At 71.5% G+C, this 46,569-nt stretch carries 44 protein-coding genes, 3 tRNA genes and 2 pseudogenes; 28 read left to right on the top strand and 21 right to left on the bottom strand.

Features of this window, described 5'->3' with window-relative positions:
• Positions 1 to 91: 91 nt before the first annotated feature.
• The 3 genes from ACFWPQ_RS33190 to ACFWPQ_RS33180 form a co-directional block, all read right to left on the bottom strand.
• Positions 92 to 1,057, bottom strand: a complete 966-nt coding sequence (locus ACFWPQ_RS33190) for a DUF5926 family protein (protein ID WP_384042927.1) — start codon at positions 1,055 to 1,057, stop codon at positions 92 to 94.
• A gap of 180 nt (positions 1,058 to 1,237) precedes the next feature.
• Positions 1,238 to 1,906: an ATP-binding protein gene (locus tag ACFWPQ_RS33185; protein WP_384042925.1), complete on the bottom strand. Its 669-nt coding sequence runs from the start codon at positions 1,904 to 1,906 to the stop codon at positions 1,238 to 1,240.
• A 253-nt stretch (positions 1,907 to 2,159) separates the two neighbouring features.
• On the bottom strand, positions 2,160 to 2,987 hold the full coding sequence (locus ACFWPQ_RS33180) for a glycerophosphodiester phosphodiesterase (RefSeq protein WP_384042923.1): 828 nt from the start codon (positions 2,985 to 2,987) through the stop codon (positions 2,160 to 2,162).
• Between the two features lie 257 nt (positions 2,988 to 3,244).
• Between ACFWPQ_RS33180 and ACFWPQ_RS33175 the strand changes: the two genes are divergently transcribed.
• The 3 genes from ACFWPQ_RS33175 to ACFWPQ_RS33165 all read left to right on the top strand — a co-directional run bounded on the left by ACFWPQ_RS33175 (position 3,245) and on the right by ACFWPQ_RS33165 (position 5,919).
• On the top strand, positions 3,245 to 4,732 hold the full coding sequence (locus ACFWPQ_RS33175; protein ID WP_384042920.1) for a S1C family serine protease: 1,488 nt from the start codon (positions 3,245 to 3,247) through the stop codon (positions 4,730 to 4,732).
• 60 nt (positions 4,733 to 4,792) lie between these two features.
• A tRNA-Ser gene (locus ACFWPQ_RS33170) sits at positions 4,793 to 4,877 on the top strand.
• Between the two features lie 160 nt (positions 4,878 to 5,037).
• A complete protein-coding gene (locus tag ACFWPQ_RS33165; protein ID WP_384042917.1) occupies positions 5,038 to 5,919 on the top strand; it encodes a GNAT family N-acetyltransferase in 882 nt (293 codons plus the stop codon).
• Between the two features lie 12 nt (positions 5,920 to 5,931).
• On the opposite strand, the gene ACFWPQ_RS33160 is transcribed toward ACFWPQ_RS33165, so the two are convergent.
• The 4 genes from ACFWPQ_RS33160 to ACFWPQ_RS33145 all read right to left on the bottom strand — a co-directional run bounded on the left by ACFWPQ_RS33160 (position 5,932) and on the right by ACFWPQ_RS33145 (position 8,445).
• Positions 5,932 to 6,360 carry a hypothetical protein gene (locus ACFWPQ_RS33160; RefSeq protein WP_384042915.1) on the bottom strand — a complete coding sequence of 143 codons (429 nt, stop codon included), beginning with the start codon at positions 6,358 to 6,360 and terminating at the stop codon, positions 5,932 to 5,934.
• Between the two features lie 20 nt (positions 6,361 to 6,380).
• Positions 6,381 to 6,683, bottom strand: a complete 303-nt coding sequence (locus ACFWPQ_RS33155; protein ID WP_384042912.1) for a fibronectin type III-like domain-contianing protein — start codon at positions 6,681 to 6,683, stop codon at positions 6,381 to 6,383.
• Between the two features lie 399 nt (positions 6,684 to 7,082).
• Positions 7,083 to 7,526, bottom strand: coding sequence for a hypothetical protein (locus ACFWPQ_RS33150; protein ID WP_384042909.1), 444 nt, complete (start codon positions 7,524 to 7,526; stop codon positions 7,083 to 7,085).
• A gap of 43 nt (positions 7,527 to 7,569) precedes the next feature.
• Positions 7,570 to 8,445, bottom strand: a complete 876-nt coding sequence (locus ACFWPQ_RS33145) for a bifunctional DNA primase/polymerase (RefSeq protein WP_361284979.1) — start codon at positions 8,443 to 8,445, stop codon at positions 7,570 to 7,572.
• A gap of 360 nt (positions 8,446 to 8,805) precedes the next feature.
• Between ACFWPQ_RS33145 and ACFWPQ_RS33140 the strand changes: the two genes are divergently transcribed.
• From ACFWPQ_RS33140 to ACFWPQ_RS33105, 8 genes are all read left to right on the top strand, one after another.
• Positions 8,806 to 9,123, top strand: coding sequence for a hypothetical protein (locus ACFWPQ_RS33140; protein ID WP_384042906.1), 318 nt, complete (start codon positions 8,806 to 8,808; stop codon positions 9,121 to 9,123).
• Between the two features lie 200 nt (positions 9,124 to 9,323).
• Positions 9,324 to 10,511 carry an acyl-CoA dehydrogenase family protein gene (locus tag ACFWPQ_RS33135; RefSeq protein ID WP_384042903.1) on the top strand — a complete coding sequence of 396 codons (1,188 nt, stop codon included), beginning with the start codon at positions 9,324 to 9,326 and terminating at the stop codon, positions 10,509 to 10,511.
• A 145-nt stretch (positions 10,512 to 10,656) separates the two neighbouring features.
• The gene (locus tag ACFWPQ_RS33130; RefSeq protein WP_384043141.1) at positions 10,657 to 11,535 is read left to right on the top strand and encodes a bifunctional MaoC family dehydratase N-terminal/OB-fold nucleic acid binding domain-containing protein; all 879 of its coding nucleotides are present in this window, start codon (positions 10,657 to 10,659) and stop codon (positions 11,533 to 11,535) included.
• 1 nt (position 11,536) lies between these two features.
• The gene (locus ACFWPQ_RS33125; protein WP_384042900.1) at positions 11,537 to 12,649 is read left to right on the top strand and encodes an acyl-CoA dehydrogenase family protein; all 1,113 of its coding nucleotides are present in this window, start codon (positions 11,537 to 11,539) and stop codon (positions 12,647 to 12,649) included.
• Positions 12,650 to 12,659: 10 nt separating this feature from the next.
• Positions 12,660 to 13,097, top strand: coding sequence for a MaoC family dehydratase (locus tag ACFWPQ_RS33120; RefSeq protein ID WP_384043139.1), 438 nt, complete (start codon positions 12,660 to 12,662; stop codon positions 13,095 to 13,097).
• Positions 13,094 to 14,260 carry a lipid-transfer protein gene (locus ACFWPQ_RS33115; RefSeq protein ID WP_384042898.1) on the top strand — a complete coding sequence of 389 codons (1,167 nt, stop codon included), beginning with the start codon at positions 13,094 to 13,096 and terminating at the stop codon, positions 14,258 to 14,260. Before ACFWPQ_RS33120 ends, ACFWPQ_RS33115 begins: the two co-directional genes overlap by 4 nt.
• A gap of 300 nt (positions 14,261 to 14,560) precedes the next feature.
• Positions 14,561 to 15,130, top strand: coding sequence for a SigE family RNA polymerase sigma factor (locus ACFWPQ_RS33110; RefSeq protein WP_361284960.1), 570 nt, complete (start codon positions 14,561 to 14,563; stop codon positions 15,128 to 15,130).
• Positions 15,131 to 15,271: 141 nt separating this feature from the next.
• On the top strand, positions 15,272 to 16,927 hold the full coding sequence (locus tag ACFWPQ_RS33105) for a long-chain fatty acid--CoA ligase (RefSeq protein ID WP_384042894.1): 1,656 nt from the start codon (positions 15,272 to 15,274) through the stop codon (positions 16,925 to 16,927).
• 145 nt (positions 16,928 to 17,072) lie between these two features.
• Here the strand turns inward: ACFWPQ_RS33105 and ACFWPQ_RS33100 are convergent, their stop codons facing one another.
• A complete protein-coding gene (locus ACFWPQ_RS33100) occupies positions 17,073 to 21,182 on the bottom strand; it encodes a PAS domain-containing protein (protein ID WP_384042891.1) in 4,110 nt (1,369 codons plus the stop codon).
• Between the two features lie 272 nt (positions 21,183 to 21,454).
• On the bottom strand, positions 21,455 to 21,871 hold the full coding sequence (locus tag ACFWPQ_RS33095) for an SSI family serine proteinase inhibitor (protein ID WP_384042888.1): 417 nt from the start codon (positions 21,869 to 21,871) through the stop codon (positions 21,455 to 21,457).
• Positions 21,872 to 22,071: 200 nt separating this feature from the next.
• Between ACFWPQ_RS33095 and ACFWPQ_RS33090 the strand changes: the two genes are divergently transcribed.
• From ACFWPQ_RS33090 to ACFWPQ_RS33070, 5 genes are all read left to right on the top strand, one after another.
• Positions 22,072 to 22,162, top strand: a tRNA-Ser gene (locus tag ACFWPQ_RS33090).
• 277 nt (positions 22,163 to 22,439) lie between these two features.
• Positions 22,440 to 22,512: transfer RNA gene (locus ACFWPQ_RS33085), tRNA-Arg, on the top strand.
• Between the two features lie 194 nt (positions 22,513 to 22,706).
• The gene (locus ACFWPQ_RS33080; protein WP_384042886.1) at positions 22,707 to 23,027 is read left to right on the top strand and encodes a GYD domain-containing protein; all 321 of its coding nucleotides are present in this window, start codon (positions 22,707 to 22,709) and stop codon (positions 23,025 to 23,027) included.
• 128 nt (positions 23,028 to 23,155) lie between these two features.
• Positions 23,156 to 23,407, top strand: a complete 252-nt coding sequence (locus tag ACFWPQ_RS33075) for a hypothetical protein (protein ID WP_384042883.1) — start codon at positions 23,156 to 23,158, stop codon at positions 23,405 to 23,407.
• Between the two features lie 83 nt (positions 23,408 to 23,490).
• Entirely contained in the window at positions 23,491 to 24,018 is a 528-nt protein-coding gene (locus tag ACFWPQ_RS33070) for a YcxB family protein (protein WP_384042880.1), read from the top strand.
• Between the two features lie 32 nt (positions 24,019 to 24,050).
• On the opposite strand, the gene ACFWPQ_RS33065 is transcribed toward ACFWPQ_RS33070, so the two are convergent.
• A complete protein-coding gene (locus ACFWPQ_RS33065) occupies positions 24,051 to 24,542 on the bottom strand; it encodes a MarR family winged helix-turn-helix transcriptional regulator (protein ID WP_384042877.1) in 492 nt (163 codons plus the stop codon).
• Positions 24,543 to 24,714: 172 nt separating this feature from the next.
• Here ACFWPQ_RS33065 and ACFWPQ_RS33060 point away from each other — a divergent pair, with 172 nt between their 5' ends.
• The 8 genes from ACFWPQ_RS33060 to ACFWPQ_RS33025 all read left to right on the top strand — a co-directional run bounded on the left by ACFWPQ_RS33060 (position 24,715) and on the right by ACFWPQ_RS33025 (position 35,034).
• Positions 24,715 to 25,083 (top strand): HGxxPAAW family protein, encoded by a 369-nt coding sequence (locus ACFWPQ_RS33060; RefSeq protein WP_384042874.1) that lies wholly within the window; start codon positions 24,715 to 24,717, stop codon positions 25,081 to 25,083.
• Positions 25,084 to 25,205: 122 nt separating this feature from the next.
• Positions 25,206 to 26,123, top strand: coding sequence for a DUF2797 domain-containing protein (locus ACFWPQ_RS33055; protein ID WP_384042871.1), 918 nt, complete (start codon positions 25,206 to 25,208; stop codon positions 26,121 to 26,123).
• Positions 26,124 to 26,388: 265 nt separating this feature from the next.
• Positions 26,389 to 27,129, top strand: a complete 741-nt coding sequence (locus ACFWPQ_RS33050) for a response regulator transcription factor (protein WP_194078854.1) — start codon at positions 26,389 to 26,391, stop codon at positions 27,127 to 27,129.
• Positions 27,126 to 28,808, top strand: a complete 1,683-nt coding sequence (locus ACFWPQ_RS33045) for an ATP-binding protein (RefSeq protein ID WP_384042868.1) — start codon at positions 27,126 to 27,128, stop codon at positions 28,806 to 28,808. The genes ACFWPQ_RS33050 and ACFWPQ_RS33045 overlap by 4 nt, the downstream gene beginning before the upstream one ends.
• A 14-nt stretch (positions 28,809 to 28,822) precedes the next feature.
• Complete coding sequence (locus ACFWPQ_RS33040) at positions 28,823 to 30,343, top strand: glycosyltransferase (RefSeq protein WP_384042865.1); 1,521 nt, start codon at positions 28,823 to 28,825, stop codon at positions 30,341 to 30,343.
• On the top strand, positions 30,340 to 32,634 hold the full coding sequence (locus ACFWPQ_RS33035; protein WP_384042862.1) for a glycosyltransferase family 39 protein: 2,295 nt from the start codon (positions 30,340 to 30,342) through the stop codon (positions 32,632 to 32,634). Before ACFWPQ_RS33040 ends, ACFWPQ_RS33035 begins: the two co-directional genes overlap by 4 nt.
• Positions 32,635 to 32,761: 127 nt before the next feature.
• Positions 32,762 to 34,144 carry an MFS transporter gene (locus ACFWPQ_RS33030; RefSeq protein WP_384042859.1) on the top strand — a complete coding sequence of 461 codons (1,383 nt, stop codon included), beginning with the start codon at positions 32,762 to 32,764 and terminating at the stop codon, positions 34,142 to 34,144.
• A gap of 155 nt (positions 34,145 to 34,299) precedes the next feature.
• Entirely contained in the window at positions 34,300 to 35,034 is a 735-nt protein-coding gene (locus ACFWPQ_RS33025; RefSeq protein WP_384042856.1) for a TetR/AcrR family transcriptional regulator, read from the top strand.
• A 116-nt stretch (positions 35,035 to 35,150) separates the two neighbouring features.
• Here the strand turns inward: ACFWPQ_RS33025 and ACFWPQ_RS33020 are convergent, their stop codons facing one another.
• The 3 genes and pseudogenes from ACFWPQ_RS33020 to ACFWPQ_RS33010 form a co-directional block, all read right to left on the bottom strand.
• A complete protein-coding gene (locus ACFWPQ_RS33020) occupies positions 35,151 to 35,624 on the bottom strand; it encodes a PPOX class F420-dependent oxidoreductase (RefSeq protein WP_384042853.1) in 474 nt (157 codons plus the stop codon).
• 48 nt (positions 35,625 to 35,672) lie between these two features.
• Positions 35,673 to 35,951, bottom strand: coding sequence for a zinc-binding dehydrogenase (locus ACFWPQ_RS33015; protein ID WP_384043137.1), 279 nt, complete (start codon positions 35,949 to 35,951; stop codon positions 35,673 to 35,675).
• Between the two features lie 97 nt (positions 35,952 to 36,048).
• Positions 36,049 to 36,603 (bottom strand): annotated as a pseudogene (locus ACFWPQ_RS33010) (NAD(P)-dependent alcohol dehydrogenase); the annotation flags it as partial.
• Between the two features lie 247 nt (positions 36,604 to 36,850).
• Here ACFWPQ_RS33010 and ACFWPQ_RS33005 point away from each other — a divergent pair.
• Positions 36,851 to 37,528: a TetR/AcrR family transcriptional regulator C-terminal domain-containing protein gene (locus ACFWPQ_RS33005; RefSeq protein WP_384042850.1), complete on the top strand. Its 678-nt coding sequence runs from the start codon at positions 36,851 to 36,853 to the stop codon at positions 37,526 to 37,528.
• Between the two features lie 108 nt (positions 37,529 to 37,636).
• Here ACFWPQ_RS33005 and ACFWPQ_RS33000 read toward each other — a convergent pair whose 3' ends face one another.
• The 3 genes and pseudogenes from ACFWPQ_RS33000 to ACFWPQ_RS32990 all read right to left on the bottom strand — a co-directional run.
• The gene (locus tag ACFWPQ_RS33000; RefSeq protein WP_384042848.1) at positions 37,637 to 38,458 is read right to left on the bottom strand and encodes a YceI family protein; all 822 of its coding nucleotides are present in this window, start codon (positions 38,456 to 38,458) and stop codon (positions 37,637 to 37,639) included.
• 138 nt (positions 38,459 to 38,596) lie between these two features.
• Positions 38,597 to 41,155, bottom strand: coding sequence for an MFS transporter (locus tag ACFWPQ_RS32995; protein ID WP_384042846.1), 2,559 nt, complete (start codon positions 41,153 to 41,155; stop codon positions 38,597 to 38,599).
• A gap of 173 nt (positions 41,156 to 41,328) precedes the next feature.
• Positions 41,329 to 41,796, bottom strand: a pseudogene (locus tag ACFWPQ_RS32990) (MarR family winged helix-turn-helix transcriptional regulator); the annotation flags it as partial.
• A gap of 205 nt (positions 41,797 to 42,001) precedes the next feature.
• Between ACFWPQ_RS32990 and ACFWPQ_RS32985 the strand changes: the two are divergent.
• Complete coding sequence (locus tag ACFWPQ_RS32985) at positions 42,002 to 42,208, top strand: hypothetical protein (RefSeq protein WP_361284894.1); 207 nt, start codon at positions 42,002 to 42,004, stop codon at positions 42,206 to 42,208.
• Between the two features lie 57 nt (positions 42,209 to 42,265).
• On the opposite strand, the gene ACFWPQ_RS32980 is transcribed toward ACFWPQ_RS32985, so the two are convergent.
• Positions 42,266 to 42,508 (bottom strand): hypothetical protein, encoded by a 243-nt coding sequence (locus tag ACFWPQ_RS32980; RefSeq protein ID WP_384042843.1) that lies wholly within the window; start codon positions 42,506 to 42,508, stop codon positions 42,266 to 42,268.
• A 22-nt stretch (positions 42,509 to 42,530) separates the two neighbouring features.
• Here ACFWPQ_RS32980 and ACFWPQ_RS32975 point away from each other — a divergent pair, with 22 nt between their 5' ends.
• Complete coding sequence (locus ACFWPQ_RS32975) at positions 42,531 to 42,902, top strand: hypothetical protein (protein WP_384042841.1); 372 nt, start codon at positions 42,531 to 42,533, stop codon at positions 42,900 to 42,902.
• A 208-nt stretch (positions 42,903 to 43,110) separates the two neighbouring features.
• Here the strand turns inward: ACFWPQ_RS32975 and ACFWPQ_RS32970 are convergent, their stop codons facing one another.
• The 4 genes from ACFWPQ_RS32970 to ACFWPQ_RS32955 all read right to left on the bottom strand — a co-directional run bounded on the left by ACFWPQ_RS32970 (position 43,111) and on the right by ACFWPQ_RS32955 (position 45,994).
• Positions 43,111 to 44,037, bottom strand: coding sequence for an RNA polymerase sigma factor SigF (locus tag ACFWPQ_RS32970; RefSeq protein ID WP_384042838.1), 927 nt, complete (start codon positions 44,035 to 44,037; stop codon positions 43,111 to 43,113).
• A gap of 387 nt (positions 44,038 to 44,424) precedes the next feature.
• Entirely contained in the window at positions 44,425 to 45,321 is an 897-nt protein-coding gene (locus tag ACFWPQ_RS32965) for an RNA polymerase sigma factor SigF (protein WP_384043134.1), read from the bottom strand.
• 185 nt (positions 45,322 to 45,506) lie between these two features.
• Entirely contained in the window at positions 45,507 to 45,800 is a 294-nt protein-coding gene (locus ACFWPQ_RS32960) for a Dabb family protein (RefSeq protein WP_384042835.1), read from the bottom strand.
• Positions 45,801 to 45,817: 17 nt separating this feature from the next.
• Positions 45,818 to 45,994, bottom strand: a complete 177-nt coding sequence (locus tag ACFWPQ_RS32955) for a hypothetical protein (RefSeq protein ID WP_351706364.1) — start codon at positions 45,992 to 45,994, stop codon at positions 45,818 to 45,820.
• Positions 45,995 to 46,204: 210 nt separating this feature from the next.
• On the opposite strand from ACFWPQ_RS32955, the gene ACFWPQ_RS32950 reads away from it, so the two are divergent.
• Positions 46,205 to 46,408, top strand: coding sequence for a PLDc N-terminal domain-containing protein (locus ACFWPQ_RS32950; protein WP_384042832.1), 204 nt, complete (start codon positions 46,205 to 46,207; stop codon positions 46,406 to 46,408).
• The last annotated feature ends 161 nt before the right edge of the window (positions 46,409 to 46,569 follow it).

The following is a 46,569-nucleotide window of genomic DNA, read 5'->3' as shown; positions in this document are numbered from 1 at the left end:
TGTTTTGTGTTGTACCCCGTCCCCCCCGTTTCCGCGGGCCCGGGTGGCCCCCCCCCCCCTGCCCCCCCCACCCCTGTGTCCGCGCTGATCGTCAGCTGAGCGTGACCTGTCGGTTGGTCAGTCCGCCGCGGGCCCGCCGCTCCTCCGCGGTGAGCGGTGCCTCCGAGGCCAGAGCGGTCGCGAGACGCTCGGCGAACTCGGCGGCCGGCTTCTCCACGTCCTCCGCGCCGACCCCGCTCGGCAGGTCCCAGACCGGCACGGTGAGACCGTGGGCGCGGAAGGAACCGACCAGCCGGGTGCCCTCGCCGAGGCTGGACCTGCCCGCGGCATGCAGCCGCGCGAGAGCGTCCAGAAGCTGCTCCTCGGGATACGGCATGACCCACCGCAGATGGTTCTTCTCGGGCGTTTCGCACCAGTAGGCGGAGTCGACGCCGGTCAGCTTCACCGTCGGGATGGCCGCCGCGTTGGCCCGCTCCAGGGAGGCGGTCACGTCAGGGGTGGCGTTCTCCGCGTCCTGCACCCAGAACTCGAAGCCTTCGTGCACAACTGGCTCGAACGGGCCCTTCGGGTCGAGCAGGTCCTGCAGCCGGGGGCTGTCGGCGGGAGCCCGGCGGCTCTGCACCGGCGTGCCCGGCTCGGCGGCGAGGGCGCGCTGGAGGGTGTCGGCGAGGTCGCGGCTGATGTCGCCGGACGCCGTGTCGTTCTGCAGGCCGATCAGGACCGTGCCGTCGTCGCGGCGCAGCGCCGGCCAGGCCATCGGCAGCACCGTGGCGAGCGTGACCGAGGGGACGCCCTCGGGCAGACCGTCCTTCAGGGTCAGCTCGACGGTGGCGGCGGGGACCAGCTCACGCAGCGCCACCCAGTCGCCCTCGCCCGCCAGCCCCTCGAACGGACGGTGCACCAGCTCGGTCGCCGCGTGCGCCGCCGCCCGGCCGTGGCACGCCTTGTAGCGGCGGCCGCTGCCGCACGGGCAGGGTTCGCGGGCACCGACGACCGGGACCTCTGCGTCGCTGAGCTGTGGCCGCGTGGCCGTCGTCTGGGGTCGCTTCTTGGCCATCTGGGTGTCTCCCGGTTACGGCTCGTCTCGTACGGGCGGGAGCCTAGCCGTTCATGCCCTGGGCCACGGGAACCTGTGGACGGAGCCGCCGTCGCGTATCGGGTCGGTCGGGGTCGGTCCGGGCCGGCCCAAGCCGATCCAGGTCGGCCGAGCCGGGTCGGTCCGGTCGGTCCGGCCCGGTCAGTCGAGGTCGTCGAACGCGTCCGCGAAGTCCAGGTCGGGCATCTCCGGGACCGAGGGCCCCGAGGGCGCCATGACGCGCGTGGCAAAGGCGTCCCGGCGGTCCCGGGTGTTCCCGGTGCCCGGATCACGCACGTCATCACGCACGTCCTTGTGGACCACCACCCAGACCGTCACCTCGCCCCGGGCGTCGTTGCGGACCCCCCAGTCGTCGGCCAGGGCCGTGATGATGTTCAGCCCGCGGCCGCCGTGTGCCGTGACCGACGGGGTCATGGGAGCCGGGCGGGTCGGACCACCGCCGTCCGTCACCTCGACGACCAGCCGGCCGCGCGTGTCGACCTGCCAGGCGGCCCGGACGTCGCCGTCCCCGGCCAGCGCGTCGCCCAGGGGGCGCCCGTGCTTGCAGGCATTGCTCAAAAGTTCGGAAAGGATCAGTACGGCATCGTCGATGACCGATTCCGATAGACCACCGGTGCGCAACTGATCGCGCATACGGTGTCTCGCCTTCCCCACGCCCGCAGGGCCATGGGGTACGGCCATGCTCGACGACGTGGGCACCTCCTGTGCCACCACCAACGCCACCCCCGAGACCTCCTTTGCCCCACGCCACGGTGTGGATGCCCCATTGGCCTGAACCGGAAACCGGCCAATGAATGTCCGGTGACGCATTCGCAACGAACGAATACGCGCCGAACGCGCCGGAGCACTCCCTGTGACGGGTCGGAGTCATATCCCCCGGATATGACTCCGTGTGGCTGGATTTCGATGGTGTGGCCGAGAAGTGAGGATGCTGTGGACGGGCTGTCGGGTCAAGAGGTGCGAGGTGTCCTTACTTGACTCTTTATCTGACCCCTGATCAGGAAAGCTCCGGATTTACCGCCCCCGTCGTCCCCTGCCGACCCTTGCCGACCCTCACCACCGCTCAGCGTCCCAGTCGGTCCAGCACCGCCGCCGGCCGGTTGGTGATGATCGCGTCGATGCCGAGCTCCACGCACAGGTCCACGTCCTCCGGCTCGTTCACCGTCCACACGTGCACCCGGTGGCCGTTGCGCTTCAGCCGCTCGATGTAGGCCGGGTGATTGCGCACGATCCGGATCGAGGGGCCCGCGATCCGCACCCCGGCCGGCAGCCGCCCGTCGCGCAGCCGGGGCGAGAGGAACTGCAGCAGGTAGACCGTCGGCAACGTCGGCGAGGCAGCCCGGACCCGGGCCAGCGACCGCGCGGAGAAGCTCATGACCCGCACCGGCGACTCGGCGGGGGTGGCCGGAGCGTCCAGCCCGAACCGCTTGAGCAGCACCAGCAGCCGCTCCTCCACCTGCCCCGCCCACCGCGTGGGGTGCTTGGTCTCGATCGCCAGTTCCACCCGCCGCCCGGCGTCCGCGACCAGCTCGAGGAGGCGCTCCAGCGTCAGCACGGAGGTGTCCGCACGGTCCTCGGGCCGGAACTCCCAGTCGGGCTCCTCGTCCCGCCCGTGCCAGGCCGGGCCCTTCTTCCACGCACCGAAGTCCAGGGCGGCCAGCTCCGCGAGCTCCAGGGCCGAGACCGCGCCCCGCCCGTTGGACGTACGGTTGACCCGCCGGTCGTGGACGCACACCAGATGGCCGTCGGCGGTCAGGCGTACGTCGCACTCCAGGGCGTCGGCGCCGTCCTCGATGGCCTTCTTGTACGCGGCCAGCGTGTGCTCGGGGGCGTCTTCGGAGGCCCCGCGGTGGGCGACGACCTGAATGCGATGCTGTGGTGCGTGGGTCACCGCGTCATGGTGCCACCGAGCAGGGGTACCTGGGGGCACCCTGCATGCCGGTAAAGAGAACTTTTGTCGGACAGGCCCTATATAAAGGTTGTCCGTGTACCCACAGCCACCGCTTATGGTGCTCTGACGGCCTGTGGGAAAAGCTGACGGCATACAAAAGCACATGCACAGCTGAATCGCGCCGGAGCGACAGCAAGCGTGAAAGAGCGTGACCGAGTGCGACCGAGAAGAAAAGCCGTGGACCGAGGAGAGAAGCTGTGAGCACCGAGAACGAGGGCAACCCGGTACCGCCGGCCCCGTCCGCACCTCCCGTGCCGCCGACGTCTCCCGCCGCCTCGTCGCAGGCTGCCGCGTCCGACGGCGGGGAAGCGCCGACCGCCCCGATCCCGCCGGCGCCCCAGGGTGCGCCCGGCGCGCCCGCGGGCGACCCCTACGGGACCGCACCGCAGGCCCCTGACAGCTCCTGGCCGCCCCCGCCCCCCGCGACCCCGTCCTACGCGGACGCCGGCGCGGGCGCGGATGCCGGCGCAGCCTGGGGCTCGCCGTACGACCAGCAGTACCAGCAGCAGTACCAGCAGCCCCAGCCGTTCCAGCAGCCGCAGCCCGCGCCGAAGAAGGGCAGCGGGCGCGGCGGTCTGATCGCCGCCGTCCTGGTGGCCGCGCTGGTCGCGGGCGGCCTCGGCGGCGGCCTCGGCTACACGCTGGCGAAGAACAACGACGACAGCGGCTCCACGACCATCTCCGCGTCCTCGAGCGGCGGCGCCACCCAGGTCAAGCGCGCCGCCGGCACCATCGCGGCGGTCGCCCAGAACTCGCTGCCCAGCACGGTCACCATCGAGTCCGAGTCGACCAGCGGCGAGGGCGGCACCGGCACCGGCTTCGTCTTCGACAAGCAGGGCCACATCATCACCAACAACCACGTGGTCGCGGACTCCCTCGACGGCGGCAAGCTGACCGCGACGTTCCCGGACGGCAAGAAGTACGACGCCGAGGTCGTCGGCCACGCACAGGGCTACGACGTCGCCGTGATCAAGCTCAAGAACCCGCCGTCGGACCTGAAGCCGCTCGCCCTCGGCGACTCCGACAAGGTCGCCGTCGGCGACGAGACGATCGCGATCGGCGCCCCCTTCGGCCTGTCCAACACGGTCACCACGGGCATCATCAGCGCCAAGAACCGCCCGGTGGCCTCCAGCGACGGCAGCTCCACCAGCAAGGCGTCCTACATGAGCGCCCTGCAGACCGACGCCTCCATCAACCCGGGCAACTCCGGCGGCCCGCTGCTCGACGCCTCCGGCGCGGTGATCGGCATCAACTCCGCGATCCAGTCCGCCTCCAGCGGCGGTCTGGGCAGCACCGGGCAGTCGGGCTCGATCGGCCTCGGCTTCGCCATCCCGATCAACCAGGCCAAGTACGTGGCCCAGCAGCTGATCAAGACCGGCAAGCCGGTCTACGCGAAGATCGGCGCGTCGGTGTCGCTGGACGACTCGACGAACGGTGCCCAGATCACCGACTCCGGCTCGGGCGGCTCCGCCGCGGTCGAGTCGGGCGGCCCGGCGGACAAGGCCGGCCTCAAGCCCGGCGACGTCATCACCAAGCTGGACGACTCGGTGATCGACAGCGGCCCGACCCTGATCGGCGAGATCTGGACCCACAAGCCCGGCGACAAGGTCGAGATCACCTACAAGCGGAGCGGCGCCGAACACACGGTCACCGTCACCCTCGGCTCCCGCGTCGGCGACAACTGACCCGCACCCGCCCGCACGGACCGGTTACTCTGTTCCCCGCGTCGATCTCCGTCGGCGCGGGGTGGGTTGCCCGAGCGGCCTAAGGGAACGGTCTTGAAAACCGTCGTGGCGCGAGCCACCGTGGGTTCAAATCCCACACCCACCGCCTGACGTTCACGGCCCCTGACCAGGCAAGACGGTCGGGGGCCGTTGCCGTGCGCGCTGCCTGCCGGACACCGCTGCCCCCCGACTGGAGCGGGCGTGTGCATGGCCGATCCCTGCTGGGCTCCGACTGCCCGTACGGCCGGAGTGGGAAAGCATCGGGCATGCGATCATCCGACTGGCACCTGACCCACGACGTCGACGGGTTCCTCGCCCGGGCCGGGGACTTCCTGCGCTCGCGTCCCGGGATGCATGTCATGCAGCTGACGTGGGCCGAGAGAGTGCGGTTGCGTGGCGTGGAGGCGTTCGGTACCGGCGCCCCCGTCTTCGGCGTGCTGGAGGAGGCGGGCGAGGTCCGCGGCACCTTCTACCGCCTCCCGCCCCGCGGTTTCGGCCTCTCCCCGCTCACGCCCGAGCAGGCCGACTCCCTCGCCGCCTGCCTGGCCGCCCGCGGCGACTCGGTTCCCACCGTCAGCGCGGATCACGGCACGGCGACCGCGTTCGCCGAAGCCTGGCAGCGGCGCACCGGCGCCACGCCGAGACTCCGCGACACGCGGCTGTGCCTCTACCGCCTCGGCACGCTCACCCCACCTGACCCGCTGCCGGCCGGCCGGGGCCGGGTCCTGGGCGCGCAGGACCTCGATCAGGCCATGTACTGGTGCGGCGAGTTCGCCAAGGCCGTCGGAGAGGACGTCGTCATCGACGCCGGCACCTGGGCGGGCACCCGCTACGCCGACAAGGGCTACACGCTCTGGGAGACCCCGGACGCCACGCCCGTCTCCGTGGCGGGCCTGAACCCGATGATCGGCGGCCAGATCCAGGTGGACGTCGTCTACACCCCCAGCCACCTGCGCGGCCGTGGCTACGCGGGTGCCGTGACGGCCGAGGTCAGCCGGGCCGCACTGGCCGCGGGAGCGAAGGACGTCGTCCTCTTCGCGGACCTGGCCAACCCCACCAGTAACGCCCTGTACCAGCGCCTCGGGTACGAGCGGCTCGGCGACTGGGGTGTGTACGACTTCTCGGTGGTCGCGCCGGCAACCTCCTGAGAACCCTCCGGGTCAGCCGTTGCGCCAGTCGTTGATCCGCTTCTCCCACTGCCTGTCGTCCGTCGTCTCCATGGTCTCGCGGCGGTTGATGAGCAGGTAGATCTCGCCCAGGGACGGGGAGGCGGTGCTGAGGATGAGGGGTTTTCCGGCGTTGAGGAGGCCGCCGAGGAAGCGGCCGTAGAGGTCGGTGAAGCGGGTCTCGGCCGCGGTGATGTCCGTGCGGGTGAGGACGAGAGGGCCGGTGTCCGACCAGTCCGTGAGGACGAGTTCGTCGGGGCGCAGGACGATCCGCCCGCGGCGCTGGAAGAGGGCCTTCTGGCTGACCAGCGCCGCGGCCTTGTCGGCGCTCTGCTTGCGGCCGAGTTCGTGGGCGGTGGCCGCGATGTAGTCGGCCTCGCAGAGAGGGGTGCTGCCTTCGGTGTTCGTGTTCATGGTGTTCATGGGTTTCTCCGATGGTGGGGTCAGGACACGGTCAGGGAGATGTGCTGGTGCAGGCGGTCCGAGGCGCTGCCGATGCCGAGGGTGAACGTCCCCGGTTCGACGACGGTGCGCAGCCGCTCGTCGACGAGGGTGAGGTCCCGGGCCGCCACCACGGGGAACGACACCGTGACCCGCTCTCCCGCCGCCACCCGTCGCTTGGCCACGCCCCGCAGCCGGATGCGTGGCAGGGAGACGCTCGCCTGGTCGTCGGTGACGTACAGCAGCAGCTCCTGCGGGAGGCAGACCGGGATGTTCAGCTGGGTGATCTTGTCGGCCAAGGTCATGCGGGCCAGCAGGGCTTCGATGCGTCGGGATGCCGAGCCGCCCGCCGGTCGGTCCGACGCCGGCCGCGCACCCGCGGTCGTAGTCGCACCCGCACCCGCACCCGGAGTCGAAGTCGAAGTCGGAGCCGGAGTCGGAGCAGCAGTCGGAGCAGCAGTCGGAGTCGAGGTCGGGGCGGCCAGGGCCGGGGCCGCCCCGGCTGTCACCGCGGCGGCGGCAGCGGCGGCGGCGCCCACCAGCGCTCGACGGGAAATCCTCGCCTGATCCATACCGCCGGCATGGCGAGCACACCCCGCCCGGATCAGCTCCCGAAAGTCTGCCTTCGCGAATCTTTCGTCGCTGCCTCGGCCTCCCGAAAGCCTCCCGAAGTCGCACCGGGAGCGGGCCCCGGCAACACGCCCTCAGAGCTCGTAGTCCTGCGCCAGCTCCTCCCAGGCCACCTCCCGCAGCCCCCGGTCCGCTTCTTGGACCGACGGCGGCTGGGGTGTGGCCTGGAACCAGACGATCGTGAGGGCCGAGCGGTGCAGGACCGGGTCGTTGTCCGGGTTGACCGGTGTGGATTCGAACAGACCTGTGCAGGCGACCGGCGGGAGGATCTCCACCGGGCCGAAGTGGCCGTCGCGGCCGTCGCGGCCGTCGTCCGGGTGTTCGCGCGGCGGCGGGACCAGGTGGGCCGGGGTGCGGGGGTCCGCGGCCGCGGCCGTGGACAACAGGCCCTTCACGAGGCGGTCGTTGAGGGCCTGGTGCGGATAGCCCTCCAGCAGCCCCCCGTACGTCGAGAAGAGTCGAAGGTGCGTGAGTTCGATCGAGCGGCCGGAGGTGATGACGACGTGGGTGAGGGGCATGAGCGGCAGATTAGGGGGTCGGACGGCTGCGGGCGTTCGAATTTCAGGGGCGGCGGCCGGTCATGCGGGCCGCCGACGCGATCGTCGCGCGGGCCTCCTGCTCCGTCAGGCCCGTGTGGACCGCCGCGTCGATCAGCGGGGCCCGCAGGGCTCGGCCGATGCCGTTCTCGTAGGCGCGGCAGGCCGCCCAGAAGAGGCGGGTGTTGCGCTGGCCCTCGTGGGCGGAGAGGACGAACTGGACCAGGCCCTGGCCGCGGTCGCCGACCGAGGGGTGGGTCGAGGGGTGCGGTGGGCGTGGCGGCGGGAGCAGGAGGCGGAGGAGGGACGGCGGGCAGGGCGCGGGGACCAGGTGCTCGGTGCCGGGGGCGGTGGCGTAGACGCCGTGGTCGGTACGGGAGCCGGGGCCGACCAGGTAGCCGCCGGCGCCCCGGATGTCGATGCCGGGGGCCAGACGGCTCGCCGAGTTGGGGATCACGACGTCCGGCGGGCCGGTCAGCCAGAGGTGGCGGCCGCCGCTCGGGGTGAGGACGACGACCGTCGGAGGGAGGGTGAACAGGTGCCGCAGGGCGAGTTCGCGCAGGGCGGAGGTGGCGTCCGTACCGGACTTCACGTCGAGGTCGATGCCGATCAGGCGGTGCGGGGGCAGCCCGCAGGCGATGCCGTAGCCGGTCGCCCAGGGCGCCGCGGCGAACAGTTCGCGGATGCGGGCCGGGTCGGTGGTGGCGTCGTACACCCCGTGGCCGGGGCGGCCGCACTCGCCGTGGCAGGGCGGCAGCGCGGGGTCGGGGTCGTGGCGGTGCGGGGAGCGCAGGGCGGGGAGCTTCGTGCGGGACAGGGGGATGACGGCCAGGCCGCGCTCGGCGGCTGACAGGGCGTGTGCGAGGGCCAGCGTCGTGGCCTGCCGATCGGTGGTGGCCATGACTCCATGTTCGTACGTGCGTTCGAAAAAGGGAAGAGGGTTCCGGTGTGACACGCCGAGGGTGGTGACTTTGTCGAGGGCCGGGGCCGGAACGGTTTTTCCCTTGGGGGGCCGATGGGGGTGGATGTCATGAGTGGTCATGACCGGGGTGGGAGTCGACCAAAGATGGCGAAAAGGGTTTATCGACTTGTCATCACGCTTGAGGGCGAATAACGGCTTCCGGGGTGGTTCGCCAGGGATTCGGTGGGCAATTCTGGTCTCGCGACGTCGATGACAACCACCGAGGCGGTCGGCCAACTGCCCCGGAAAGAGCATTACTTGACGTACTTCCGGCACAGCCGGGCTCTGAGAGGAAAAAACATGGCAAGCATCCGTACCGCCCGCGTTCTCGCCGCCGTCTCCGCCCTTCCGCTCGCCGCCGCCCTCTTCGCCGGTGTCGCGACGGCGGACAACGGCGCGATCGCGGACAACGGATCGAGCGCCAACGCTGGCGTGGCGGGCATCATCGGCAGCGGGGTCGGCCACAACAACAACGGCAACTCCTCGACCACCCAGCAGAACGCGGTGGGCAACGGTGCCTCGAACCAGAGCAACACCGCTCAGGTCAACGGCTCCGCGTGGACCGCGATCCAGCAGGGCAACGACAACGTCGCCGTCCACTTCACCCAGCTGTGGTAAGCCCCGGCTGAGCCCTGGTGGGGTGTGGTCTGTGGGGAGGGGCAGTGCGTCCGCGCGGCGGTGCTTCGGCGCCGCCGCGCAGGCGTTTTCCGGTCCAGTGTGCCGACTCCGTCCGTCGGTGCCTTCCGCTGCCCCCGGCCAGCCCACGCTGCCTCGTTCGACCTTGACAGTGGACGGTATCTGACGGACAGTCAGAAACCATGCATCTGGCTCCCACCGAACGCCAGCAGCGGCTGCGTGCCGAACTCCGCGCCTACTTCCGGGCCTTGATCCCGTCCGTCGCCCCCGAGGACCCCGCCGAACGCCGTGCCCTGCTGCGCCGCATCGGCGCGGACGGCCTGCTCGGCCTCGGCTGGCCCGTCGAGTACGGCGGCCAGGGCCGGGGCGCGGACGAGCAGTTCGTGTTCTTCGACGAGGCGTACCGGGCCGGCGCCCCCGTCTCGATGGTCACCCTGAACACGGTCGGGCCGACGCTGATGAAGTACGGCAGCGAGGAGCAGAAGGCCCGCTTCCTGCCCGGCATCCTCCGCGGCGACCTCGTCTTCGCCATCGGCTACAGCGAACCCTCCGCCGGCACCGACCTGGCCGCGCTGCGCACCCGGGCGGTACGGGACGGCGACGGCTGGCGGATCGACGGGCAGAAGATCTTTACCTCGGGCGCCCAGCACGCCGACTGGATCTGGCTGGCCTGCCGCACCGACCCCGAGGCGCCCAGACACCGCGGCATCTCGATCCTCCTGGTCCCCACCGGCGCCCCCGGGTTCTCCTGGACCCCGATCGAGACGGTGGGCGGCCAGATCACGACGGCGACGTACTACGACGGCGTCCAGGTCCCCGCCGGGAACCTGGTCGGCACCGAGCACGACGGCTGGTCGCTCATCACCAACCAGCTCAACCACGAGCGGGTGGCCCTCGCCGCGACCGGCATGCAGGCCGAGGACTTCTACGCGGCCGCGCTCACCGCCGCCCGCACCCCCGATCCGGTGACCGGGCGGCGCCGTGTTGACGAGCCGTGGATTCGTTTCCGGCTGGCCGAGGCGCATGCCCGGCTGGCGGCGAACCGCCTGCTCAGCTGGCGTCTGGTGGGCGATGCGGGGGCGGGCCGGGTGGCCCCCGCGGAGGCCAGCGGCGTGAAGTTCGCGGGAACGGAATCGGCAGTCGCGACGTATCGCATGTGTCAGGAGATCGTCGGCGAGGCGGCATTGGTCCGGTCCGGCTCGCCGGGGGCGTTCGGGGACGGCGAGCTGGAGCGGCTCAACAGGGCGGCGCAGATCAACACGTTCGGGGGCGGGGTGAGCGAGGTGCAGCGGGAGATCGTCGCGACGATGCGGCTCGGGATGCGGAGGACGGGGAGGGGTGGCGACCGTGGCAGTGGCAGGGGGGAGTGACGAGCGGGGGGTGCGGCCTCCGGCGGACGGTCTCGGGGCGCGGCTCACGGACGATCTCGGGGCGCGGTTCACGGACGGTCTCGGAGCACGGCTCACGGACGATCTCGGGGCGCGGTTCACGGACGATCTCGGCGCACGGCTCAAGGTGTACGAGGGACAGCCCGCGGCCCGCGCCGGCACCGGCAAGGACCCGGTCAACCTGCCCATGATCCGGCACTGGTGCGAGGCGCTGGGCGACACCTCCCCGGCGTACGAGGGGCCGGACGCCGTCGCCCCGCCCACCATGCTCCAGGCCTGGACGATGGGCGGCCTCTCCGGCCACACGGCCCGCACGGGCGCGTACGACGAGATGCTCACCCTCCTCGACGACGCGGGCTGCACCTCGATCGTGGCCACCGACTGCGAGCAGGAGTACCTGAGGCCTCTGCGGCCGGGCGACGAGGTCGCCTTCGACACGGTGATCGAGTCGGTGTCCGACCGGAAGACCACCAAGCTGGGCACGGGGTACTTCGTCACCACCCGCACCGACGTCCGCGTAGACCGCGAGCTCGTCGGCACGCACCGCTTCCGCGTCCTCAAGTACGCCCCGAGCGGCCGGAACCGCAAGCCGCCGCCGCGCCCCCGCCCGGTCGTCAACCGGGACAACGCCGGCTTCTGGGAGGGGGTGGCCGAGGAGCGCCTCCTCGTCCAGCGGTGCGCGGACTGCGGCACCCTGCGCCACCCCTGGCTGCCGGGGTGCAACGCCTGCGGCTCCCCCGACTGGGACACGGTCGAGTCCTCCGGCGAGGGCACGGTCTACTCCTACGTCGTGATGCACCACCCGCCCTTCCCGGCCTTCGCCCCGCCCTACGCGGTCGGTCTGGTCGAACTCGCCGAGGGCGTGCGGATGGTGAGCAACGTGGTGGGGGTGCCGTACGACAAGGTGCGGATCGGGCTGCCGGTACGGGTGGAGTTCCGCCGGTACGACGACGAGCACGGGGCATTGACCCTGCCCGTCTTCCGGGTCCTCGACGGGGAGGCCTGACATGGACTTCACGCCCACCGAGGCCCAGGCCGAGGCCCGTGACCTGGCCGCCAGGATCTTCGCCGACCTCGCCGGCCACGAGCGGCTGCGGGCCGCCAGCACCGGCAGCGACCCGGAGCTGTGGAAGGCGCTGTGCGGGGCGGGACTGGTGGCCGCGGTGGAGGAGGTGGGCCTGCTGGGGCTGGTGCTCCTCCTGGAGGAACAGGGCCGCACCACGGCCCAGGTGCCCTACGCGGCGAGCTGTGTCTACGGGCTGCTGGCGGTCACCGCCCACGGCACCGACGAGCAGCGCCGGCGCCTGCTGCCGGGCATCGCGGCCGGCTCGACGGTGGTGACCGGGGCGTTTCCGGCGCAGCCGGGGGTAGGACTCGCTGCTCGGCCGGGGGTACGGCTCTCTGCTCGGCCGGGGTTACGGTCCTCCCCACATCCGGTGCTGAGCGGCACCGTCCCCGTCGTCCCGTGGCTGCGTGACGCCACCCATGTCCTGGTCGCCGACGCCGGCCGGCGGCTGTGGCTGGTGGATCTCGCGGCGGGCACCGGCGTCGAGGAGATCGAGCTGACCGCACCCTGGTCGGCGGGGCGACTCACGCTCGACGAGACCCCCGCCGAGCCCCTCGGCGACGGCCCCGCCCCCGACGGCCCCGCCCCTGGCAGCCCCGGCGGCGGCGCCTACGCCGACGTCCTGGCCACCGCCCGCACCGCCTTCGCCGGCCTCCAGGCGGGCGTCTGCGCGGGCTCCCTGGCCCGGGCCGTGGCCCACACCAACAGCCGTGAGCAGTTCGGGCGCCCCCTCGCCACCCGGCAGGGCGTCCAGCTCCGCGCCGCCGACGCCCACATGGACACCGAGGCGATACGGGTGACGGCGTACGAGGCGGCCTGGCGGCGGGACGCCGGGCTGCCGTACGCCACGCACGCGCTGACCGCGGCCTGGTGGGCGTCCGAGGCCGGGCAGCGGGTGGTGCACACGGGCCAGCATCTGCACGGCGGCGCGGGCGCCGACGTCGACCACCCTGTGCACCGGCACTTCCTGTGGGGACGGCAACTGGACGCGTATCTGGGCAGCGGGGGCGAAGTGCTCCAGGAACTGGGGGAGTTGATCGCGAGTGGCGACTGAGCCGACAGGTCTGGCCGTGGGCACGGCCCTGCCGCCGCTGGAGATTCCGATCACGCGGACGCTGATCGTGGCCGGGGCGATCGCGTCCAGGGACTACCAGGACGTGCACCACGACGCCGAACTGGCCCGCCAGAAGGGCTCCCCGGACATCTTCATGAACATCCTGACGACGAACGGCCTGGTCGGCCGGTACATCACCGACCACTTCGGCCCGCCGGCCGTGCTCCGCAAGGTCGTCATCCGGCTCGGCGCGCCCAACTACCCGGGCGACACGATGGTCCTGACCGGCCGGATCGAGGAACTGGACGACGAGGCGGGGACGGCGACGGTGCGGGTGGTCGGCGCCAACAGCATCGGCAACCACGTGACCGGCCTGGTGACCGTCGCCCTCACCGGACGCACCGTGGACAGGGTGACCGTCACAGTTCCCGACGAGGAGGACACATGAGCGTGCGGGGCCGGGACTCGCTCGGCGGGCGGGCGGCGGTCGTCGGCATCGGGGCGACCGAGTTCTCCAAGGACTCGGGGCGCAGCGAGCTGCGGCTGGCGGCGGAGGCGGTGCGGGCCGCGCTGCACGACGCGGGGCTGACGCCGGCCGACGTGGACGGGATGGTGACGTTCACGATGGACACCAGTCCGGAGATCACCGTGGCCCAGGCGTGCGGGATCGGCGAACTGTCCTTCTTCTCCCGCGTCCACTACGGCGGCGGCGCGGCCTGTGCGACCGTCCAGCAGGCGGCCCTCGCCGTGGCCGCCGGGGTCGCGGAGGTGGTGGTCTGCTACCGCGCCTTCAACGAGAGGTCGGGCCGCCGCTTCGGCTCGGGCGTGCAGCACCGGGAGCCGTCGGCGGAGGGGGCGGCGCTGGGCTGGGCGCTGCCGTTCGGGCTGCTCACCCCGGCGTCCTGGGTGGCGATGGCGGCGCAGCGCTACCTGCACACGTACGGGCTGACCCCGGAGGCGTTCGGGCACGTGGCGGTGGTGGACCGCAAGTACGCCGCGACCAATCCGGCCGCCTACTTCCACGGCCGCCCCATCACCCTCGCGGACCACGCGGCCTCCCGCTGGATCGTCGAGCCGCTCCGTCTTCTGGACTGCTGCCAGGAGACGGACGGCGGCCAGGCCCTCGTCGTCACGTCGGTGGAGCGGGCGCGCGATCTGCCGCATCCGCCGGCCGTGATCGCGGCGGCCGCGCAGGGGGCCGGCCGGGCCCAGGAGCAGATGACCAGCTTCTACCGGGACGACCTGACCGGGCTGCCGGAGATGGGCGTGGTGGCCCGGCAGCTGTGGCGCACCAGCGGACTCGCCCCGGCCGACATCGACGTGGGGATCCTGTACGACCACTTCACCCCGTTCGTGCTGATGCAGCTGGAGGAGTTCGGGTTCTGCGGGCGGGGGGAGGCGGCGGACTTCGTGGCCGAGGAGCGGCTGCCGCTGAACACGCACGGGGGCCAGCTCGGGGAGGCGTACCTGCACGGGATGAACGGGGTGGCGGAGGGGGTGCGCCAGCTGCGCGGCACGGCCGTGAACCCGATACCGGGGGCGGACCGGGTCCTGGTGACGGCGGGCACGGGCGTACCGACGTCCGGGCTGGTCCTGACCTCGGACAAGTGAGGTTCCCTGACCTCGGACAAGTGAGGTTCCCTGACCTCGGACAAGTGAGGTCCCCCGACCTCGGACAAGTGAGGTCTCCCGACCTCGGACGACTGACCGGCCACCACGGGCCGGACGCCTCGGCCGGGTGAGGCCGAGGCCCCCGCCGGCCTCCCCCTCAGGGGTAAACCCGCAGCAGTTCCGCACCCGTACTCCACCTTCAGGAGGTGTAGACAGCCCCACCCCTACAACCTGAGGGGGACTGTCCTTCGGGACCTGCGGCCGATCCGCCGCGACGCCGCTCGCTCATAGCGTGGAGCCATGACCACACCCGTCTGCACCAGCGTTTCGGACGCCGCTGTCTCGCCGAGGCAGACCCGCCCGCACGCCCGCCCGTACCCGTCGTTCGCGTCGTACGTCAGGGCCCGCCAGCCGGTCCTGCTGCGCACCGCCCGGTCGCTGACCGCGAACCCGAGCGATGCCGAGGACCTCCTCCAGACCGCGCTGGCCAAGACGTACGCGGCCTGGGAGCGGATCGAGGACCACCGGGCGCTCGACGGCTATGTGCGCCGGGCCCTGCTCAACACGCGTACCTCGCAGTGGCGCAAGCGCCGGGTCGACGAGTTCGTCTGCGACGAGATGCCCGAGCCCGAGCCGGTGCCCGGCGAGGACGACCCGGCCGAACGGCAGGCGCTGCACGACGCGATGTGGCGGGCGATCATGAAACTCCCGGCGCGGCAGCGGGCGATGGTCGTGCTGCGTTACTACGAGGACCTGAGCGAGGTGCAGACGGCCGAGGTGCTCGGGGTGTCGGTGGGCACGGTGAAGTCGGCAGTGTCGCGTGCGCTCGGCAAGCTGCGCGAGGACCCTGAGCTGGACCTCGCCCGATGACCGGCGCAGCGTTGGGAGGCTTCCGAGCGGCCGGACGGGCTTTGTTGGCTTTCTCCTAGTGACATACCAACCGGTATGTGCGCAGAATCAGCGCAGCCCCTTTACCGCCGAGTAGGGCAATGTCGCCCCCGGGAGGACGCCGTGCTGAGCACCATGCAGGACGTACCGCTGCTGATCTCGAGGATCCTGACCCACGGGTCGAGGGTTCACGGCGCATCACAGGTGATCACCTGGACCGGCGAGGGCGAGCCGCACCGCCGCAGCTTCGCCGAGATCGGTGACCGGGCCGCCCGGCTGGCGCACGCCCTGCGGGACGACCTCGGGGTCCGGGGCGACGACCGTGTGGCCACCTTGATGTGGAACAACTCGGAACACACCGAGGCGTATTTCGCGATTCCCTCCATGGGTGCGGTCCTGCACACGCTCAACCTGCGTCTGCCCGCCGAGCAGCTGGCCTGGATCGTCAACCACGCCGCCGACCGCGTCGTCATCGTCAACGGCTCGCTGATCCCGATGATCGCGCCGCTGCTGTCCAGGCTGCCGACCGTCGAGCACATCGTCGTCTCCGGTCCGGGCGACCGTTCGCCGCTCTCCGGCGCCGGCGCACAGGTGCACGAGTACGAGGAACTGATCGCGGACAAGCCGACGACGTTCGACTGGCCGGAGCTCGACGAACGCCAGGCCGCCGCGATGTGCTACACCTCCGGCACCACCGGCGACCCCAAGGGCGTGGTGTACAGCCACCGTTCGATCTACCTGCACTCCATGCAGGTCAACATGGCGCAGTCGATGGGCCTGACCGACCAGGACACCTCGCTGGTCGTCGTACCGCAGTTCCACGTCAACGCCTGGGGCCTGCCGCACGCCACCTTCATGACCGGCGTCAACCTGCTGATGCCGGACCGTTTCCTCCAGCCCGGCCCGCTCGCCGAGATGATCGAGCGCGAGCGCCCCACGCACGCGGCCGCGGTCCCCACCATCTGGCAGGGCCTGCTCGGCGAGCTCACCGCCCGCCCCCGGGACGTCTCCTCCCTCACCCAGGTCACCATCGGCGGCGCCGCCTGCCCGCCCTCCCTCATGACGGCCTTCGACAAGCTGGGCATGCGGGTCTGCCACGCCTGGGGCATGACCGAGACCTCCCCGCTCGGCACCATCGCCCGCCCGCCGGCCCATGTGGTGGGCACGGAGGAGGAGTTCGCGTACCGCCTCACGCAGGGCCGCTTCCCCGCGTCCGTCGAGGCGCGGCTGAGCGGCCCCGGCGGCGAACGCCTCCCCTGGGACGGCGAGTCGGCGGGCGAGCTGGAGGTGCGCGGCCCCTGGATCGCGGGCGCCTACTACAACGGCCCCGATGCCGAACCCCTGCGCCCCGCCGACAAGTTCAGCGAGGACGGCTGGCTGAAGACCGGTGACGTCGGCACCATCTCCGCCGACGGCTTCCTCACCCTCACCGACCGCGCGAAGGACGTCATCAAGTCCGGCGGCGAGTGGATCTCCTCGGTCGAACTGGAGAACGCGCTGATGTCCCACCCGGACGTCGCCGAGGCCGCGGTCGTGGCCGTACCGGACGACAAGTGGGGCGAGCGCCCGCTGGCGACGGTCGTCCTCCGCGAGGGCGCCACGGCCACCTTCGAGGCCCTGCGCATCTTCCTCGCCGAGGAGGGCAAGATCGCCAAGTGGCAGCTGCCCGAGCGCTGGACGGTCATCGAGTCGGTGCCGAAGACGAGCGTCGGCAAGTTCGACAAGAAGGTGCTCAGGAGGCAGTACGCCGAGGGCGAGCTGGACGTCACCAGCCTCTGAGCGCCCCTCAGCCTGTGAGCGCCCCGCGCTGAAGCGCCCCGAAAGGGGCGCGGGGCGGCAGTCGATTTGCGGCTGCCGCCGCGCGGGCGCGACCAGCCACGGACAACCCGCGGCCGAAGGTCGGCAGTTCCCCGACGGCGCTGCCTCAGTTCGTCCCGATGCGGGCCAGCAGATCGACGATCCGGCTCTGCACCTCGGCACTCGTCGACCGCTCCGCCAGGAACAGCACCGTCTCCCCCGACGCCAGCCGAGGCAGGTCCGCCTGGTCGACCGCCGCCGTGTAGACGACCAGCGGCGTCCGGTTCAGCTGCCCGTTCGCGCGCAGCCAGTCGATGATCCCGGCCTGGCGGCGGTGCACCTGCATCAGGTCCATCACCACCAGATTCGGCCGCAGCTGCCCGGCCAGCGTCACCGCGTCCGCGTCGCTCGCCGCCCGCGCCACCTGCATCCCGCGCCGCTCCAGCGTCGAGGTCAGCGCGAGCGCGATCTCCGCGTGCTCCTCGATCAGCAGCACCCGCGGCGGATGCTGCTCGCTGTCCCGGGGCGCCAGCGCCTTCAGGAGCACGGCGGGATCGGCGCCGTACGCCGCCTCGCGCGTCGCCTGTCCCAGTCCGGCCGTCACCATCACCGGCACCTCGGCCGCCACCGCAGCCTGCCGCAGCGACTGCAGCGCGGTCCGGGTGATCGGCCCGGTCAGCGGGTCCACGAACAGCGCCGCCGGGAACGCGGCGATCTGCGCGTCGACCTCCTCGCGGGAGTTCACGATCACCGGCCGGTAGCCGCGGTCGCTGAGCTCCTGCTGGGTGGTGACGTCCGGCGCGGGCCACACCAGCAGCCGGCGCGGGTTGTCCAGCGGCTCCGGGGGCAGTTCGTCGTCCATCGGCTGCGGGCGCGGCGGGTCCGCGACCTCGATCGCCCCGCCGGGACCGTCCAGCGGCTCCGGGCCCTCGGCGGCGTTCACGTCCGGTGCGCCTATCGCGTACGACCGTCCGGCCCCGTCGGTGGCACCCACCAGCCGGGACTGCCCGGCCAGCGACGGCTGCGGCAGCGACGGCTGCGGCAGCGGCTGGGCGGCGACCGGCTGCTCGGCCGGCGGATGCGGCCGGGCCGACTGCTCGGGCTGTGCCTGTGCCTGTGACTGCGGCTGTTCGGCACGGGTGCCCGGGTCCGGGGGCGTGCCCAACTTGCGGCGCCGCCCGTTGCTGCCCGGCTGGTGCGGGGGCGGGGTCGCCGTCGGTTGCTGCACCTGCGCGGCCTGCCGCGAGAACGGCACCCCCTGCCCCAGCGTCCGCACGCTGAACGCCCGGCCCTGAGTGGAGTCCGGGTCGATCGGTGCCGGTGCCGCTGCCGGAGTCGCCGTCGGCAGCGCCGTCGCCTCGGCGGGCAACGGCTGTGCGGCACGCGCCGGTTGGGCGGCGGCGGAGGCGTCGTCGGAGCCCGGCCACTGCTGCGGCACGGGGGCCATCGGCGCGGCCTCCGCCGGGAGCGGCTGGGCGGGAGCCGGGGCGGCTTCGGCAGCCGGGGCGAGCTGCGGCTGCGGTTGTGGCTGCGGGGGCGCCTGGGCCGGTACGGCAGCGCCCGGCAGCGCCTGCGGAGCCGGGAGGGCGGGCCGGCCCTGGTCCGCGGACCCGGCCTGGACGGGGACGCCCTGAGGCTGCACCGGCTGTCCGGGAGCGCCCGCCTGCGCGGGCAGCGCCGGGAGGGCCTGCGCCGCCGGGACCGTCTGCGCTGCCTGTGCTGCCTGCGCTGCCTGTGCTGCCTGCACGGCCGGTACTGCCGTGGCTGCCTGCACGGCCGGTACTGCCGTGGCGTCCGGAGTGTTCTCCGCTCCCGGCTGGCCCACGGCCCGTCGTCGGCGGCCGGTCGGCGCGCTGGTGGGGTGCGGCTGCGGCGGGGTGTGGTCCTCGGCCTGGTCGTGTGCCACGGCATCGTGCCGGCCCTCGTCGCCCGCCGCCTCGATCGGCTCGGGGGCGCGGTCGGCCTCGGCGGGCGGCAGCGCGAAGACCGGGCGGGGGCCCGCCTGCTGCTGCTCGGCCCGCTCGGCCGCGGCGGCCAGTGCGCGGCGCCGGCGTCCGCCGGGCTGTCCCTCGTCGGCAACGGGCTCGGACGGGGCCGAGGGCAGCGCGGGGGGAAGCGCCTGGAGCTCGTCCGGCTCGCGCCGGCCCGACGCCGGCACGGGCACGGGCACGCCCTGCGGCGGAACGGTGCCGCCCAGACCCGTACCCGAGGCGGCCGCTCCCGCGCCCTGCTCGGCCGCCGTCACCACGGCGCCCTCGGCGACCCCCGGGTCGCCGTCGGCCGGGCGCCCGCGTCGTCGTCCGGTACCGCCGGAGGCCGACTCCGCGCTCTCGATCGCGGCGGGCCCGCTCTCCGGGCCCGCCGCCTCGGCGGCGCGCCGGCGACGGCGCCCGGTCGGCGGGACCGGGGCCTCGCCCTCGCCGCCCGCCTCGCCGGGAACGTCGCTCTCCAGGAAGGCGTCCACGGAGGACCGCCGGGCCCGCCGCCGGCCACCGGTCTCGACACCGGCCTCGCCAACGGCTTCGGCGGCCGGGATCGTGGCCACCTCGGTTCCGGCCGGCGTGGGCACCGCTCCGGCACCGCCCCCGATCGGCACCTCCAGCACGAACGCGCTGCCGCTCATCCCCGGCACTTCATGGGTCTGCAGCACCCCGCCGTGGGCCCGGACGATCCCGCGCACGATCGGCTCGTGCACCGGGTCTCCCCCGGGGTACGGCCCGCGCACCTCGATGCGGACGACCTCGCCGCGCTGCGCCGCCGCGACCACCACGGTGTTGTCCATGTAGCCGCCCGCGGAGACGGGCGCGTTGCCGGTCGCGTCGACGCCGGCCACGTCCGCGATGAGATGCGCGAGCGCGACGGCGAGCCGCTGCGGGTCCACCTCGGCCTCGATGGGCGGCGCGTGCACGGCGAACTGCACCCGTCCGGGCCCGATCAGCTCCACCGCCCCGTCCACGCCGGCGGCGACGACGGCGTCGAGCATGACCTTCGTACGGTTGATGTCCTCGGTACCCGCGTCCAGCCGCTGATAGCCGAGCACGTTGTCGATGAGCTGGGTGATCCGCGAATAGCCGGCCGAAAGGTGATGAAGCACCTGGTTGGCCTCGGGCCACAGCTGCCCGGCGTCGTCGGCTGCGAGCGCGGCCAGTTCCCGGCGCAGCTCGTCGAGGGGGCCGCGCAGCGACTGCGCGAGCAGCGTCAGCAGCTGCTCGTGGCGTCCGGAGAGGGCCTCGTACCGGTCCTTCTCGCGCTCGCCGAGGGCCGCGTACCGGTCCTCGCCGGCCGCCAGCTCCTCGGCGTGCCGTTCGAGCAGTTCCTCGACCTCGGTGACGTGCTTCTGACGCAGCGCGGTCAGGTCGGAGGCGTGCTCCTCGGAGAGCCGCTCCAGCTCGTCGGTGTGTGCCTTCTCCTGGGCCGTCTTCTCGTCGACGACGGAGTCGTACGGCCGCCGGTCGGTGAACGTCATCACGGCGCCGACCAGCTGGTCGCCGTCGCGCACCGGCGCGGTCGTCAGGTCGACCGGCACCTTCTTGTCGCCCTTGGCCCACAGCACCTGGCCGCGCACCCGGTGCTTGCGCCCGGAGCGCAGGGTGTCGGCGAGCGGCGACTCGGCGTACGGGAAGGGGGAGCCGTCGGTGCGCGAGTGCAGCACGAGGTCGTGCAGCTCCTTGCCGCCGAGCTCACCGGCCCGGTACCCCAGTATCTGGGCGGCGGCCGGGTTGACGAGCACGATCCGCCCGTCGGTGTCCGTCCCCACGACACCCTCGCTCGCCGCCCGCAGGATCATCTCGGTCTGCCGCTGCGAGCGGGCCAGCTCGGCCTCGGTGTCCACGGTGCCGGTCAGGTCGCGGACGACGAGCATCAGCAGCTCGTCGCCGCTGTAGCCGTAACCGTCGTACGCCTGCTGCCCGTTCTCCAGGTTGGCGCTGGTGACCTCGACCGGGAACTCGGTCCCGTCGGTACGCCGTGCGACCATCCGCGTCGGCTTGGTCCGCCCACGGGGATCCATGTGATCGGGCCGCCGCATGGAGCCCGGGATCAGCCGGGAGTCGAACTGCGGAAGCAGGTCGAGCAGCCCGCGCCCCACCAGTGCCGTCCCGGGCGCCTCGAAGGCCTCCAGGGCGATGGTGTTCGCGTTGACGACGGTGCCGTTGGCGTTGACCAGTACCAACGCATCCGGCAGCGCGTCCAGTATGGCTGCGAGGCGAGCAGCGCCTCGGGATGGCCTGCTGCTCACGAGACGCTTCCTCCCTGTTACCGCACCTTGCCGACCGCTCGGGCCATCTTGCCAACCGGCCCGCGACGTGTCACGCGAGGGAGTCTAAAGGCACCGGTTGCGCTCGCGACGCCGGATGAGAGGGAGGTCGCACGACGAAGTGACGGCGAACATGTGACCGACACGCCTCACCTCCGCCATACCTTCGCGGGACATTTACGGAAGCGCGGCCGCCACCGTGAAATGGCTGTGCGACCTCTGTGAGCCGGGACGGGCTCACGGACCGGGCGGGTTCACGGACCGAGGTCGGGCAGCAGGGGCACCATCCGGTCCCAGCGTCCGATCTCGCAGCCGTTGCTCCGGTCGTACACGGCGTCGACCGGGCGGCCGGCCCAGGAGCCGGTGACATGGGCGGTGGCCGGGCCGCCGTAGAGCATGGTGCAGGCGGTGCCCGGGGCGACCGGGGCGAAGGCGTCCCGGCCCCAGCGGGTGTTCCGGTCGAGCGCCCGGCAGGCCCCGCCCACGTCCGGGTGACTGCCGGCGCCGGGATGACAGGACAGCTCGTACGTCCCGTCCCGCCCGTCCCCGGTGTGCCGCACGGTGACGGTGAGGTGGTCGGCGGTCACGGCGGCGGAGGCGGGCAGGGCGGCAACGGACCCGAGGACGGCGGCGACGGCCCCGAGGGCGCCCCGCACGGCGAAGTGAGACATGCCCTGCCCAACGCGCGGCCCGCCGGGATGTTGCGCGACGCCTCTGGACCGACGCCCCTGGCCCGACGCCTCCGGACCTCGTGGGAAGGGCTTTGCCCTGCGGCCCGCCTGCCTAGTACCGTGGGAGCCGATTGGTGACAGCACGCTCGACTGTGTCATCATCTGCACGCACCACTCGCGCTCGCGCGGGCGGCTGTGCTGGAGGCGTCGCCTAGTCCGGTCTATGGCGCCGCACTGCTAATGCGGTTTGGGCCTTAAAGCCCATCGAGGGTTCAAATCCCTCCGCCTCCGCACCTCAATCAGGGAGTCCGACCATTTCGGTCTGGGCTCCCTGATTCGCGTTTATGCCCCTGCCGCCAGGACGCCCCCACCCCGCCACCAACGCCACGACGGCCCGCCGCGCCCGCGGCCACCCCCGCCCACCGGGCCCGCCCGATACAACGTTTCCGCAGCTCACAAGGGGTGCGCCTAACGGATTTCACATGGCGGCGGCAGTCATGTAATGTTCTTCCTGTCGCCGCGAGCGGGTCGAAAGAGCCGGGAGCGGGGAAGAAATACAAAAAAACAAGCACTCGTAGCTTAACGGATAGAGCATCTGACTACGGATCAGAAGGTTGCAGGTTCGAATCCTGCCGAGTGCACACAGGTGAAAGGCCCCGGAGAGATCCGGGGCCTTTTGCGTTCCACGGTTCTGGGGCGGCGATCCTGCTCCTCCTCGGACGCGTGCGGAGCGATGCGGCTTACGAGTGAATCCAGCCGTGCGTTGATCGGCCTACGAGGCAACGGCGGGAAGGCCGTTCTGCACACCGGACACATCACGGGCAGGGAGCGTCCTATGGCGAAGTTCCTCATTCAGGCCACCTACACACCCGAAGGGGCGAAGGGTCTGCTCAAGGAAGGCGCAGGTGGGCGGCGTGCCGCCGTCGACCATGTTGTCGCCGGCCTCGGGGGGACGGTCGAGGCCATGTATTTCGCCTTCGGAGAGGACGACTTCGTGTGCATCCTCGACTTCCCCGACACGGTCTCCATGGCCGCCGTCAGCCTCAGCGTCAAGGCGAGCGGCGCGCTGCGCACCCGGGCCACGCCCCTCCTCACGATCGACGAGATCGACGAGGCCGCCCGCCGACAGGTCTCCTTCCGCCCTCCCGGCGCGTAAGCGGATCCTCGCGCTCTTCCTGGCCGGTCCTGGGAGTCGCGCAGCTCTGGCCAGGCGTGGCGGTGTGGCTGCATCATGCCTCCATGGCCGCCGGCAGAGGTCTCCGACTGTTCGCATCCAGAGCTCTGTTGACGTGGGCTGCCTGCCTGGCCGGGCTCGCCCTGGCCGTCGGGATCTACTGGGTCTGGCGTCACCGTCTCCCCGACGCGTCGACCTTCCGCATCGACATCGCCGGGACCGTGTTCGTGGCAGTCATGGGCAGCATGAGCGGCACCAGGCGGCGCATGCCGCGCATGCGCCGCACGCGTGGCCGGGAGCCGCAGGAGCTGCCGGAGTCGCAGAAGCCGCAGAAGCCGCAGAAGCCGCAGGAGTTGCGCTGAAACGCCCTCGGTGATCCGCCGGTGCTCCGGTGCTCCGGTGGCTAGGCTCACTGCTCGTGGACACGTCAAGGGGTGGGGATTTCTTGCGGCAGGACATGGAGGGCGGTGCGGCCGTCGAGTTCGGCTACCGGCTGACGGCTGCGGACTTCCGCGAGGCTCTCTGGGCGCGGGCGCGGCGGTCGTCGGCGGGCCGGGTCCAGACGTTCCTGGCGCCGCTGATCTCGCTCGTCGCCGTGGTCGCCACCTTGGTCTTCACCGGCACCAGGCTGACCGTCGGGATCATCACGCTGGTACTCGGTGCGGCGGTCATCTCCTGGGGTGTGGTGCGCAGGACGCGTGCCATGGCCCACGGGATGGCCGACTTCATGGAGCCGTACGGGCAGACCCGCATGGTGGCCGACGACCACGGCGCGGTGCTCACCGGCGAGCAGGCGTCCAGCACCGTCGAGTGGACGGTGTTCAAGGAGTACCTGGAGACACCCCGGATCTTCGTACTGCTGGGCAACGATCGCGCGGTCGCGTTCGCGGTACTGCCCAAGAGAGGGGCACGGGACGGCGCGGACGTCGAGCGGCTCCGGGCGATCCTGGACCGGAACCTGAAGCGGCGCTGACCGGCCGACGGTTCAGCAGGATTCAGCAGGGTTCAGCAGGGCTCCGCCGAGTCGTTCCCGTTGAGCCTCTCCAAGTAGTCGTGGGCCAGGGCGGTGGCCCGGGTGAACCAGTCCGTGAGGGTGGCGAGTTCGTCGGGGGTGTAGTCGGCGAACAGCTCGGTCAGGCGTGCGTAGTGGCCGACGTACACCGCCTCGACCCGGGTGACGGCTTCCGGGACCGCGGCGACGCGGACCCGGCGACGGTCGGCGGGGTCGGGCCGGCGGGTGACGTAGCCCGCGCGTTCCAGGCGGTTGAGGATGCCCGTCACGGCCCCCGTCGTCACATGGGCGCGGGCGGCCAGATCGCCGGCGGTGAGCAGGTCGTCGCCCGCCTCCAGGACGAAGGCGAAGCAGGTGAGGTCCGTGACGTTCACCCCGAGCCGCCGGGCCAGCTCCTGCTGTCCGATCACATGGGCCGCGATGAGGTGGTCCATGGCGGACAGCGCGCGGGCCGCGTCGGCGGCCGGTCGCGGCTTGCCGTGCATGTGCGTTCCCGATTCGTTCGAGATGACCGAGTGCCTGGAATCCCGGATCGGATCCACAGATTCTCTTAGCGCGTGAGAGGTGTGGGTAGTAAATTTCTTACTCGCTGAGGGATTCTAGTCGCCCTCGCGTCGGACTGTGTGTTTCCGCTGCCTATGAAGGGGAGACGGGTACGTGAGTCAGCACGACGAAGGCCACACGGTGGCAGGGTGGACCGGTACCGCGATCGCGACCGTCGGAAGCGGCCTGCTGGGACTGGGCGTGTGTACGGTCTCGGCCGCCGCCCTGGCCGCGGGGCTCGCGGTGTGTGCCGTGAGCGTCCTGGTCACCTGGTATCTGCATCTGGCGGGGTGGGGAAAGCCGCCGGGGCCGCGGCCCCGCGCACAGTGGCCCCTCCGGGTGCGGGACACCGGCGCCCGCGACGGCCACCCCGGATGCGTCTCCTGCCGACTGGCCGGCCGGGGGCGGCGTACCGCGTCGGCGCTCCAGCCGGTGTCCGCCGCAGGAGAGGCGGAACCGGCGACCGCGGAGGCCGGCGGCTGATCAGAAGAGGCTGACGATCCCCCGGACGAGGGCACGGATCCGGACGAGGGCACGGGTCCGGGCGTGGGCGCAGGCGTGGGCGCGGGCCCCGTTGTCAGTGCCGCCCCCTACCCTCATGAGCAATGGCACACGTATGGAAATGCTCGGGGCTGCGGTGGTCGGACGACGGGCCCGTGCTGGTGTGGAGCGGTGGGCGGCGCAGTCCGCTCGTCCGGGGGAAGCGCGTGGCCTTCGCGGTCGCGGTCGCTGAAGGGGACGTGGACGGGGGCGTCGACGGGAGCGCAGGCGGCGGGGGCGGCCGGGAGTGCGTGGGGGCGCGGGGGCATGCCTGCCCCACCCGGGCACCCGTGTCCGGCAGAAGCACCGGCGCCCGGTGCGAGGAGTGTGCGCGGCTGGACCGGGCGCACTCCGTGGCCGCCGACGCCGTCGCCGACGATCCCCGGCCGTACCACGTGTATCTGGCGTGGTTCGGGCCCGGCATGGTCAAGGTGGGGATCACGGCCGTCGAGCGGGGCCCCGCCCGGCTGCTGGAGCAGGGGGCCGTGTGCTTCAGCTGGCTCGGTGCCGGGCCGCTGATGGCCGCCCGGCGGACCGAGGAGCTGCTGCGGGCCGCGCTCCGGGTCCCGGACCGGATCCCGTACGGGGAGAAGCGCGTCGTGCGCGCGCTGCTGCCGGCGACCCCGGCCGAGCGGGCGGCCGAGATCGAGGAACTGCACGCGCTTTCTGTCGCGCTCGGCGGTTGGCCCGAGTCGCTCGTCCCGGAGCTCTGCCAAGTCGTCGATCACGTGGGGGTGTTCGGGCTGGACGGGGTGTCCGCCGCGGTCGGTGAGGTGTCCGAGCTGGTCCCGGGCGGCGTGGTGAGCGGCGACCTGGTCGCGGCGGCCGGGCCGGATCTGCACCTCGCCACCCGGCGCGGGGTCGTCGTCCTTGACACGCGCTTGCTGCCCGGCTGGGAGCTGACCGTTGCCGGGGGCGGGGAAGAAGGGCAAGTCAGAGTGCCCATAAGGGAGTTCGCGGCTCCCCAGGACGGCCTCTTCTGAACCCGGGGAGCTCCGCCGCGCGGGACCCGCCCCGGGTCGGTACGCTCTCATCAGCGGCTCATCGGTGGCTCATCAGCACCTCATCGACGGGCCGGGGCGCGCAGCGGACGTACATGATCCGCACAGCTCGGCCCGAGCGTGGTCACGAGTTCATGCACGCGTGATGGGATTCCCAGGCGTTCCCTGAGAGGCGCCTGTGTGTTTCTTAGGGAAATCACAGATTAGTGAAAGCGTGTTCTCAGAGGACCCGGACAAGGTGTCCACCATGACCACGACCTCGCCCCAGGGGCGCACCGAACTGCTGAGGCCGGACGGGAGCCCCGTCCGAGTGCTTGTGGTGGACGACGAGCTGTCGATCACCGAACTCCTTTCCATGGCCCTCCGTTACGAGGGCTGGCAGATCCGGAGCGCGGGTGACGGCACGGGTGCCATCCAGACCGCCCGGGAGTTCCGGCCCGACGCCGTCGTCCTCGACATGATGCTGCCCGACATGGACGGCCTCACCGTGCTGGGGCGCCTGCGGCGCGAACTGCCGGACGTGCCGGTGCTGTTCCTGACCGCGAAGGACGCGGTCGAGGACCGGATCGCGGGGCTCACCGCGGGTGGCGACGACTACGTCACCAAGCCCTTCAGCCTCGAAGAGGTCGTGGCCCGGCTGCGCGGGCTCATCCGCCGCTCCGGTGCGGCCGACCGGCGGTCCGACTCCGTGCTCGTCGTCGGTGACCTCACCCTGGACGAGGACAGCCACGAGGTCTCGCGGGCCGGGGAGTCGATCCACCTCACCGCCACCGAGTTCGAGCTGCTGCGCTTCCTGATGCGCAACCCGCGGCGCGTGCTCAGCAAGGCCCAGATACTCGACCGTGTGTGGTCGTACGACTTCGGCGGGCAGGCCAATGTGGTCGAGCTCTACATCTCGTACCTGCGACGGAAGATCGACGCCGGCCGTGAGCCGATGATCCACACCCGGCGTGGCGCCGGCTATCTGATCAAGCCAGCCGCCTCATGAGCGGGCGACGGCGGCCGCGTACGCAGAAACGACGAGCGGGAAAACCGCGCACCCTGCGGACCCGGCTCGTCGTCGTGTCCGTGACGCTGATCGCCGTGGTCTGCGCGGTGATCGGGACCGTCACGACCCTGGTGCTGCGCGACCACCTGTACGGGCAGCTGGACGGCTCTCTGAAGGAGGCCGCCGCTCGCCTGTCGGGCGGACCGCTCGGCGGTCCCGACGGCAAGGGCAACCGCAGTGCCCTGCCCGGCGCCGGTAGCTCCAGTTCTGGCACGGGCAACTCCACTTCTGGCGCCGGCAACAGCGACACGGGGATCAATCCGTCGAACACCCTTGACGACTTCGTCGCCCATGGCCCCCAGCCGCAGAAGACCATCGCGGCCACGGTCGAGAACGGATCGGTCACCAGCGGCAAGGTCGGCATCAAGGAGAACAACTCCGCCGGCTACACCCAGATGAGCCCAGGTACCCTGAACGCGGCCCAGCTCAAGGTGATCGGTTCCGTCGCCCAGGACCAGAAGCCGCACACGGTGGACATCCCCGGCCTCGGCACGTACAAGGTCCAGTACGTCAAGGGCAACAAGGGCACCTTCTACGTGGGTATCCCGACCTCCGACGCCGACGGCACCATCAACACCCTGATCATCGTCGAGATCAGCCTCACCGTCTCCGGCCTGATCGCCGCGACCCTCGCCGGCACCGTCATCGTCGGCGTCGCCACCCGCCCCCTCCGCCGCGTCGCCACCACCGCCACCCGCGTCTCCGAACTCACCCTCCACACCGGAGAGGTGAACCTCAGCGAGCGGGTGCCGGACACCGAGTGCGATCCGCACACCGAGGTCGGCCAGGTCGGCGCGGCGCTCAACCGGATGCTCAACCACGTGCACGGCGCCCTGCACGCCCGCCAGCAGAGCGAGATGCGGGTACGGCAGTTCGTCGCCGACGCCAGTCACGAGCTGCGGACCCCGCTCGCCTCCATCCGCGGGTACGCCGAACTCACCCGGCGCGGACGGGAGCAGGTCGGGCCCGACACCCGGCACGCCCTCGGCCGTATCGAGTCGGAGGCGGGCCGCATGACCCTCCTGGTCGAGGACCTGCTGCTGCTCGCCCGGCTGGACGCGGGGCGTCCGCTGCAGTTCGAGCACACCGACCTCATCCCGCTCGTCGTCGACACGATCAGCGACACGCGGGCCGCCGGCATGGACCACAACTGGCGCCTCGACCTGCCCGACGAGCCGGCGCTGGTCGCCGCCGACGCGGCCCGGATCCAGCAGGTGCTGATCAACCTCCTCGGCAACGCGCGCAAGCACACCCCGCCGGGCACCACGGTCACCGCGCGCATCCAGCGGCGCGGGCCCTGGATGTGCGTGGACGTCGAGGACAACGGGCAGGGCATCCCGCCGGACCTGCTGCCGCACGTCTTCGAGCGGTTCGCGCGCGGCGACTCCGCGCGGTCGCGGTCCACGGGTTCCACGGGTCTCGGGCTCGCCATCGTGCAGGCGGTTGCGTCCGCACACGGCGGTGCCGTGACCGTGGACAGTGTTCCGGGTCGCACGGTGTTCACGCTGTATCTGCCGGCGCTTGCCCCGGCGGCACCCCAGCCCGCGCCCGAAACGAACTGGCAATCGCACTCACAGGCACAGCACAGTGCCACCACATGGGTGCAACAGGGCGCTTGACGAGAGTCGATGCCATGCGAACCGACTCTTCTCCCGGCACGTTGCCGGCGCGGGAGCACCTCCCGGCCGGTAACGCCGGTACGCCTGTCCTGGACGTAGTGATCCCCGTCTACAACGAGGAGAAGGACCTCGGCCCATGCGTCCTCAGACTGCATGAGCACCTCAAGCGCACGTTCCCGTACGCGTACCGCATCACCATCGCGGACAACGCGTCCACGGACACCACCCCCCAGGTGGCGAAGCGGCTTGAGGCGGAGATCGCCGAGGTGAAGTCGTTCCGGCTGGAGCAGAAGGGCCGCGGCCGGGCGCTGCGGACCGTCTGGTCGGCCTCGGACGCGCCGATCCTCGCGTACATGGACGTGGACCTGTCGACCGACCTGAACGCGCTGCTGCCGCTGGTGGCGCCGCTCATCTCCGGCCACTCCGACCTGGCGATCGGTTCCCGGCTGGCCCGCTCGTCGCGCGTGGTGCGCGGCGCCAAGCGGGAGTTCATCAGCCGCTCGTACAACCTGATCCTGCGCGGCTCGCTGCAGGCCCGCTTCTCGGACGCGCAGTGCGGCTTCAAGGCGATCCGCCGCGATGTCGCCCAGGTGCTGCTGCCGATGGTCGAGGACACCGGCTGGTTCTTCGACACCGAGATGCTGGTGATCGCCGAGCGCGCGGGCCTGCGCATCCACGAGGTGCCGGTCGACTGGGTCGACGACCCGAACTCGACCGTGCACATCGTGAAGACGGCGACCGAGGACCTCAAGGGCGTGTGGCGGGTCGGCAAGGCCCTGGCCACCGGTTCGCTGCCGCTGGACCGGGTCGCCCGCCCGTTCGGCGACGACCCGCGCGACCGCGACATCCAGGACGTGCCGAAGGGCCTGGCCCGCCAGCTCGTCGGGTTCTGCGTGGTCGGCGGCCTGTCGACCCTCTTCTACCTGGTCCTCTACAGCCTCTTCCGGGAGTTCTCCGGTTCGCAGATCGCCAACGCGCTCGCGCTGCTGGTGTCGGCGGTGGCGAACACGGCCGCCAACCGGCGCCTCACCTTCGGGGTGCGCGGCCGGGGCGGGGCGGTCCGGCACCAGGCGCAGGGCCTGGTCGTCTTCGGTATCGGCCTCGCGCTCACCAGTGGTTCCCTCGCCGCCCTGAACGCGGCGACCAGCGACCCCGCGCACTCGACCGAGCTGGCGGTGCTGATCGCCGCCAACCTCGCCGCGACCGTCCTGCGCTTCCTGCTCTTCCGCGCCTGGGTCTTCCCGGACCGCGACGGCACCGGCCGGCCGGAGTCGACCCCGTCCACGGTGGTGGCCACGCACAACCCGTCGTCCTCGACGTACTCCACCGGCGGATTCCAGTCGTACCAGCAGCCGTACCAGCCCCAGGGCCCGCTCCCGCAGCGCCCGGCGCACCAGCCGTACGCGCAGAACGGCACCACGACCACGACCACCCAGTTCCGCGCCGGTGAAGCCGCGGACGGCACCTGGAGGGACAGCACCATGCAGTTGCAGCCGGTGCGCCCCCACGACACCGAGCCGGGGGACCCCCGATGAGCACCGACACCGACCACACGGCCCAGTGGGGCCCGCCCCCGACCGCACCTCCCACGGCTCCCCCGCAGCCGCAGCACGCACCGGACGTGCCGGACGTGCCGGACGCCCAGGTCGTCGCGCCGCCAACGGCCCCGGCGCCCGGGGCGGGTGAGCCCAAGCAGCCCTTCGTACGGAGACTGTGGCGCGGCCGACCCGAGGACCCCCGCTGGGCGCGCCCGGCCTTCTTCGGCCTGCTGCTCGCCACCGCGGTGCTGTACTTCTACAACCTGAGCGTCAACGGCTACTCCAACTCCTTCTACTCGGCCGCCGTCCAGGCGGGCACCAAGAGCTGGAAGGCGATGTTCTTCGGCTCGCTGGACGCGGGCAACGCGATCACCGTCGACAAGCCGTCGGCGTTCATGTGGCCGATGGAGATCGCGGCCCGGATCTTCGGCCTGAACTCCTGGACGATCCTCGGCCCCGAGGTCCTCATGGGCGTCGGCACGGTCGCCGTCGTCTACGCCTCCGTACGCCGCCGCTTCAGCCCCGCGGCCGGCCTGATCGCGGGCGCCGTGCTCGCGCTCACCCCCGTCGCCGCGCTGATGTTCCGGTTCAACAACCCGGACGCGATGCTGGCCCTGCTGATGGCGCTGGCCTGCTACTTCGTGGTCCGCGCGGTCGAGGACGGGCGTACGAAGTGGCTGGTGTGGGCGGGCGTGGCGATCGGCTTCGCCTTCCTCGCCAAGACGCTCCAGGCCTTCCTGATCCTGCCGGCGCTGGCGTTCGTGTACGCGGCCGTCGGCCCGCACACGTGGAAGAAGCGGATCGGCCAGCTGGCCCTGGCGACCGGCGCGCTGGTCGTCGCCGGCGGCTGGTGGGTGGCGATCGTCGAGCTGTGGCCGGCCTCCTCCCGCCCCTACATCGGCGGTTCGCAGGACAACAGCTTCCTGTCGCTGACCTTCGGCTACAACGGCCTCGGCCGCATCAGCGGCGACGAGACCGGCAGCGTCGGCGGCGGTGGCGGCGGCACCGGCTCCGGCCGCTGGGGCGCGACCGGCTGGAGCCGGATGTTCAACGACGAGATCGGCAGCCAGATCTCCTGGCTGATCCCGGCCGCGCTGATCCTCCTGGTCGCCGGTCTGGTGGCCACCCGCAAGCTGAAGCGGACCTCGGTGACCCGGGCGTCGTTCCTCGTCTGGGGCGGCTCGCTGCTGATGACCATGATCGTGTTCAGCTACATGGCGGGCATCTTCCACCAGTACTACACGGTCGCCCTCGCCCCCTACATCGCCGCCGTGGTCGGCATGGGCGCGGGTCTGCTCTGGGAGAAGCGCGCCGAGCTGTGGGCGTCGATCACCCTCGCCGCCGCCGTGGTCTCGGCCGCGGTCTGGGGTTACGTCCTCCTCGACCGCACCTCCACCTACCTGCCCTGGCTGAAGTACCTGGTCCTGATCGGCGGTCTGGCCGCCGCGCTCGGCCTGATCTTCGCCGGCCGGATCTCGCGGCAGCTCGCCCTCGGTGCGGCCGCGGTCGGCCTGGTGGCCGCGCTGGCGGGCCCGACGGCGTACACCCTCAGCACGGTGAGCTCCGCGCACACCGGCTCCATCCCGACGGCCGGTCCGGCCGGCGCCAGCTCGATGGGCTTCGGCGGCGGTGGCGGTCCCGGCGGCGGCCGGGGCGGCTTCGGCGGCGGCACGGGCGGCGGCTTCGGCCAGAACCAGCAGGGCGGCACCGGCACCACGCCGGGCCAGGGCCAGAACGGCACGGGCGGCTTCCCGGGCGGCGGCACCGGAGGTACCGGTGGCTTCGGGGGCGGTATGCCGGGCCAGAACCAGCAGGGCGGCAACGGCACCACGCAGAACGGCACCGGCGGCTTCCCGGGCGGTACCACGGGCGAGGCCGGTGGCATGGGCGGCGGTATGGGCGGTGGCGCCGGCGGTCTGCTGAACGGCGCGACCGTCAGCTCCGAGGCGAAGGCGCTGCTGCAGAAGAACTCCTCCCAGTACACCTGGGTCGCGGCGGCCATCGGCGCCCAGAACGCGGCGAGTTACCAGCTCTCCACCGGTGACGCGGTGATGGCGATCGGCGGCTTCAACGGCACCGACCCGTCCCCGACGCTGGCCCAGTTCGAGAAGTACGTGGCCGAAGGAAAGATCCACTACTTCATCTCCTCCGGCACCGGCGGCGGCATGGGCGGCAGCAGCAGCGGCACGTCCTCGCAGATCAGCTCGTGGGTCGAGAAGAACTTCAAGAAGGTGACGGTGGGTTCGTCCACCTTCTACGACCTCACACAGAAGGCGAGCAGCAGCTGACCGACTCCTGAGCGGCGCAAGGGCGGTGACCTCCCCGGTCACCGCCCTTTGCCGTTGCCGAGAGGGCCGGGTGTGCCGGGAAAAACCGCGTTGTACGCCGTATAGGAACTGCTTTACGGTGTACAGCATGACTTCTCAGGGCCACCCCCAGCGCTGGCTGATCCTCGGTGTCATCTGTCTCGCGCAGCTCACCGTGCTGCTCGACAACACCGTCCTCAACGTGGCCATCCCCTCCCTCACCCGGGAGCTGCACGCGGCCACCGCCGACATCCAGTGGATGATCAACGCGTACTCGCTCGTCCAGTCCGGCCTGCTGCTCACGGCGGGCAGCGCGGCCGACCGCTACGGCCGCAAGAAGATGCTGATCGCGGGCCTGGTCCTGTTCGGCGCGGGTTCGCTGGCCGCGGGCCTGGCCGATTCGACCGGACAGCTGGTGGCGGCGCGGGCCGGCATGGGCGTAGGAGGCGCACTCCTCCTGACGACCACGCTCGCCGTGGCGATGCAGATCTTCACCCCCGAAGAGCACCCCAGGGCCATCGGCATCTGGAGCGCAGTCAACGCGCTGGGCTTCGCCGCTGGACCGCTGATCGGCGGGTTCATGCTCAACCACTTCTGGTGGGGCGCGATCTTCCTGATCAACCTCCCGGTGGCGGCGCTGGCCCTGGCGGCCGTCATCGCCCTGGTCCCCGAGTCGAAGACCCCCCGGGGCGACCGCCCCGACCTGCTCGGCGCGCTGCTCTCCACGGTCGGCATGGCCGCGCTGGTCTTCGCGATCATCTCCGGCCCGGAGCACGGCTGGACCTCGGCGCGGGTGCTGGGCCCGGCCGCCGTGGCGGCACTGGCGCTGAGCCTCTTCGCGTACTGGGAGAACCGGATCCCGTACCCCATGCTCGACCCGCACTTCTTCAGGGACCGCCGCTTCACGGGTGCCGTCGCCGGTGCGGTGCTCATCACCTTCGGCATGGGCGGAGCGCTGTTCCTGCTCACCCAGCACCTGCAACTCGTCCTCGGCTACGGCGCGTTGGAGGCGGGTCTGCGGACGGCACCGCTCGCGCTGACGGTCGTCGCCCTCAACTTCAGCGGGCTGTCGGCCAGATGGGCGACGCGCCTGGGGACGCCGGTCGCGATCGCGCTCGGCATGCTGCTGATGTCGCTGGGTCTGGTGTCCATCGCCGTACTCGACTCGAACGGCTACGGCGGCACGCTGCTCGGGCTGTTGCTGATCGGCGCGGGGTGCGCGATCGCCAACCCGGCGATGGCGCACGCCATCATGAGCGCGATTCCTCCGGAGAAGGCCGGGGTGGGCGCCGGGATCAACGGCACGCTCGCGGAGTTCGGGAACGGGTTGGGGGTGGCCGTGCTGGGCGCGGTGCTGAGTTCCTGGGTGGCGTCGGGGAAGTCCGTCTCGGCGGGGCTGGGGGCGGGGCAGTTGGTGGGGGCCGCTGCTGTCGTTGCCGGGGGGTTCGTGGCTGCGGGGCTTCTCAGGAAGGCGGAGAAGAATGTCGCGTGAGGGGGAGGGGGTACATGTCCAGCGGCGGGTGCGGGTGGGATGTGGCCGGTCGCGCCCACGCGGCGGAGCCGCATGTCGAACACAGCCCCGCGCCCCTGAAGACGGGGCATTGCGGTCTTAGCATCTCTAGAAGTGGGCGTGAGGAAGGTGTGTCTATGGCGCGGGCCAGTGTGTGGCTGGAGGAGAAGGTCGGCAAGGGCGGGCGTAGTGGTCAGCCGTCCGGGCTCGACCGGGCCCGTATCACCTCCGCCACCGTCCGGCTGCTCGACTCCGACGGGCTGGACAAGTTCTCCATGCGGCGGCTGGCGGCCGAGCTCAACGTGACCGCGATGTCCGTGTACTGGTACGTCGACACCAAGGACGACCTGCTCGAACTCGCCCTCGACGCGGCCTTCGGCGAGCTCTCCCTGCCCGATGCCGCCGTCGGCGACTGGCGGGAGCAACTGCGGGCGCTGGCCACGGAGTACCGCGCCCTGCTCGTCCGTCATCCCTGGCTCTCCCCGCTGGCCGGCCGCTACCTGAACATCGGCCCCCACTCGCTCGCCTTCTCCCGGGTGGTCCAGCAGGTGGTCCGCCGCGCCGGCCTGCCCGCACACGGGGTGACCGGCGCGATCTCGGCCGTCTTCCAGTTCGTCTACGGCTACGGCACGATCGAGGGCCACTTCGCCGAGCGCGTGGCGGCGGCCGGCATGACCCAGGACGAGTACTTCAACACCGCGATGACCGCGGTGACCGAGACCCCGGCGACCGCCAGGATCATCGAGGAGTCCAGGGACCTCATGGCGGCGCGGGGCGGCGACACGGTCGCGGAGATGCTGGACAGGGACTTCACCTTCGCGCTGGATCTGCTGATTGCAGGCATTGAAGCCAAGGTGAGCCGCCCTGCCTAGGGACGCGGGGCTGTGTTCGACATGCGGCTCCGCCGCGTGGGCGCGACCGGCCACAGCGAACCCGCACCCGCGAACGGCGACGCACCCCCGAGCTCGCAGGCGCCCGGCCCTCCCCCTTACGCGTCCGGCGAAGCCAACCGCGCCGGAAACCCCCCGGTGGCCACCGGCCCCCACTTCTCCGGCGTCACCCTGATGACCGACTTCCCCTGCTTCACCATCGCCGCCCGGTACTCGTCCCAGTCCGGGTGCTCCCCGGCGATGTTCCGGTAGTACTCCACCAGCGGCTCCACCGACTCGGGAGAGTCGATCACCTCGGCCCGTCCGTCGACCTGCACCCACGGTCCGTTCCAGTCGTCGCTCAGGACGATCACGCTGACCCGCTCGTCCCGCTTCGCGTTCCGTGTCTTCGCCCGCTCGGGGTACGTGGAGGCGACGATGCGCCCGGAGTCGTCGACCCCGCAGGTCAGCGGTGACCCCTGCGGGCTGCCGTCGGCGCGCCGGGTGAGCAGGATCGCGCGGTGGCGGGGTCGTACGAAGTCCAGCAGTTCGTCGAGGGAGACGGCGGTGTTCGTCGCGATGTTCGGTGCCATGGCGTCAGCCTAGGGCCGTGGAGCGCGCTCAGCCTGTCCCTGCCGGGCTCATGTTCCTGTTCTGTGCGCGAGCGCCAGCTTGCCCGTGACGCGGCCGTCGAGCAGGTGCCGGACGGCCGCGGCGGTCTCGGCGAGGGGATGGACACGGTCCACGACAGGGCGGAGCGCGCCCGTGTCGATGAGAGCGGTCAGGTCGCGGAGTCCGTCGGCGTGCTCGGAGGCGATGAAGGTGCCCAGGTGCCGGCCGGTGAACGGGGACAGCAGCTGGGCGCGGAGCTGCCGGTCGGTGCCGCCGAGCCAGCGGCCGTCCGTCTCGCCGCCGGTGATGACCAGCCTGCCACGGGGTGAGGGCCCGACGCAGGTCCCGCAGACGGCGGTTGCCCGCGATGTCGACGATGGCGTCGTAGCGGTGCGGGCCGGCGAGGAAGTCCTCGCGCGTGTAGTCGATCACGTGGTCGGCGCCCAGCGCCCGTACGGCGTCGAGCTTGGGAGTGCTCGCGACGGCCGTGACCCGGGCGCCGAAGGCCAGGGCGAGTTGGACGGCGAAGGTGCCCACGCCACCCGCGGCTCCCGTGATCAGGACCTGCTGCCCCTCCTGCACACGGCCCTGGTCGCGAACCGCCTGGAGCGCGGTGAGCGCGCTGACGGGTACCGTCGCCGCCTCCTCGAAGGTGAGTCCGGCCGGCTTGGGGGCGATCCTGTCGGCCCGGGCGGCGGCGTATTCGGCGAACGCGGCGGCAGCCGTGCCGTAGACCTCGTCGCCGGGCGCGAAACCCGTCACGCCGGAGCCGACCGCCTCGACGACACCGGCGATGTTGCGGCCGGGGTTGGGGAGCTTCGGCCCGCGCAGCCCGCTCACGGGCCGGACCGCGTACGGCAGGCCGGCCATCAGGTGCCAGGTGCCCCGGTCGACGCTGGAGGCGCGCACCCGAACCAGCACCTCACCCGGTCCTGTGGCGGGCCGGGCGAGCCGTGCCATGCGCAGCACCGCTTCCGGCTCGGCGCCGTAGCGCTCCTGGACGACGGCCGCCATCGTCCGGGTCCCACCGGTGGTTGCGATCGTCTCGCCCAGGTTCCGCATCGTCACTGCCCCCGGTCGCGTCGCCGAACACTTACGGCGTAAGTATTAACTTACGCCGTAAGTACAGCACTTACTGCGTAAGCTCGTCAACGGCGAAAGACCGCGAGAGACCGCGAGAGACCGCGAGAGGAAGTGACCGCCCACCGTGACCCGACGCACCGCCCCACGCACCACCCGGCAGCCGACCCGCGAGCCGCTCACCCGGCAGCGGGTGCTGGATGCCGCCGTCGAGATCGCCGACGCCGGCGGCCTGGGGACGCTCAGCATGCGCAAGCTCGGCGAGGCCGTCGGGGTCGAGGCGATGTCGCTGTACAACCACGTGGCCCACAAGGAGGACCTGCTCGACGGCATGGTCGACCTGGTCTTCGGCGAGGTCGACCTGCCCGCGCCGGGGGACGACTGGCGGCCGGCGATGCGGCAGCGGGCCTTCTCCATGCGCCATGCGCTGTCCCGTCACCGCTGGGCGATCGGGCTGATGGAGTCACGGTCCACCCCGGGCCCGGCCACCCTGCGCCACCACGAAGCCGTTCTCGGCTGCCTGCGGCAGGGCGGGTTCTCCCTCGCCCTGACCGCGCACGCCGTCTCGGTCCTGGACAGCTACATCTACGGGTTCGCCCAGCAGGAGAAGACCCTGCCCTTCGACACCCCGGAGCAGACCGCCGAGCTGGCGGAGTCCATCATGGGCGGTTTCGGCGAGGGCGAGTACCCGTACCTGACCGAGATCGCGACCGCTTACGTCATGCGGCCCGGATACGCCTACGGCGACGAGTTCGCGTTCGGCCTGGACCTCATCCTCGACGGCCTCCAGCAGGCGGCGGGCTGACGAGCCGGTACCGGGCGAAGCGGGGCCGGCCACGGCACCAGGGCATCACCTTTCACCGGTCACAGTTCACGGTTCACCGTTCACCGGTCACCCGTCACAGTGCACCGTTCACACCTGTGGCAGCGACTCGCCCTGTACGGCCTGGATCTCCAGCTCCACCTTCAGCGTGGTGCCGATCGCGGCGATGCCCGCCTGGACGACCTGGTTGTAGTTCATGGCGAAGTCCTCGCGGTGCAGTTCGGTCGTCGCGCGGAACGCGGCGCGCGTGCCGCCCCACGGGTCGGCGCCGGTGCCGAGGTAGGAGAGGGTGAGGTCGACCGGTCGTACGACACCGTGCAGCGAGAGCTCGCCGTGGACCGTCCAGCGGTCGGAGCCGGCCGCCGTGAGGCCCGTCGAGAAGTAGGTGATCTCGGGGTGGTGCTCGACGTCCAGGAAGTCGGCGGAGCGCAGGTGCGTGTCGCGCATGCCGTTGCCGGTGTCGATGGAGGCGGCGCGGATCACGGCGTGGACGCGGGACTTGGTGACGTCGTCCGGGGCGATCTCGATCCCCACGCCGAAGTCCGTGAAGCGGCCGCGGACGCTGGAGATGCCCAGGTGCTGGGCGACCGCGCCCACGGTGGAGTGTGCGGGGTCCACCGTCCACGGGCCGGGTGGGGGCAGTTCGGTGCCGCCCTGCCGCGCCAGGGTGACCGTGCCGACCTCGGCGCGGCCGCTCGCGGTGACGATGGCGCTGGCGGCGGCGGGCGCGTAGCCCACGGCCGTGACGATGACGGTGTACGCGCCGGGTGCCAGCGGGTTCGGGTCCCGTACCGTGCCCTCGTCGTCGGCCTCGGCGCGCAGCACCTGCGTGCCGGTCATGTCGGTCACCGTGACGACCGCGTGCGACACGGCCCATCCGTCCCGGGTGCGGATCCTCGCGGTCAGTCCCATCCCGTTTCTCCCTGCGAACACTCGGACACTCGGACATTCATGCAGTCCGACCGTCAGACGATTACAAATTGACCTCATGGGACCGGCCCGTGGCGGGCGCCTCCTTGTGGGCGCGCCCGCCACGGGCCGGAGTACGGACTACTCGCCCGGGTGGGAGAGTTCGATGTCGTGGCCGTCGACACCGGCGCCGGTGACGTTCAGGGCCGTGGCGACCGGCGGGTAGCCCGTCGCGATCACGGTGTAGTCGCCGCCGTCCAGGTCGGCGAAGGCGTACGCGCCGTCCACGCCGGTGGTGGAGGTGCCGACCACGTTGCCCGCCGCGTCCACGAGGGTCACGCGGGCGTCCGCCAGCGGGCCGTGCGGGGCCCGTACGACACCCTGGAGCTGGGCACCGGCGTCCAGGTCGACCTCGATCCGGGTGACCCCGGTGGAGCCGATCTCGACCGGGACCGCGCGGGGCCGGTAGCCGGCCGCGTTCACGGCGACCGTGACGACACCCGGCACCAGCTCGCCGAAGCGGAAGTCGCCCTGCTCACCGGTGGCCGCGGTGGCCAGCAGGTCGCCGCGCACGTCGGTGACGATCACCATCGCGTCCTTGACGGGGAGCGCGCTGCCGGCGCCGCGGACGACGCCGCTCAGGCCGCTGGTGCCGCTCAGCAAGATGTCATAGGGCACCGGCTCCTCGCCCACCACGACCGTGGCGGCCTGCGGCTGGTAGCCGTCGGCGGAGGCGATCAGCACGTACGAGCCCGCGCCGGGCGCGTCCAGCCGGTAGGAGCCGTCGAAGCCCGCGACCGCACGGCCCAGCTGGCGGCCGGACAGTGAGATGAGGGTGACCGCGGCCTGCCCGACCGGGGCGCTCTCGGCACCCCGCACGAAACCGTGCACCGGGGTGCCGGCGGAGCCCGCCGACTGCTCGGGACCGGCGATGGTGGCCACGGCGGCGAACTGCCGGGTGGTTTCCGGCGCGGCCTCCGTGCTGCTGCTCACGACCGGGGCGGCCCAGCTGGGGACCTGCTGCTCCCCCGCGGGAGCCGGCACCGCGGCGACGGCGGCGGGCACGGTCTCCGGGCTGCCCGCGTTCTCGCCCTCGGCGGCCTGGGCCAGCCCGCCCTTGGTCCGCAGCGGGACCTCCTTGATGAACAGGCTGATCAGGAACGCGAGGGCCGCGAGGCCACCGGCGATCAGGAAGACGTCGGCGATGGCGTGGCCGTAGGCGCTCTCCACGAGGGTGCGCAGCGGCTTCGGGTACTTGCTGAGGTCCGGGATGCTGTCGGTGGACGAGCTGGAACCGGCCAGGGCCGCCTGGTACTTGGGGGAGAGGGAGGAGATGCCGTCCGTGATGTAGTGCGTGATCCGGTTGGCCATCACCGCGCCCAGCGCCGAGACGCCGACCGCACCGCCCAGGGAGCGGAAGAAGGTGACCGTGGAGCTGGCCGAGCCGAGGTCGGACGGGGCGACCTGGTTCTGCGTGCAGAGCACCAGGTTCTGCATCATCATGCCGATGCCGAGGCCCATCAGCGCCATGAAGATCGACATCTTCCAGTACGCCGTGTCGTAGCGGATGGTGCCGAGCAGGCCCAGGCCCGCCGTCACCAGCACGCCACCGCTGACCAGCCAGCCCTTCCAGCGGCCGGTGCGGGTGATGAACTGACCCGAGACGGTGGAGGAGATGAACAGACCGCCGATCATCGGGATCGTCATCACACCGGACATCGTCGGGGACTTGTCGCGGGCCAGCTGGAAGTACTGGCTGAAGAACACCGTGCCGGTGAACATCGCGACACCGACGAACAGGGAGGCCAGCGAGGCCAGGGTGATGGTGCGGTTGCGGAACAGCCGCAGCGGGATGATCGGTTCCGCGGCCTTCGACTCGACCAGCACGAAGATCAGACCGAGGACGATCGAACCGCCGACCATCGCGTACGTCTGCCAGGAGATCCAGTCGTACTTGTCACCGGCGAAGGTGACCCAGAGCAGCAGCAGGGAGACGGCGGCGGCGACGAAGAACGCGCCGGCCCAGTCGACCTTGACGTCCCGCTTCACCACCGGCAGGTGCAGGGTCTTCTGCAGCACGATCAGCGCGATGACGGCGAAGGGGACGCCGACGTAGAAGCACCAGCGCCAGCCCAGCCACGAGGTGTCGGTGATGACACCGCCGAGCAGCGGGCCGCCGACGGTGGCGACGGCGAAGGTCGCGCCCAGGTAGCCGGAGTAACGGCCGCGCTCCCGCGGCGAGATCATCGCGGCCATGACGATCTGGGCGAGCGCCGACAGACCGCCGACGCCGATGCCCTGGACGACACGGCAGGCGATCAGCATGCCGGGGCTCTGCGACAGACCGGCGACCATGGAGCCCGCGACGTAGATGACCAGGGCTATCTGGACGAGCGCCTTCTTGCTGTACAGGTCGGAGAGCTTGCCCCACAGCGGGGTGGTGGCCGTCATGGCCAGCAGCGAGGCGGTGACGACCCAGGTGTAGGCGGACTGGCCGCCGCCGAGGTCGCCGATGATGTGCGGCAGGGCGTTGGTGACGATCGTCGACGACAGGATCGCCACGAACATGCCGAGCAGGAGGCCGGTGAGGGCTTCCATGATCTGCCGGTGGGTCATCGGGGCCTGCTCGACGGAGCTGCCGGAGCCGCCTCCCCCGTGCTTGGCGTGAGCCCGCACACCGGCTGGTGTGGTCGTTGCCATGAGCTTCCTTTTCCTACGTCTTATGCGGGTGTACGGGTGGTCGTCGGTTCGAGTACGGGCGTGGGGGCGCGGGCGGCGGAGGGGACCGTGGCCTTGTCCATTGCCTTTTCCATGGCCTTGTCCCTGGCTTTGTCCAGGGCCTCGGCCGTGGCCTTGTGGGGGCCCGGGACCGGTGCCGTACCGGCGGCGGACCGGGGATGCGGGGCCGTGGCCCGGCAGTCGCCGAAGCTGTCCCGGAGCCGGGTCATCAGCCGGATCAGCTGGTCGACCTCCTCGTCGCTCCAGTCGCCGAGCCGTTCGGCGAGCAGCTGGGTGCTGCGCCGGGACAGGTCCACGAGGGTCGCCTCGCCCGCGGGGGTGAGGTGCAGGATGCGGGAGCGCTTGTCCGCCGGGTCGGCGGAGCGCTCGATCCAGCCGCGCTCGGCCACGTGCGCCACGTGCCGGCTGGTCACGGACATGTCCACGGCGAGCAGCTCGGCGAGCTTGCTCATGCGCATGGAGCCGTAGCGGCCGAGCAGTGTCAGCACGGCCGCGGAGCCGGTCGGGCACTCGGGCGGCAGAATGCGCCCCAGGTCCCTCTTGACGGCCCCGACGGCACTGAGCTGCCGCGCCAGCTCCTCGAACTGCGCCTGCCTCGCCATCACGCACACCTCCTCACGACCGTATTCGTTGCTTGGGGCAACCATAGAACTGCTTGGTTGCCACAGGCAAATAAATCGGTGAGGGTGGGCATAAAAACTTGGCAAAGGCAAGTATTGTGGACGTAAACACGCAGGTGGGGTCGCTTGCGTCCACGGGAGGCCCCCCACTTGGGCGACACCCGCGGATTCGCTAGTGTCTCGGGCCATGGCTAACACCCAGGGCCCCCAGGGCAACTACGACCCCGCCGGCAGCACCCAGATGTTCCGCGCGTTCGTCGACGAGGCCCCGCAGACCTCCCAGCAGACGACGTCCACCTACGCCGCCTCCTCCGGCCCCCGCATCGGCCTGATCCTCGGCGTCGTCGCCGTGGTGGTCGTGGTCGCGGCGGTGGCCTGGCTCGCGCTCATGTAATACGGCTGCCTGGCGGACGAAGAACCCGGGGCCGGGTGCCCCGGGCTTTCGTCGTGCTCAGCGCCAGTCGACCGTCGCGACCCGGGTCTCGACGTGCATGCCCAGGGGGACCCGCCAGTCGTCCACACAGACCGTCCAGGTCCTGGCCGTACGGGAGCCGGGGGCGATCGGGGCCGGCAGGGCCTCCGTCGACGTGATCGTCGACCAGTCGATGCCCAGCAGGTCGATGATGTGCGTGCCGAGGGTGACCGTGCCGGAACGGACCGCCGTGCCACCCGAGTTGGTGAAGGTCACGGTCACCTTCTCGCACCATCGCTGGTCCGTGGCCGCGCGGGTGGGGGTGGACCAGGCGAGGGCTGCGGGTGCGGGGGAGGCCGAAGAGGCGCCGGGGTGTGGTGAGTTGGGTGCCGCCGGGCTGGAGGCCGGTGGCCGGGTGCCGTTGCGGCGGGAGGGTGAAGTCGCCGAGCCGGCGGCGGAGTTGCCCACCCCGGTGGATCCGGCGGACGTGGACCCAGGCCCAGACCCGGTGACGCTGCCGGTGCCGGTCGGCTCGCCGGCCGCCGCACCCGATCCGGCCGCCGCCGTACCGCCGCCCGTCCCCTTCGCCCCGTCCAGCGGGACCAGTGTCACCGACCCCGTCGGTCGCGCCGCCGGGGTCCCTGCCGTGCCGCCCGCCGCTCCTACGGCCGTATAGCCGCCGCCTCCGCCGCCCGCGCATGCCGTGAGTGCCGAGGCCAGGCAGACGGCGGCCGCCGACGCTGCCGTGACGGCGCCTCGGCGGCCACCCGGTGTCCTCGATGCCCGTGGTGCCCTCGGAGTGCGCGGTGCCCTCGGTGTCCTACGGAGAAGCATCGCGCCAGTGTGGCTGACACTCCGTCAGTAAGGAACCCGTAGGCGCGACTTCAGTCCGAGATCAGGCCCTCGCGGAGCTGGGACAGGGTGCGGGTCAGCAGGCGGGAGACGTGCATCTGGGAGATGCCGACCTCCTCGCCGATCTGGGACTGGGTCATGTTCGCGAAGAAGCGGAGCATGATGATCCGGCGCTCGCGCGGCGGGAGCTTGGCGAGCAGCGGCTTGAGCGACTCGCGGTACTCGACGCCCTCCAGGGCCGTGTCCTCGTAGCCGAGGCGGTCGGCCAGGGAGCCCTCGCCGCCGTCGTCCTCGGGGGCCGGGGAGTCGAGGGAGGAGGCGGTGTACGCGTTGCCGACGGCGAGGCCGTCGACCACGTCCTCCTCGGAGACGCCCAGGACGGCCGCCAGCTCCGGCACCGTCGGGGAGCGGTCCAGCTTCTGGGAGAGCTCGTCGCTGGCCTTGGTGAGGGCCAGGCGCAGTTCCTGCAGGCGGCGCGGGACGCGCACCGACCACGAGGTGTCCCGGAAGAAGCGCTTGATCTCGCCCACGACCGTCGGCATCGCGAACGTCGGGAACTCCACGCCCCGTTCGCAGTCGAAGCGGTCGATCGCCTTGATCAGGCCGATGGTGCCGACCTGGACGATGTCCTCCATGGGCTCGTTGCGGCTGCGGAAGCGGGCCGCGGCGTAGCGCACCAGGGGGAGGTTGAGTTCGATCAGGGTGTCCCGGACGTAGGCACGCTCGGGGCTGTCCTCGTCGAGTGCGGCAAGGCGCAGGAACAGGGAGCGGGACAGGGTGCGGGTGTCGAGGTTCGCCGAGGCGCCCGGGAGCTCCGGGGCCGGAGGAGCCTCCAGCGCGGGAGCGCCGTCGATGGTGCCGTCGATGCTGTCGAGCACGTCGATGGCGTCGAGCTCCTTGGGCGCTGCCTCGCTGTTCGTGGGCGTGAGCACCTTCGAGCTGCCCTGGTCTGCGGACATGCCACCCCCTTTGGGTCGCGGGACGGTCGCGGCGGTGTTCCCTGCTGGGAACGATGCCTTCACCTGAATACCGGAGCCGGGGCCCCGGCAAACGCGCTTCCGGCAGAATGTCACATGTCGGCAACACGCTGTAGTGACATGTCGACATGAGAGATGTGAATCCGCCCTGGATGAAGGGGGTCTGACGCTTTTTCGCCCCTCAAGTGTCGGGAAGTGCGCTGGTGAGCGATTCGCTCTCGCCGGTGATGGCTCGATCCTTTTTCCGGTTACGGCCGTACCAAGTCGCCTGCGGCGGGTCTCGGACCGGTAACGGGCCGCCTGTGGCGGGCCCTGAGCGGGTCCGGCGAAGTCGGCAGACGGCACATCGCGGCACTTCCGGCGGAGCGCTCAGGCCTCGATGCGGTTCGCCGAGCGCAGGCGCTGGAAGCTGCGGGCGAGGAGGCGGGAGACGTGCATCTGGGAGACGCCGAGCTCCGCGCTGATCTGCGACTGGGTGAGGTTGCTGTAGTAGCGCAGCAGGAGGATCCGCTGCTCCCGCTCGGGGAGTTGGACGAGCAGGTGGCGGACCAGGTCGCGGTGTTCCACGCCGTCCAGGGCCGGGTCCTCGTAGCCGATGCGGTCGAGGAGGCCGGGCAGGCCGTCGCCCTCCTGTGCGGCCTCCAGGGAGGTCGCGTGGTACGACCGGCCGGCCTCGATGCAGGAGAGCACCTCCTCCTCGCTGATCCGCAGCCGCTCGGCGATCTCGGCGGTGGAGGGGGAGCGGCCGAAGGAGGTGGTCAGGTCCTCGGTCGCGCTGTTGACCTGGACCCACAGCTCGTGCAGCCGGCGCGGGACGTGCACGGTGCGGACGTTGTCCCGGAAGTAGCGCTTGATCTCGCCGACGACGGTCGGCATCGCGAAGGTCGGGAACTGCACGCCCCGGTCCGGGTCGAAGCGGTCGATGGCGTTGATGAGGCCGATGGTGCCGACCTGGACGACGTCCTCCATCGGCTCGTTGCGGGAGCGGAAGCGGGCGGCCGCGTAGCGCACGAGCGGGAGGTTCGCCTCGATGAGCGCCGCGCGCACCCGGTTGTGCTCCGGCGTGCCCGGCTTGAGCTCCTTCAGCTGGCCGAAGAGCACCTGGGTCAGCGCCCGGGTGTCGGCGCCCCGCCGCTTCTCCGGGGCGGGGGCGGCGGCTTGGGCCGGAGCGGCGGCGGTCTGGGCGAGGGGCTGGGCGGGGGCGGGGGTCTGAGCGGGGGCGGGCGCCTCTTCCTGGGGCGGCGCAGAACTGGCCGACACGGTCAACGCCACCTCTTCATCGGTCAATCATCCGTCAAAAGCGGTCATAGCATCACAAGACATGTGCACTGTGTGCAAGCACCTCATAACGTCGTGTTGGGTATTAATACTGGCAAGTTGAGGCATAAGGCGCAGCAAAGCCCCCCGCCGTCGCAGGCGAGGGGCTCGGGATCCGCAAGCCGTCGTACGGCTCAGAAGTCGTAGTCGGCGATCACCCACGTGGCGAACTCCCGCCACTGGGCCGCAGCCGCCTGGTGGGCCGGGTGCTCCAGGTACCGCTTCAGTGCGTCCCCGTCCTCGACCGCCGAGTTGATCGCGAAGTCGTAGGCGATGGGGCGGTCGGTGATGTTCCAGCCGCACTCCCAGGAGTGCAGTTCCTCGATCTGGTCGCCGAGGGCGAAGAAGGCCTCGGCACCCGCGACGGCGCGCGGATCGTCGCGCTCGACGCCCTCGTTGAGCTTGAAGAGGACCAGGTGGCGGATCATGGGTACTCCCGGTGCGTCTACTTCGCCCCGTCGGCCAGCCAGGTGAAGAAGTCTCCGACGGCCTTCGCGGCGTCCGATATGCCTTGGAAGACTATCTGGACCCAGTCCGCCGCCTTGGGCGGGTCCGTGATGATCACGTAGAGCGCGAAGATCACGAGCACGTAGACGGCGATCTTCTTGGCGTTCACCGCCACCTGGCCTCTCCCCTGTCCGTTCCCCGGGTCCCCCGGTTGCCGGGCGCGAGTGTAACCCTCCGATCGTTTTGTATGACCAACGGCGCGATGGATGCCGGATTTTTTTCTCCGATGCCCCGAAGCGTGAACCGATCGCGGGGGCCGCTCCGATGAAGGGCCGAGAGAACACAGGCGGACCCGGGGCAGCCGGAGTCGAGAGGGAGAGCACAGATGCTGATGACGACGATGGCCTTCGTACTCGTGGCCCTGCTGATCGTGCTCGTGGTGGCGGCGCTGCTCGACTGCGTCCGCACCCCGGCGGAGCGGGTCAGGTACGTCCCGAAGTGGCTCTGGCTGCTGTTCATGTTCCACGCCCCGGTCTTCGGAGCCCTCGTCTGGAACTACGCGGGCAAGCGCCCCGAGCCCTCGGCCTAGACCCAGACCCAGGCCCAGGCCGAGGGCTCGGGCTCGGCCGACAGGACCTGGCCGGACCGGGTGCCGTAACGGCGTGAAGGGCGGGGCCCATTGGGGGCCGCCCGTAAACCCACAGCGGTAGCGGGGGGGTTTTTAACCGACGTGACATTGGCCACACACGC

Origin of the sequence: Streptomyces sp. NPDC058464 (assembly GCF_042721035.1) — a bacterium.
Taxonomy (GTDB): Bacteria; Actinomycetota; Actinomycetes; order Streptomycetales; family Streptomycetaceae; genus Streptomyces.
The sequence above is the reverse complement of the archived record's forward strand: the minus strand, read 5'-3'. Positions and strand labels throughout refer to the sequence as shown.

Bases quoted from the DNA above. Each gene is read 5' to 3' on its own strand.
- ACFWPQ_RS33190 (WP_384042927.1), bottom strand. From the start codon at position 1,057: ATGGCCAAGAAGCGACCCCAGACGACGGCCACGCGGCCACAGCTCAGC.
- ACFWPQ_RS33185 (WP_384042925.1), bottom strand. From the start codon at position 1,906: ATGCGTCACCGGACATTCATTGGCCGGTTTCCGGTTCAGGCCAATGGG.
- ACFWPQ_RS33165 (WP_384042917.1), top strand. From the start codon at position 5,038: ATGCGATCATCCGACTGGCACCTGACCCACGACGTCGACGGGTTCCTC.
- ACFWPQ_RS33160 (WP_384042915.1), bottom strand. From the start codon at position 6,360: ATGAACACCATGAACACGAACACCGAAGGCAGCACCCCTCTCTGCGAG.
- ACFWPQ_RS33155 (WP_384042912.1), bottom strand. From the start codon at position 6,683: ATGACCTTGGCCGACAAGATCACCCAGCTGAACATCCCGGTCTGCCTC.
- ACFWPQ_RS33150 (WP_384042909.1), bottom strand. From the start codon at position 7,526: ATGCCCCTCACCCACGTCGTCATCACCTCCGGCCGCTCGATCGAACTC.
- ACFWPQ_RS33145 (WP_361284979.1), bottom strand. From the start codon at position 8,445: ATGGCCACCACCGATCGGCAGGCCACGACGCTGGCCCTCGCACACGCC.
- ACFWPQ_RS33140 (WP_384042906.1), top strand. From the start codon at position 8,806: ATGGCAAGCATCCGTACCGCCCGCGTTCTCGCCGCCGTCTCCGCCCTT.
- ACFWPQ_RS33135 (WP_384042903.1), top strand. From the start codon at position 9,324: ATGCATCTGGCTCCCACCGAACGCCAGCAGCGGCTGCGTGCCGAACTC.
- ACFWPQ_RS33125 (WP_384042900.1), top strand. From the start codon at position 11,537: ATGGACTTCACGCCCACCGAGGCCCAGGCCGAGGCCCGTGACCTGGCC.
- ACFWPQ_RS33115 (WP_384042898.1), top strand. From the start codon at position 13,094: ATGAGCGTGCGGGGCCGGGACTCGCTCGGCGGGCGGGCGGCGGTCGTC.
- ACFWPQ_RS33110 (WP_361284960.1), top strand. From the start codon at position 14,561: ATGACCACACCCGTCTGCACCAGCGTTTCGGACGCCGCTGTCTCGCCG.
- ACFWPQ_RS33095 (WP_384042888.1), bottom strand. From the start codon at position 21,871: ATGTCTCACTTCGCCGTGCGGGGCGCCCTCGGGGCCGTCGCCGCCGTC.
- ACFWPQ_RS33080 (WP_384042886.1), top strand. From the start codon at position 22,707: ATGGCGAAGTTCCTCATTCAGGCCACCTACACACCCGAAGGGGCGAAG.
- ACFWPQ_RS33065 (WP_384042877.1), bottom strand. From the start codon at position 24,542: ATGCACGGCAAGCCGCGACCGGCCGCCGACGCGGCCCGCGCGCTGTCC.
- ACFWPQ_RS33055 (WP_384042871.1), top strand. From the start codon at position 25,206: ATGGCACACGTATGGAAATGCTCGGGGCTGCGGTGGTCGGACGACGGG.
- ACFWPQ_RS33050 (WP_194078854.1), top strand. From the start codon at position 26,389: ATGACCACGACCTCGCCCCAGGGGCGCACCGAACTGCTGAGGCCGGAC.
- ACFWPQ_RS33045 (WP_384042868.1), top strand. From the start codon at position 27,126: ATGAGCGGGCGACGGCGGCCGCGTACGCAGAAACGACGAGCGGGAAAA.
- ACFWPQ_RS33040 (WP_384042865.1), top strand. From the start codon at position 28,823: ATGCGAACCGACTCTTCTCCCGGCACGTTGCCGGCGCGGGAGCACCTC.
- ACFWPQ_RS33035 (WP_384042862.1), top strand. From the start codon at position 30,340: ATGAGCACCGACACCGACCACACGGCCCAGTGGGGCCCGCCCCCGACC.
- ACFWPQ_RS33030 (WP_384042859.1), top strand. From the start codon at position 32,762: ATGACTTCTCAGGGCCACCCCCAGCGCTGGCTGATCCTCGGTGTCATC.
- ACFWPQ_RS33025 (WP_384042856.1), top strand. From the start codon at position 34,300: ATGGCGCGGGCCAGTGTGTGGCTGGAGGAGAAGGTCGGCAAGGGCGGG.
- ACFWPQ_RS33020 (WP_384042853.1), bottom strand. From the start codon at position 35,624: ATGGCACCGAACATCGCGACGAACACCGCCGTCTCCCTCGACGAACTG.
- ACFWPQ_RS33000 (WP_384042848.1), bottom strand. From the start codon at position 38,458: ATGGGACTGACCGCGAGGATCCGCACCCGGGACGGATGGGCCGTGTCG.
- ACFWPQ_RS32995 (WP_384042846.1), bottom strand. From the start codon at position 41,155: ATGGCAACGACCACACCAGCCGGTGTGCGGGCTCACGCCAAGCACGGG.
- ACFWPQ_RS32985 (WP_361284894.1), top strand. From the start codon at position 42,002: ATGGCTAACACCCAGGGCCCCCAGGGCAACTACGACCCCGCCGGCAGC.
- ACFWPQ_RS32970 (WP_384042838.1), bottom strand. From the start codon at position 44,037: ATGTCCGCAGACCAGGGCAGCTCGAAGGTGCTCACGCCCACGAACAGC.
- ACFWPQ_RS32960 (WP_384042835.1), bottom strand. From the start codon at position 45,800: ATGATCCGCCACCTGGTCCTCTTCAAGCTCAACGAGGGCGTCGAGCGC.
- ACFWPQ_RS32950 (WP_384042832.1), top strand. From the start codon at position 46,205: ATGCTGATGACGACGATGGCCTTCGTACTCGTGGCCCTGCTGATCGTG.